The sequence below is a fragment of the Streptomyces sp. NPDC049040 genome, assembly GCF_043197715.1.
GTDB lineage: Bacteria > Actinomycetota > Actinomycetes > Streptomycetales > Streptomycetaceae > Actinacidiphila.
This window is the reverse complement of sequence record NZ_JBICTO010000023.1, coordinates 1-46,371: the sequence shown is the minus strand read 5'-3', so window position 1 is coordinate 46,371 and position 46,371 is coordinate 1. Positions and strand designations below refer to the sequence as shown.

Sequence of the window (46,371 nt, the reverse complement as noted above, 5' to 3'; positions counted from 1 at the left end):
CGCGCGGGGCCGCCCCCCCCCCCCCCCCCCCCCCCCCGCCCCCCCCCCCCCCCCCGCCCCCCCCCCCCCCCCCCCCCCCCCCCCCCCCCCCACGCCGGTGACGCGGATCCGCACGCCGGGGAGGGCGCGTCGCGGATCGGACGCCGGAGCCGGGACGGCTGGGCCGTCCGGGCTCAGATCAGGGCGAACTTCTGTGCCGTGGAGCCGTTGCAGTCCCAGATCTGCAGCCGGGTGCCGTTGCCGGTGTTGCCGCTCGGGGAGTCGAGGCAGCGGCCGGACTGCGGGTTGAGCAGTGAGCCGTCGGCTTGCTGCACCCACTTCTGGCCGCCGATGCCGTTGCAGTCCCACAGCTCGACCTGGGCGCCTGCGGCGGTGCCGTTGCCGACGATGTCCAGGCAGCGGCCCAGCGTCGCCAGCGAGCCGTTGGCGGTGTGGTACCAGTGCTGGTCGACCGCCCAGCTCTGGCAGTCCCACAGCTGGACGGCGGAGCCGTTGGTCCCGCTGTCGTCGGCGGCGACGTCGGCGCACTTCCCGCCGGGAGCGCCGATCGGCGCCCCTGCGTTGACGCTGAACTTCTGTGCGGCGGAGCCGTTGCAGTCCCAGATCTGCAGCCGGGTGCCGTTGCCGGTGTTCCCGTTGGGGGAGTCGAGGCAGCGGCCGGACTGCGGGTTGCGGAGCGAGCCGTCGGCTTGCTGCACCCACTTCTGGCCGCCGATGCCGTTGCAGTCCCACAGCTCGACCTGGGCGCCTGCGGCGGTGCCGTTGCCGACGATGTCCAGGCAGCGGCCGATGGTGCTCAGCGAGCCGTTGGCATTGTGCGTCCAGTGCTGGTCCTCGGCGTAGGTCTGGCAGTCCCACAGCTGGACGCCGGTGCCGTTGCTGCCGGTGTCGTCGGCGGCGACGTCGACGCACTTGCCGCCGGGGCCCGTGATGGTGCCCTGCGGGCCGTTGGGCACGTTGGTCTGGCCCGCGTAGCCGGCCGAGACGACGTTCGCCTGGACCGCGTTCTCCGCCGCGTCGGTCGGGTAGCCGGCGACCATGACGCCCTCGAAGAAGGTGCCCATGTTGCGGTTGCTGTTGTCACCGCCGGTGCCCAGGATGATGCCGCCCTCCTGCTGCATCGGACGGTAGCCGCCTCTGGTCGGCAGCCCGCCGTTCCACCAGGTCGTCAGCCCGCCGGTCTGCGAGTTGCCGCCCTTGAGGGCGTACGTGGTCTGCCCGTTGTTCTTCAGGACGGCGGTGACGAACGGGCTGTTGTTCCCCTTGTTCGCGGTGTTGGACCCGTTGTCGCCCTGGAACATGCCGTTCTCCATGTCGGCCTCGATCCAGGGGCCGGAGCCGGAGCACGGCTGGAAGTAGCAGGTGGTCGCGATGCTCACCGCGTCCATGTGGCCGTTGCCGGTGTCGGCAGGCGTGCTCTCCGCGTTTCCGTAGTCGAAGCAGCAGTCGGAGCCCACGTGGGTGCCGCTGGCCACCATGTAGGCGCCCTCCGGCTGGCCGTTGACCGCCACGCCCGACGCGACGCCGGTGTAGCGGTAGCCGACGCCCGGCGATATCCAGATGCCGTACACCTTGTGGCCGCCGGCGGTGACGGCGATCTCGCTCGCGTCCGCCCCGCGGTCGACGCCGCCGGCCGTGCCGGCGGGTCCCGGCGTCAGGTTGTTGTGCCGGGGCGACTGGTCGTAGACCTTGCTGATGCGACAGGTGGTGTTCGCACAGAAGGTGTCCTGCGCCGCCGCGTTGGCGTATCCGCCGGCGGCGAGCAGCCCGATGTCGGTGGCCGCACCGTCCGAGGCCCGGGTGACCTGGTAGAGCGGCCCGCCGTAGGAGGAGTACAGCGCGCGCGTGGTGCTGTGGGCGGCGACGCACGGTGTGCCCGCGGCCCCGTAGATGTCGCAGGGCAGCGAGCCCGCGGCCTGGGAGGTGCCGGGCAGCGCGGCGAGCGCGGCCACCACCACCGCGAGGGTGCCGACGACGCAGAGCAGTGCCCTCAGCGCCCGGCGGACCGGTCCTGGCGGCGCGGAGGCGGCGGCCGCGGGCGTCCTTCTTTGCCTGTACATGACATGCTCCTAGCTATGGGGGTCGGGAGCCGTGCTGTGTCCCCACGGCAATCCGCGCGCCACCGGACGGGGATCGTACGGAGGGAGCGCGGGGCCGCGACGTACAACGATGTAAAGACGGGCAAGCAAGATGACAGCACGGGAGCCGGGGCGTGTCCACCCCTGCGGCGCCGCCGGTTTCCGCCATGGCCGCGGGCGGGCCGCCCGACTCCGCGACTTTCGTACATCGTTGTAAGACCCGGCTGAGGGGGCGTCGGCTCAGCGGCCGGCGGGCGGGCCCGGCACGCCGACGGCCCGGGTCGCCGTGGGAACGGCGGCCCGGGCCGGGGTTGCACGTGTCAGCCCTTGAAGGCCGTCACGCCGTTCGGTGTGCCGAGACCGGTCGGACCGTCGTAGCCGGGGCCCGCCGTGCACAGGTAGGAACCGCCGCACGAGCCGTTGGAGCCGCTCGTGACGTCGTTGAGCGCCGTGGTGTGGGCGTACGGGAACGACGAGGGGTACGAACCGGCGGACGGCGTGCCCGCGAGCGCGTAGACCGCGGCGATGATCGGCGAGGAGACGCTGGTGCCGCCGAACACCTCCCAGCCCGGGTCGCCGCCGTAGGTGTCGTAGACCGCGACACCGGTGGCGGGGTCGGCGACCGCGGAGACGTCCGCGACCGTACGGCGGGTGCAGCCGGTGTCCTTCTGCCAGGAGGGCTTGGCGTCGTAGCGCGAGCAGCCGGAGCCCGCGCCGGTCCACGCGGTCTCGGTCCAACCGCGCGTCGTGCTCGACCTCTTCAGGGCGGTGCCGCCGACGGCGGTGACGTAGCGCGAGGCCGCCGGGTATTCGACGCCGTAGCTCGCGTCACCCGAGCTGACCGTGATCGCCACACCCGGGTGGTTGAAGTACGAGCTGTCGTAGGAGGTGTCGGAGGAAGACTCCGCGCCGCCGTAGCTGTTGGACACGTACTTCGCCCCGAGCGAGACCGCGGTGTTCACGGACTTGCCGAGGTTCGCCATGGACGCGGACGTCGCCTCCACCAGCAGGATGTGGCACTGCGGGCAGATCGCGCTGGCCATGTCGAGATCGAGCGAGATCTCCTCGGCCCAGCCCGCGTTCGGGCTCGGCAGCGCGCTCGTGCCGGTCTGGCCGACCTTCTTGAAGCACCCGTTGGCGGTGGTGCAGGCGGCCAGCCCGTACGTGGAGCGGTACGTCGCCAGGTTCGCCTCGGCGTTCGGGTCGTCGTAGGCGTCGACGATGGCCACCGTCGCGCCGGAACCGCCGCTGGTGGGAAGGGCGTAGGCGCTGCGCAGGTCGGCGGGGCCGTAACCCGAGGGCGTGGCGGCCGGGTTGGCGGCGCCCGAGGACGAACGGGCCGACGGGGCGAGGGTGTCGGCGCCGCTGGTGACCTTCAGCGCCGCACAGGCCATCACGTCCGGGCTGGTGCTGACCGCACAGGAACGCATGGTGGTCAGACGGTGTGCGGACGCGGTCGTGGCCGCACCCGCCGAGGGTGCGGCCAGGGCGGCGCCTGACAGCACCAGACCGGTGACCGCGGCAAGTGCCGGGCCGGCGCGCCGGATCGACGCCGCCGTGCCGGTGTGGGGGGTGCGAGGAGCGAGGGGGTTGCGCAACTTGTGCCTCCTGTCGGGGTGGGGCAGAGAGGGCTTGCGTGTCGCGTGATCACTGCGCTGTCTGATGTGAGCGGAGTGGTGGGTGAACCGTAATCTGACGTGAGCGCGTCAAGGTGAAACTTGGCAGAGCGCATACGCGCGCTTTGCCATTGCCGGGGGAAACGGACTCAGCCGGCGGCGCCGCGCGGGTTTCCGGCAGCCGGTGGCGCCACCGGCAAGCCGGCCTCCGCCGCCGCTACTTCCGCGCCGCCCCGGCCCCATGGCGGTCGGGGCGGCGTCGCGGCGCGGGTTCCCCGCTGGGGCGCGCCACCGCTCAGGCGGCCGCCCGCGCCGGGCGGCGCGCCATGTGGACGTCGATCGCGTCCTGGGCCTCCACCGCGAATCCGTGGCGCTCGTAGAGCCGGCGGGCGGCGCTGCCCTGGAGGACGTTCAGGCCCACGGTCGAGCCCCGCGCGTCGATGCGCGCCAGCAATGCGCGCAGGATCGCCGACCCCAGCCCGCGGCCCTGGTGGTGCGGGGCGAGGTAGAAGTGCTCGAGCCACTGCCTGCCGTCGGCCGGCCGGAGCGTGACGCAGCCCGCGAGGTCGTCGTCGATCATGATGACCGAGGTGTACAGGGGGGAGAAGGAGTCCCGCAGCCGCTGCCGCACCCGGTGCTCGTCGTAGCGCCCGAGGCGCTCCAGATCTGGGCGCATGACCACGGCCCGTATCTCCACGATCGCCTCGACGTCGGCCGGCAGTGCCGGCCGCAGCACCCAGCACGCCGTGCGCGCCCCCGCGGCCCGTTCCGGTGCCGCCGCGTCCGGCCGCCCCCCGCTCTCCGGTGGTTCCGTATCCATGGCCGCAGTATCGCAACCGGGGTGCGCCGCTCCGGAAAGGGCCCAGCGGTCCGGGTGTGCGGCGACTTTGGCACGTACCTGCGAAGGAGCTGTTTACACGCCCTTGATCTGCTGTTAGCTTCACGAATGGGAGCGCTCCCATGGAGTCTCCCACTACCCCCCACCCCCGGGGACCCGGCTTTGGTGGACCACGCCCCCGGGGACGCTCCCGAAAGGTCACCTCCTTGAAGAAGAACTGGAAGATCTCCTTAACAGCCGCCCTCGCCACGCTGCTCTCGGCTGTCGGTTTCGTCCTGCTCGGCCAGGGCTCCGCCCAGGCGCACGGCGTCGCGATGTCGCCCGGCTCCCGCACCTACCTGTGCTACCAGGACGCCAAGACCTCGACGGGCGCGCTCACGCCCACCAACCCGGCCTGTGCCGACGCGGTCGCCCAGAGCGGTACGACGCCCCTCTACAACTGGTTCGCGGTGCTCGACTCCAACGCGGGTGGCCGCACCTCGGGGTACGTGCCCGACGGGACGCTGTGCAGTGCGGGCAACAAGTCGCCGTACGACTTCTCCTCCTACAACGCCGCCCGGTCCGACTGGCCCAGGACGCACCTGACGTCGGGCTCCTCGATCCAGCTGCAGTACAGCAACTGGGCCGCGCACCCGGGCACCTTCCACGTGTACGTGACCAAGCAGGGCTGGTCCCCGACCACACCGCTGGCCTGGGCCGACCTCGAGGCGATCGGGACCAGCACCAACCCGCCCGCGGTGGGCTCGCCGGGCACCGACGGCGGCCACTACTACTGGGACCAGGCGCTGCCCTCGGGCCGCAGCGGCAACGCCCTGATCTTCATCCAGTGGGTCCGCTCGGACAGCAACGAGAACTTCTTCTCCTGCTCCGACATCGCCTTCGACGGCGGCCACGGCGAGGTCACCGGTATACGCGGCGGTGCCACGTCGTCGCCGACCTCGCAGCCGCCGACGTCCACCCCGCCCACCTCCACCCCGCCCACCTCGACGCCCCCCACCTCCACCCCGCCGACGTCCACGCCGCCCACCTCGATGCCGCCTGTCGACGGTGCCTGCATGGCCATGTACTCGGTGACCAACTCCTGGAGCGGCGGTTTCCAGGCCTCCGTCGAGGTCATGAACCACGGCACCTCGCCTTCGAGCCACTGGAAGGTGACGTGGAAACCAGGTGACGGCACGACGATCAACAGTCTGTGGAACGGCGTCGTGAGCAACAGCGGCGGCAATGTGAACGTGGCCAACGCCGCCTACAACGGCACGATCGCCCCTGACGGGAACACCACGTTCGGTTTCACCGCCAACACCTCGTCCGGAATCACCCTCCCCAACGGATCCATCACCTGCACGTTCTCCTGACGTGCCGGCTGCCATATCAAAGCGCTGACCAGCGGAAACGCCAACGCGCTGATTCCGTCGACCGCCCCGTACGGCCCCCGCGGCCGTGCGGGGCGGTCCACTTCGTGGGCTCGCCTGCTCACATTCTGGGACGGGCTTGTCGTTGTAACGTGAATGCATTAACTTCCAGTCCCATGTCCAGTGCACGCAAGGTCTTCAAGGCGCGGCCGGCGGGGGAGCCCCTGCTGGTGACACGCCTGCATGTCGACCTGTGCCACTGCAACGGCGATCTGTGTACGCCCTGACGCGCGTCCGTCCCTGACGCCCTCCGACGTCGCTGCGACGTCCGGCGCTTCGCGCCCATGTCTGCCCCGGCCAGGGTCCGCTGCCCGCCGCCCCCGTTCTGCTGTCGCAGCACGCGGCGTCCGCTGCCCTATGCCGGTCCACCCCTTCGCCGTGCCCGGCCGCGTCCGGCGCCGTTCCAGGAGTCCCCCTTGCCTGCCTTGCTCAAGAGAACCCCGTTCTGGGTCCAGATCCTCGGTGGTCTGGTCATCGGTGTGGTCCTCGGCCTGATCGCCCGCAACGGCGATGTGAACTGGCTCACCGAGACGCTCACCCGTATCGGCAACATCTTCGTCCAGCTGCTCAAGCTCGCCGTCCCGCCGCTGGTCTTCACCGCGGTGCTGGTCAGCGTCGCCAACCTGCGCAACGTCACCAACGCGGCGCGGCTGGCGCTGCGCACGCTGATGTGGTTCTGCATCACGTCGCTGATAGCGGTGAGCATCGGCATGCTGCTCGGCCTGGCCACCAAGCCCGGCGACGGCGTCCACCTGAAGGCCGCCGCGCTGCCCGACGAGCTGCACAAGGGCAGCTGGGTCGACTTCATCACCGGGATCATCCCCACCAACGTCGTGGACGCGTTCAGCGAGCCGAACGTGCTGCAGATCGTCTTCCTCGCCGTGATCGTCGGCGCTGCCAGCCTGTCGGTCGGGGAGAAGGCGGATCCGCTGATCGACTTCTCCCGGGTCGTGCTCGAGGTCGTGCAGAAGGCGCTGTGGTGGGTCATCCGGCTCGCGCCGCTGGGCACGCTCGGCCTGATCGGCAAGTCGGTGGCCACCTACGGCTGGGACCTGGTCCGGCCGCTGGGCACCTTCACCGTCGACGTCTACGTGGGCTGCGCGCTGGTGATGTTCGTGGTCTACCCGCTGCTGCTCGCGCTGGTCGGCAGGGTCAACCCGGTCAACTTCTTCAAGGGCGCCTGGCCCGCCATCCAGCTCGGCTTCGTCTCCCGCTCCTCGGTGGGCACCATGCCGGTCACCCAGCGGGTGACCGAGCGGCTCGGCGTCCCGCGCGACTACGCCTCCTTCGCGGTGCCCTTCGGCGCCACCACGAAGATGGACGGCTGCGCCGCCGTCTACCCGGCACTGGCCGCGATCTTCGTGGCGGAGGTCTACCACGTGCACCTGGGGATCGGCGACTACCTGCTGATCGCCTTCGTCTCGGTGATCGGCTCGGCCGCGACAGCCGGCCTGACCGGCGCCATCGTGATGCTGACGCTGACCCTCAGCACGGTCGGTCTGCCGCTGGAGGGCGTCGGGCTACTGCTGGCGATCGACCCGATCCTGGACATGATGCGTACCGCGACCAACGTCGCCGGGCAGGTGCTGACACCGGTCCTGGTCGCCTCGCGAGAGAAGATCCTCGACCTGGACGCGTTCAACTCGCCGCGTGACCTGGAGGACACCGACGAGCCGTCCGCGAAGGCCGACGCGCCCGCCGACAACTCCCGTGAGCTGGCCGGGGTCTGACCCGGATCGCGTCGCGGCGGCCCCTGCATCCTCCGGCCCGGAGGGAGCGGGGGCCGCCGCCGCGTGTGCGGCGCGTCCATCGGGAAACACCAGTCCCACCAGTCCCGGAGTGGGGAGCCGGTAGGCCAGGGGAAGGCCCGGACGAGCCGCCCGATGAGCCGAGTTACGGCAGTCCTCATTATTGACGCTGTATGGACACGATGATTCACTTCGTCTCTGAGAGCGCTCTCTCGCGGTTCGGGACCAACCGCAGTCACCTCCCCATCCACCACTCCAGGGAGAGCCGTGTCCGTCATCCCCACCCGCCGTACCGTGCTCCGCGGGGCGGCAGTCGCCGCCACCGTGCCGCTGGCCGGCGGCATCTCCGCCGCGACCGCGTCGGCCTCGTCGCACGGGCACAAGCCCGAGGGCCTGGGCCACAACGTCCTCGTCTTCGACCCGTCCATGGGCGACGCGGCGATCCAGGCGCAGGTCGACGCCGTCTTCGCCATCCAGGAGTCCAACCAGTTCGGCGACGAGCGGTACGCCCTGGCCTTCATGCCGGGCACCTACAACGTCGACATCAACGTCGGCTTCTACACCCACGTGCTCGGGCTCGGCGCCGCGCCCGACGACGTGGTGATCAACGGTCATGTCACCGTCGACGCCCAGTGGTTCGACGGCAACGGCACGCAGAACTTCTGGCGGGCCGCGGAGAACGTGTGCATCGTGCCGCCGGACGGCCTCAACCGCTGGGCCGTCGCGCAGGCCGGGCCGATGCGCCGGGTCCACGTCAAGGGCAACATGACGCTGTGGCCGAGCCCGCCCGGCAACCAGTGGTCCAGCGGCGGCTTCCTGGTCGACAGCGTGGTGGACGGCTACGTGGAGTCCGGCTCGCAGCAGCAGTGGATCTCGCGCAACGACACCTTCGGCAGCTGGACCGGCGCCAACTGGAACATGGTCTTCGTCGGTACCCAGGGCGCCCCCGCCCAGTCCTTCCCCACGCCCCCCTACACGACGGTCGACCGCACCCCCGTCGTCCGCGAGAAGCCGTTCCTTACCGTGGACCGGCACGGCTCGTACCAGGTCTTCGTGCCCTCGCTGCGGCGCAACAGCACCGGCACCACCTGGGCCCGCGGCCGCGCCGGCGGCCGGTCCATCCCGCTGTCCCGCTTCTTCGTGGCCCGCCCCGGCGACTCCGCCACCGAGATCAACCGGGCACTGGCCCGCGGTCAGCACCTGCTGTTCACCCCCGGCATCTACGACCTGTCCTCGACGATCCGGGTCACCCGCCCCGGCACCGTCGTGCTGGGCCTCGGCTACACGACGCTGCGCTCCACGCACGGCAACACCCTGATCGACGTCGCCGACGTCAGCGGCGTCACCGTCGCGGGCGTGCTCATCGAGGCGGCCTCGAAGCACACCCCCGTCCTGCTCCGGGTCGGCGAGGGCCGCAGCCGGCGCCGCCACGACGACGACCCCACCGTGCTCTTCGACGTCTTCGCCCGGATCGGCGGCGCCATCGCGGGCGGCGCCGGCATCAGCGTCCAGATCGACAGCAACGACGTGATCTGCGACCACCTGTGGCTGTGGCGGGCCGACCACGGCCTGGACGACACGGTGGGCTGGTCGGTGAACCCGGCCGACACCGGCATCGTGGTGAACGGCGACCACGTCACCACCTACGGGCTGTTCGTCGAGCACTACCAGAAGTACGAAGTGCTCTGGAACGGCGAGCACGGCCGCACGTACTTCTTCCAGAACGAGAACCCGTACGACGTCCCCACGCAGTCGGCCTGGGTGCACGGCTCCACCAAGGGCTACGCGGCCTACAAGGTCGGCGACCACGTCAGGGACCACCTGGCCTGGGGCCTGGGCAGCTACTGCTTCTTCAACCTCAACGCCGACATCTACAACGACCGGGCCTACGAGGTCCCCGACACCCCTGGTGTGGTCTTCACCGACCTGATGACCGTCTGCCTCAACGGCCCCGGCGGCGGCGGCCTCCTGCACTGCATCAACAACAGCGGTGATCCCGTGCAGAACGGATTCGGCGTCTACAACATGAAGGGCTACACGAACGGCGTCGCGAGCGCCTGACCGCCCGCGGCTGTGACGTGGCCGGGCGGGTCGGCGGACCCGCCCGGCCACGGCCGTCCGGCCACCTGCTTCCATGAGGACATCTGTCACCGGTTACCTCGGACCTTCCGGGCCCGTCACACCACGACGGACCGACATCGAGGAAGGCGGCCACATGACAGGACCCGGCCCTGAAGAAGCCCTGGCGGGAACCTTCGAGCAGCAGCGCGGGCGCCTCCTGGCAGTGGCCTACCGCATGCTCGGGTCGCGCGCGGACGCCGAGGACGCGGTGCAGGAGGCATGGCTGCGCCTGGCACGCCAGGACGCGGCCGCGATCGACAACCTCGCCGGCTGGCTCACCACCGTCGTCGGCCGGGTCTGCCTCGACGTGCTGCGCGCCCGCAGGACCCGCCCCGAGGCGCCCTACGACGACCGGCTGCCCGAGTTCGTGGTGGCCGAGGACAGCGGATCCGCTCCCGAGGACGACGCGGTGCTCGCCGAGTCGGTGGGCCTTGCACTGCTGGTGGTGCTCGACTCCCTGCGCCCTGCCGAGCGGCTGGCCTTCGTGCTGCACGACATGTTCGCGGTGCCCTTCGCCGAGATCGGCCGGATCATCGGCAGGTCGACGGACGCGACGAAGATGCTCGCCAGCCGCGCAAGAAGGAAGGTGCAGGAGACGCACCGCCCGAGCGACGAGCCCGCCCGCCGGCGCGCGGTGGTCGACGCCTTCCTCGCGGCGGCGCGCGGCGGGGATTTCGAGGGGCTGCTGCGGGTGCTCGACCCGGACGTGACGTGGCGCTCCTACAGCGCCCGCGGCCTGGTCGTCCGGCAGGGCGCGGCCGAGGCGGCCGCCAAGGCGCAGCGCGGCGCCCGTGCCGCGGTCACCGCGCGCCCCGCCCTGGTCAACGGCGAGGCCGGAGTCGTGGTGTGGGGGGCCAAGGGCAGGCTGCTGGGCGTGATGGCGTGCACCGTCGCCGGGGGCCGGATCGTCGACATCCTGTCCGTGAGCGATCCTGAACGCCTCGCGGACATGGGCCTGCGGGCCCGGCCCGAGTAGCGCGCCCGTGCCCGCCGTCCACCGGGCCTGTTACCTCTCGGGAGGGCGTCCCGTCGAAGGGGGTGGAAGCCCACCGACAACGACGGAGACCGCCATGAACGCTCGACTCGACGCCCTCGGCACCGACCTCGGACCGAAATTCGCGAAGTACATCGTCTCCGCGAGCAGGGCCGTGTCCGGCTCGACGCTGCCGGAGGCGACCAGGGAGCTGGTGAACATCCGCGCCAGCCAGATCAACGGCTGCGGAGGATGCCTGGACATGCACGTCAAGGAGGCCGCGCACGCGGGGGAGACCCCGCTGCGGCTGGCCCTGGTCGCGGCCTGGCGGGAGACCACGGTCTTCACGGAAGCGGAGCGTGCCGCCCTTGAACTCACCGAGCAGGGCACCCGGTTGGCCGACGGAGGTGACGTCACCGACGAGGTGTGGGCGAGGGCGGCCGAGCACTACGACCAGGAGCAGCTCATGGCCCTGGTCTGCCAGATCTCCGTCATCAACGCCTTCAACCGGCTGAACGTCATCATCCGGCAGCGCGGCGGCGACTACCGGGTGGGGCAGCTCGGGTAGCCGGGTGGCGGCGCCCGGCCGGCCGGGCGCCGCCACCCGCCTGGTCACGCCGCCGTCACGGCGGCCCCGCCGAGGTGGCGGGCGAAGAAGCGGACCGCGCTGTCGAACTCGAACCTGGGCAGCTCCTTGTGCCTGCCCGCGTTGGCGTGCAGCGTCTTCTCCTTCGAGGCGAAGGCGTCGAAGAGGGCGAGCCCGGCCGCGCGGGGGATGTGCTCGTCGTCCCACTGCAGGTCGAACTCGATCGGTATGGTGATCCGCTTCGCCTGCTCGGCCAGCACATCGGGCCAGTGCTGGCCGAAGACCGCCGCCGTGATCCGGGGTTCGCCCGCCACGAACGGTATCCCGATCGCGGTGCCCATGTTGATGCCGAAGTAGCCGACGGGCCCCTCGGCGCCGATCTCCGGGAGCCCTTGGAGGGCGTCCAGGGTCGCCGTCCACTCGGGCACGGCGATCTCCGCCAGATGGGCGTTGTAGCGGACGACGACGGGGCCTTCGGGCTCACCCGCCGCCCTCGCCCGGTAGAGCTCGGCGATCTCCTGCTCGTCGTGCGCCGTACGGGGCCGGTCGCCGTGACCGGGGGCGTCGATCACGGCCACATGGAAGCCGCAGCCGGTCACGAGGTGGCGAGCGCGGCCCGTCATCGCCGGGGCCTTCTTGTGGTTCCCGCCGCCGTGGCCCATCAGCACCAGGGGAGCGCGGTCGGAGCCGGCGGCCGGCGACCAGAGGACACCGGGGACCCCGGCAACGGTGAACTCGCGTTCGACCATGTCGCCGGAAGACGTCTCGGCGGTGAAATGCGGTGTGTACACAGGTGGTGCCTTTCGGGAGTGCCTCGTTGTCGGCGCTCCCGGCGAGACCTGTGTCAGTCGCCCGGCCGTGCGGAAGGGGGGAGCACCCGCGTGTCAACAGCGTTCATGGGTCCCACCTCCTCGGTCAGTGTCACGGCTCCGCGTACGTTACCAGCGGCGGCCCCGCCTTCCAACTGCCTTTGCCGAGGCGGGCGAAGGCCGACGACGGGCGGGCCCCGCCGCCCCACCGGGAGGGTGGGGGGCGGGGCCGATGGCGCAGCGGATGTGTTCCCCGCGCGCTACTTGCCGATGCGCGGGAGGCTGTTGAGCTGGCCCGGCAGCGCCGTGTTGGTCTGCTGGGCCCGCATCAGGGCGACGACCGCGCCGGCGCCGGCGAGGATCAGGCTGATCCAGAAGCTGAAGGCGTGTCCGCCGTCAGGGCCGAAGTCGGAGTGGGCGAAGATCGCGATGAGGTAGAGCACGAAGCCGACCGCGAAGGCGAGGAAGCTCAGCACCCGGGCCGGTGCGGGCAGGGTCACGGCGGGCGCGAAGAGGCTGACCGCCAGTACGACGGCGCCGAGCACGGTGATGACCATCGCGAACCAGGCTATGAACAGGCCGTGTTCGAAGTGCCAGGCACTCCAGTTCACACTGCCGAGCGTCATTCCCGCGGCCTTGAATTCCCAGGAGTAGTAGCCGAAGAACGAGAAGATGAACACGATGAACCCGATACCGAGAATCGCCCAGTCGAGGCGGTTGACCGATGCCGGGTCGAAGGAATTCCCTGAAGGACCGCCGGTGTTCGGCGGCGGGGCCGGCGCGTGGGGCGGCGGCGGCACATCGTGCGACATGGTGGTGTTTCTCCCTGCTGAAGTCGTTCGACAAACACTCGGGGGCTGAGACTAGCGGCAGGTCACCCGTGCTGTAAGCACATTGGACGCGCCTGCACCGCATGGGTTCAATTCGTCTCCCTGATACGCATGGTCCTCCCGTGGTTCGAGTGTGCTTCCCGGGCGGGCGGGATCGGCGGGAAGCCGAAACAGCGGAAAGTGCAGTGTGCGAGGTTCAAGCGCCCGCAAATTTCGGGCAATGCGGCCGGAGTCGGCGGCCGCTGGCGGACAGCCCGTTGCTTCCGCGATGTTGTGCGGTTTTTTCTATGATTGCGCGAAACCTTGCGGAGCGGTGGAGTGCTCAGTACGGTACGGACGCCCCTCCCCCCGCCGTCAGGAGCATCCGATGCGTCATGTCCCGAGGCCTTCGCGGAAGACGCGGGCCCGCTCCCGTATGTCCGCGGCCGTCACCGCCGTGGTCGGCGTGCTCTGGATGTCCGCCGCTCCCGCGGGTGCGGCAGCGCACGCCCAGGCTGCCGCGACCGCGCCGACAGCCGCCGGCCGGGCGGCAGTCGCCGCCGCGACGGCAGGCGCGGCCACCCCGTTCAGCATCTACGAGGGCGAGGCGGGCGCGCTCGGCGGCGGCGCGAGCGTCGTCGCCCTGACCTCGGCGCCGACGACGCAGTACTCCAGCGCGTCACTCGAGGCCTCCGGTCACGCCTACGTCCACCTGGGCGGCACCGGGCAGTCGGTCCAGTGGACGAACACCACGGGCCGGCCGATCAGCTTCGTCAACATCCGGGCGGCCATTCCCGATTCGGCGTCGGGCGGCGGTATCACCGGCACGCTCGACCTGTACGTCGACGGGACCTTCAGGCAGGCGCTGAACCTCAACTCCAAGCAGACCTGGGTCTACGAGGGCAACAACAATTACAACACCAGCGACAACCAGAATCCGGCGGACGGCTCCCCGCGGGTGTTCTTCGACGAGTCGCACACCTTCGTCACCGGTGCGCCGATCGCCCCCGGCAGCACCTTCTCGCTGAAGAAGGACTCCGCGAACGGTGCGGCGTTCTACGACGTCGACTCCATCGACGTCGAGAATCCCCCCGCCCCCCTCACCCAGCCCGCCGGCTCGATCTCCCTGACCGACTGCGGGGCGATCTCGGACGGCAACCCGACCAACGGCTCCGCCGACAGCCAGGCGGTGGACAGCACCGCCGCCATCCAGAAGTGCATCGACCAGGCGCAGTCACAGTCCAGGACCCTCTGGATCCCGCCGGGCACCTTCTACGTGAAGGGCACCGCGGGGCTGCACGCCAGCGGGATCACGATCGCCGGCGCCGGCATGTGGTACAGCACCTTCTACCGCGACGTACCGGTCCCCAACAACACCCCGCTGGCCGCACTGTTCTCGGTCACCTCGTGCGCGGTGCGCGATTTCCACATCGACGCCAACGCCGTCAGCCGCAGCACGATCGGCGGGGACGGCGGCGCCATGGACACCACCGGCACCGGCTGGACCGCCGACGGCATCTGGGCCCAGCACACCATGTCCGGCTTCTGGGCGTCCGGCACCGGCGGAAAGGTGCAGAACAGCCGCCTGACCTCGATCTGGGCCGACGGGATCAACCTGAACAACGTCTCGCTTGACGCGAGCAGCGGGAACGACCTGACGGCGACAGGCAACTTCGTGCGCGGCACCGGCGACGACGCGATGGCCATCAACTCGGTGGCCTACAACACCGGCGGCGGCACCACCACCCACTACAACCCGATGTCCCACATCGTCCTCACCGGCAACACGGCGATCGCGCCCTGGGGCGGCAAGGGCATCGGGATCTACGGCGGCAGCGGCCATCTGGTCAGCGGCAACTACATCAGCGACACCGCCCGCTACATCGGCCTGGGCGCCGGGCGCTTCGGCGTCAACGGCAGCGACCTGCTGTCCGCGACGGTCTCGGGCAACGTCGTGGTGAGGTCCGGCGGCAACGCCTACAGCCAGGGACAGCCCGCACTGCACATCGGAAACGGCGGCGACGGCCAGAACACCGGCACCGTCGACCATGTCACCGTGACCGGGAACACCGTCGCGGACTCGCTGTACGACGCCGTCGGCTTCTCCGCCTCGACCGACACGCTGCTGCAGGACAACGCCATCACCGGCCCCGGGCGCAACGGGGTCGTGGTGGCGCCACCCTTCTACCCGGCGCCCAGCGGGTCCGCCACCATCACCGGCAACACACTGACCGGCCTGCGGCCGGGGAACTCCGCCTACGCCGACAACTCCGCCGGCTTCACCGCCACCCTGAGCGGCAACAGCTGGCAGGGTTCCGCACCCGCCGCCGGCCCCTACGGGGGAACACCGGCTCCGGTGCCCGGCACCGTACAGGCGGAGAACTACGACACCGGCGGCCAAGGCACCGCGTACAACGCCGCCTCGGTCAACGGCAACGGAACCGCCTACCGCGCCGACGGCATCGACCTGGAGGCCACCTCGGACACCGGCGGCGGGTACAACCTGGGCTGGACCACCGGCGGCCAGTGGTTCCGCTACACCGTGGACGTCGCCTCGGCCGGCACCTACACCGTCGGCCTGCGCGTGGCCGCTCCCGCCGCGGTGAGCGGCGCGCTGCACCTGTCCGACGCCTCGGGCGCCGACCTCAGCGGGCCGGTCGCCCTCCCGGCCACCGGCGGCTGGCAGACCTGGACCACGGCCACCACCAGCGTCACCCTGCCCGCGGGCCGCCAGGTCCTGACGGTCCACCAGGACAACGGCGGCTGGAATCTCAACCACCTCGCCTTCGCCGCGTCGAACGGCACCACCCCCGCCACCGACCTGGCCGCGGGCAGGCCGACCGCGGAGTCCGGCCACACCCAGGCCTACGCCTCCTCGAACGTGACCGACGCCGACCGGTCCAGCTACTGGGAGAGCCCCAACAACGCCTTCCCGCAGTGGGTCCAGGTCGACCTCGGCTCGGCCAGGAGCGTGTCCCGGGCCGTGCTGCGGCTGCCGGCCGGCTGGGGCGCCCGCACCCAGACCCTGTCCCTGCAGGCGAGCACGGACGGCTCAGCCTTCACCGTCGTCAAGGCGGCGGCGACCTACACGTTCGACCCGGCCGCCGACAACACCGTCACGGTCACCTTCCCCGCCACCACCCAGCGCTACGTCCGGGTCATCGTCACGGCCAACTCGGGCTGGCCGGCCGGACAGCTCTCCGAGATGCAGATCTGGCAGACCTGACAGCGCGGCAGCGTGGCGGTGGGCGCTCGGACGGCACGCCCGCAGGCCCGGACCACGACGTGCCGGGTCGCACGCCGGCCGAGGTGCGGGACGAGCCCCCGCCGAGCGCGGCACCCGCCCGTCCCGCGCAAGGACCGGCCGCGCCGCCGGGATCCGCCCCGGGCCGCGCCGCCCGGGTCAGATTCCGGCGGCCCGGTCCAGGAGCGGCTCCGGCACCGGTTCCGCCGCCGGCGCGGGGAGCGACAGCCGCGGCCTGGGCCCGTGCCTGAGCATCACCCGCACCTGCCCGAGCGTCAGCACGAGCAGGGCGCAGAGCACCCCGCCACGCGCGAGCGGTGCCCAGTGCGCCGAGAGCATCGACTCGTGCGCCAGCAGGCAGAGCAGCACACCGCGCCCGAGGATCGCCACCGAGGTGATCAGCAGGGCCTCACGGCGCGGATGGGTCTCCGCGGCCAGCCGGCGGAGCAGCCAGAGGACCGTCGCGAGCTGTCCGGCCAGCGCCACCACCAGGGCCGGCGTCGGCGAGGGCACCCCAGCGAGCAGCAGGGCGCCGCCCGCCGTCCAGCCGGCCGCGCTGAAACGGCAGGTCCAGACCCTGCCGTGGCGCACCAGGAAGGTGCGCTTGCCGAACAGCGCGTCACCGCGCACGTCCCTGAAGTCCTTGAGCAGGATCCGCCCGATGAAGCCGACGTAGAGCCCGAGCGGCAGCAGCAGCGCGTGTCCGTGCGGGAGCGGTGCCGCGGCCGGCCTGCCCAGCAGGTAGGGAACCGCCACGTAGGCGGCGGGCAGCGCGAGCGCCGCCACCGCGCCGCGGTCGGCCAGCCGGAGCGGCCGCAGCGAGTATCCGGCGCTGAGGCACAGGCCCGCGGTGACGACGATTCCGGGTACGGGCCCGAGCAGGAAGCCGCCGGCCGCGGCGATCATCGCGCAGACCACCGCGACCACCGTCATCTCGCCGCGGAGGGCCCCCATCGCGACCAGCGGCCGGCTCGGGTCGCCCGGCAGGTTGACCCGGTCGATCCTCTCGTCGGCGAGGTCGTTGACCGCGACAGAGAACATCAGGAAGGCGGCGACCGGAACGAGTGCGCGGGCAAGCAGCAGGCGGTCGTCCGCGTGGCCGGCGCTCGCCGACCCGAGCGCGGTGTGGACGGCGAGGAGCACGAAGACCGGCGGCCTGGCCACCGCGACCAGCAGCCGCAGCCGGGTCGCGGGCGTGACCGGCCGGGGCGCGCCCTTCGGCTGCCGGGCGGGGCGCCTCATTTGTTCGATCCGAAGTTGCTCATGGCCACGAAGAGCAGCACCACCGTCCCGACGACCACCAGCCCCGCCACGGCCAGCAGCACGGCGAGCACGATGCCGAGCACGGACCACACCGACCGCTGCGGCTCGCGCCGGCCACCGGCCTGCCCGCGGGCCTGCCGGGGGTCGAGGTTCCCCGGCGTCAGATGGTCGGTCATGCCGCCTCCCGGCGCTCGTCGACGTGTCGGACAACGCGTCCTGACCGCACTATGCCGCCGCGCCGGGGACGGCACATGAGCATCCGTACTCAGACCGCGGACCCGACGGCCGCTGCCCCGCCGGCTCCGCGGCCATGGGCGGGAGGGACGGGAGGGCGCGCCAGGGTCGTTCCTTTGGCTCCGGAGCGGTGGCGGCCCGGCGGCCCCTGCTGTGCGATGGGCGGGTGAACACACCTCCGGGCCGCCCGTCCGCCGCCCGGGTGCTGGACGGACTGCGGTCGGCGCCGCCCGGCGCGGGGGCCGTGGTCATGGCGACCGGGATCATCTCGGTGGGCATGCGCAGGCTGGGCCACCCGGTGCTCTCCGGCATCACGCTGGTCCTCGCGGCCGTGGTGTGGGCGGTGCTCGCCGCGGCCTTCGCGGTACGGCTCGGGCTGGACCGGGCCGGCTGGCAGATGGTGGCCGCGAGCCCGCCGGGGCTGACCGCGATCGCGGCGAGCTGCGTGCTGGGCACCCGGCTGTCGCTGCTCGGCTGGCAGACCGTCGCCGGGATCCTGCTGGCGCTGTCCGCGGTCGTGTGCCCCTGGCTGCTGGTCTCGGTGCTGCGGCACTGGAAGGGGCCGGCGCCCGGCGTGGTCTTCCTGGTCTGCGTCGCTGCGGAGAGTCTGGCGGTGCTCGCGATCACCATCGCCCTCGCAGAGGATTCCGACTGGCTGGCGTGGGCCGCGCTGGTCTGCTGCGCGGCCGGCATCCCGCTCTACGCGCAGGCGCTGTGCCGCTTCGACTTCCGGGAGATCACCGCCGGCGCGGGGGACCAGTGGATCGCCGGCGGCGCACTGGCCATCACGGCGCTGACCGCGTCCAAACTCGCCGCGTCCCCGGTGTGGACGGGCGGCGCGCACTCCGCCCTGCGCACCGGCACCTTCGTGCTGCTGGCCCTGGACCTGGCCTGGTGCGCCGTCCTCGCCGCCGCGGAGGTCGCCCGCCCCCGGCCGCGCTACGACCTGCGCCGCTGGTCCACCGTCTTCCCGCTGGGCATGACCGCGGTCGCCGCGCTGTCCACCAGCGACGTGACCGGCGCCCGGTGGCCGCACGGGATCGGCACCGTCCTGCTGTGGGTCGCGGTTGCCGCCTGGCTGCTGACCGCGGCGGGTTCCGCCGCCGCCGCGAACCGCCGGGCCCGGCGCTGACGGCTGCCCGACGGCGTCCCGTCAGGGGGACGGCGAGCTGCCCGGTTCGAGCGAGAGCAGGGCGAGGAGGGCGGCCACCGTGGGGCCCGCGTCCGCGGGGTGGCGCAGCGAAGTCCCGCCGGGGATCTCGTAGGTGTTGGTGCGTCCGTTGCGGGTGTGGGAGAGATAACCGTCGGACTCCAGGTCGGCGATGATCTTCTGCACGGCGCGCTCCGTCAGCATGCACTGCGCGGCGATGTCACGGACGCGGATGTCCGGATTGCGGGCGATGGCGGCCAGGACGCGCGCGTGGTTCGTCAGGAATGTCCATCCGGTCCTGGGGGTGGCGGCGTCATCCATGGCGACATCGTACGACGCGCGATTCAGGCCAAGCAAAACGTGAAAGGCGTTTCGCGTATCGCTTGACAGGGATAGGCGCGACCCGCACTCTGGACGCGCCGAGTCCCGAACCCCGAGGAGGTCCCAGCCGTGGCCGGTGCGACGCACCACTCGACGCCGCCCCAGCGGCCGGGTGCGAAACCTGCCGCCCCCGCGACCCCGGCCGCGGCGCGGGACGCCCGCGTGGTCAGGCATCTGCGGTCAGGACTCGTCATCCGGCTGACCGAGGAGGACGGCCGCACGCTGGCCGCGGTCCGCGGCGAGGTCGACCTCGACTGCGCCGACCTGCTCGAACAGGTGCTGACCCACGCCCTGCACTCCGCACCCGGCGGGCTCCGGGTCGATCTGAGCGGGGTCCGCTTCTTCGACTGCGCCGGGCTCAACTCGCTGCTGCGGGCCGCCGCGACGGCCGCTCCCGGCAGTGCCGGGATGACCGTCACCTCGGTGTCCGCGGCGGTGGCGCGCGTCCTGGACCTCACCAGGACCTGGGCGGTGTTCCCCTCGGCCGCCGTCGCGCCCCGCGCCGCAGCCGTCCGGCCGGCGGTGGAGCAGGCCCACCCCGCCTGACGGCCGCACCGGCCCGCCAAACCCTCGGATCCTGGGCCGGCGGCCGGTGCACGCCGCGACCCGCCGCGGCCCGGCAGGTCCACGCCGGTCGCGCCGACCGGGACCTGCCGGGCCGTCCGGCCGCATCGCCACCGGGGCCGCTCACCCCTGGCGCGGTCTGTCCTTGGCTGCCTGGTCCTCGACCGCCCGGTCGACCTCCTCCTTGCGGGCCCGCGCCCGCGCCCGCTCCTGGTGGTCGGCGTCGACGATGTCGAGGAACACCTCCTCGAAGGTCGGGCACCTCTCCCGCAGCTCGCGCCTGATCCGCTCGCTGACCTCCTCGACGTCCTCGCTGTCGATGCCCTCCCGCAGGTCCACCCGGGCCGCGAGCAGCGCCGAGTCCACCCCCAGGCGCATCGTCTGGAGGACGGCCACGGCGTCGATCTCCTCCTGCTCGGCCAGCAGCTCGTACGCCTCCTGCTGCAGCCGGGGGTCGACGGCCTGCCCGACCAGCAGGTCGCGGGCCGAGCGGCCGAGCATGCAGGCGACGAGTACCAGCAGGAGGGCGATGGCCAGCGCCGCGGCGGCTTCCCACCGCGGCGAGCCGGTGAGCTGGTGCCCGAGCACTCCGCCGGCGGCCAGCAGCACACCGAGCACCGCCGTGGCGTCCTCCGCGAAGACGGTACGCACGGTGGGGTCGGTGCTCTGGCTGATCTCCCTGGCCAGCGAGCGCCCGTGGGAGCGGGCCCTGCCGTGCAGCTGGACGACCGCCCGCAGCAGCGAGGCGCCCTCGGCGACGAGGGCGACGGCCAGGACGATGTAGGTCGCCAGGAAGCCGCCCGAGCCCGACTCCGGCGACAGCCAGCCGTGCAGGCCCTGGTAGAAGGAGAAGCAGCCGCCGGTCACGAAGATGCCGACCGCCGCGAGGAGCGCCCAGAAGAAGCGCTCCTTGCCGTAGCCGAAGGGGTGCTGCGCGTCGGGCTTGCGGCGGCTGAGCCGCACCGAGGCCAGCAGGAAGACCTCGTTGAGGGTGTCGGCGACCGAGTGCGCCGCCTCGGCGAGCAGGGCGGGGGAGCCGCTGATGGCGCCGACGACGGCCTTGGCGATGGCGATCGCCACGTTCGCCAGCAGCGCGACCAGGACCGTTCCCCTGGTCTCGTCGTCGTCCTTCCCGGCTCCCGCGCCACCGTGTCCGGGGCCGGTCCCCTTGCCGGTGTCCTCGGCTTTGCCTGCGTCTTTGTCGGTGTCGCTTGCGGTGGTCATGGCAGGCTCCGATCACCTCCTGGCCGCCGTCGGCGGCTGTCCTTCATGTGGTCCACCGCTCGGTTACCCGCGGTGCGGTCCCGTACGCGCCCGGGCCGATTGAGCCGGACCGACCGGGTAGGCATCAGTACATGGACCATCGCGGGGCGTCCACCGTCACCCTGGGGGTCGAGGAGGAGTTCCTGCTGCTCGACGCGCGGACGGGGCTGCCCTCGCCGCGGGCCTCCCAGGTGCGGGCGGCCGCCGACCTGGAGCCGGTGCTCGGCGCTGGCGAGGTCGACAACGAGCTGCTGCAGGCGCAGGTGGAGGTGGCCACCCCGATCTGCACCGGCCTCACGGAGGTCGCCGCGCACCTGGGGCGGATGCGCGGGGCGGTCGGCGCCGCGGCCCTGCGGGCGGGGTGCCGGCTGGCGGCGACCGGGTGCGCGCCGCTGTGGTCGGGTGCCACCACGCCGGTGACCGAGAAGCAGCGCTACCTGGACATGCGCACGGACGCCGCCCGGCTGGTCGACGAGCAGCTCATCAACGGTATGCACATCCATGTGGCGGTACCCGACCGGCACGCGGGCGCCGCCGCGCTCGGCCGGCTGCGCCCGTGGCTGCCGGTGCTGGTCGCGCTCGGCGGGAACTCGCCGTTCTGGGACGGCCGCGACACCGGGTTCGCCAGCTGGCGCACGGTGGTCTTCGGCCGCTGGCCGGTGAGCGGCTCGCCCCCGTACACCGCCGACGCCGCGACCTACGAGCAGCGGGTCGGCGCGCTGGTGGAGACAGGTGTGATCCGCGGCCGGCGGGAGGTCTACTGGCACGCCCGGCTGTCCGAGCGCTACCCGACGCTCGAGGTGCGCGCGACCGATGTGCAGCTCGACGTCGGCAGCGCCGTCACCCTCGCGGGCCTGGCGCGCGCCCTGGTCGCGACCGGGCTGCGGGAGGCCGCCCGCGGGGTGCCCGCCCTCGACCCGCCGGGGAGCGTGCTGCACGCGGCGGGCTGGCACGCCGCCCGGCACGGTGTCGCGGCCGACCTGGTCGATCCGCTGCACGGCAGGCCCGCGAAGGCCGCCGACGTGGTCGGAGCGCTGCTGGAGTACGCGGCCGGCGCGCTGGAGAGCCACGGCGACACGCGCCTGGTGTCGGAAGGTCTTGCCCGGCTGCTTGACGGCGGCACGGGCGCGGCCCGCCAGCGCCGCGCGGTGGCGGACGGCGGGGTGGGCGCGCTGCTCGACCTGATCGCCCCGCCCCCTGCCGGCGCGTGATGCCGACGCGTGCCGGCGGTGGCGGGGGCCGCCGGTACCGCCGGTGGCGGGGGTCCGATCGAAGCGGCGGTGCCGGCCGCCACCGGAGGGGGGCGGCACCGCCGTGTGCGGCCCGATGAGCACGGGAGGGGCCGAACCGACAGGCACACAAGAGGCGTTGCTACAGTCCGCCCATGCCCGCCTCCTCCTCTCGCGACTCACTGACCGGCGCCGGCTGGGAAGGCCACGAACCCGGCACGTACCGGGAGTTGATGCCGCCCAAGGCGGTGAAGCTGTCGTGGCTGAACCCCTCCACCCTGTGGAAGGCCAGAAACGGCCCGTTGGCCTCGCTGTTCGGCGACCCGACCGGCGCCGACCGGCAGCGGTGGGTACGCGCGCAGGCCGCCACCGGCGCGGGCACCGGTGACCTCGTCATCACCAGGGACGACCCGCCGGGTGACTTCTCCTTCCTGCTGCTCGGCGACACCGGCGAGGGCGACGACCCGCAGTACGCGGTGGTGCCCGGCATGCTGAAGGCCGGCGCCGGTACGCGCTTCGCCGTGGTGTGCAGCGACGTCCTCTACCCGGTCGGCAGCGCGAACGAGTACGGCACGAAGTTCTTCCGCCCCTACCGCGACTATCCGGCGCCGATCTACCCGATACCGGGCAACCACGACTGGTACGACGGCCTGACCGGCTTCATGCGGGTCTTCTGCCGGGCGCCCGCGCTGCCGCCCGCGCCCCGCCCGCGGCCGCTGTCGGCGGCCTGGTGGCGCGGCCTGCTCTGGCGCCCCTCCGACACGCCCGACGACGCACTGCTCGACCAGGTGCGCGAACTGCGCGCCGCCCCCGAACAGCAGGCCGCACTGCCAGGACCGTACTGGGCACTGGACACCGGGCCGGTGCGGATCATCGGCATCGACACCGGGCTGCTCGGGGACATCGACCGCGAACAGGGCGAGTGGCTGCGGCGGGTGGCGCGCGGCCCGCGGCCGAAGATCCTGGTGACGGGCTCGCCGATATACGTCGACGGCGAGCACCACCCCTGCACGATCGAGGGCGGCGGCACGGTCGACGAGATCGTGCGCGACCCCGCCCACCACTTCGTCGCCGCGATCGGCGGTGACATCCACAACTACCAGCACTACCCGGTGGACGTGGACGGGCGGCGGATCGAGTACGTCGTCTCGGGTGGCGGCGGCGCCTTCATGCACGCCACGCACACCATCCCGCGGGTCGCCGTGGGCGGCGTCGTCGAGGAGGACTTCCGCTGCTACCCGATGCGCGGCGACTCGCTGGCCTTCTACAGCCGCTTCTACGGACGCAAGCTGCACCTGCGGCGGCTGTTCACCCTCGACCCCGACGAGGCGGCCGCGGTGATCGCGCAGCGGCTGGGGATGTCCCCGGTGCGCACGGCCGCGGGGCCGGCCCTGGTCACCCGGCGGACCCGGTTCGTCGCCTCGCTCCTCGGCGTCGCGCCGCGCCCCCACACCGGGCGCCGCATCAGGCTGCCGGTCCGGCGGGTGCTCACCCGGGTGCTGTCGCCCGGCGGGGCGACGTACAGCCCGCCGTTCTTCAAGAGCTTCCTGCGGCTGGACGTGGGGGCCGACACGATACGTGTGCGGTGCTTCGCCGCGACGGGGCTGCGCGAGCACGAGGAGGACCCGCCGGTGGAGGACGACTTCACCATCGGCCTGTGAGGGGCACACCCCGGCCGCGCAGGCCGGGGCCGACATCGCTGTGACGCCGCACCCGCGGCCGGTCGGCGCCCGGGGGCGGCCCCGGGACCCAGGGGAGGAAGAGAAGATGGCTGACGGATTCGAGCTGCTGGCCGGGGCGCACGCCTATCTGCTGGCCGCCGCGAAGGGGGTGCCCGCGGACGGCTGGGGGAGTGCCACGCCGTGCAGCGAGTGGACCGCCGGGCAGGTGTTCAACCACGCGCGTCTCGACCAGCTGGCGCTGATCATGAAGATCGTCGATGTGCCGCCGCCCGGCGACCCGTTCGCGCCGGAGGCGGCCGTCGGCGCCGACCCGGTGGCGGATCTGGAGGCGGTGCTGAAGCAGGCGGCGGCCGCATGGGAGTCGGGGCGGTCCGCGCAGAGCGTGCTGACCCCGATGGGTCCGATGCCGGCCGAAGCGGGCGCGGCCGTCGCGGCGCTGGACGCCGCGGTCCACGCCTGGGACATCGCCCGGGGCACAGGCCAGGACCTGCCGATGGACGACGGGCTGGCGGCGGGTGTCGCGGCGACGACGGGCCACGTCATCACCTTCGTCCGCGACTCCTTCGGCAAGTTCGCCCCCGAGGTCCCGGTCGCGGACGGCGCGGGGCCGGCCGCCAGGCTGCTGGCGATGGCAGGGCGCGACCCGCTCTGGCGGCCCCGGGCGTGACAGGGCGGTGCCGCCGGGCGGGTCGGTGTACCCGCCCGGCGGCCCACCGCGTCAGGCGGGGGCTGCGCCCTTCCTGCGGGCACGGTAGGCGGCCGCCTTGATCTTGTTGCCGCAGGACTCCATGCCGCACCACTGCCGCCGCATGCCCCGGGACCGGTCGATGTAGACACGGGTGCACTCGGGGTTGCCGCACTCCTTGAGCAGCGGCACGTCCGGGCCGCCCAGCAACTCGACGGCACGCCGTGCGACCGCGGACAGCGCCTCGGCCTGCGTCGCCTCGATGCGGCGCCCCGCCGCAGTGAGCTGCGGCACCGCGGACGGGGTGCGCGCCGCGCTGTTGAGCAGCGCCAGCGCCCCTGGGTCGTACTCCTCTTCCAGGCGGCGTGCGGTGATCAGCCGGTAGACCGACTCGCGTACGGCCGTGGCCCGCTCGACGTCGTCCCGCCGGGCAGGGACCACCGCGTCGACGACCCCGGACTCCAGGTACCAGGCGTCCAGCCGGTCGGGCGTCGCGAACATCTCGAACCGCCGCGACCTGCGTGCGCGCAGGGTCGCGGCGAAGTCGAGCACCGGGTCTCCGCAGACGAAGACATGGTCGAGGTTCATATCACCACTTTGACAGGTGACATTTGGCCCTGCAAGGTCCGGCTCACCCTTCGGGCGCCCCGGTCTCCCGCAGCTCACCGCCGGCCAGCCGCAACCACCGGTTCACCCCGATGCCGCGCAGGAAGCGGTCGTCGTGGCTCACCACCACGAAGGCGCCCCGGTAGGAGTTCAGCGCGCTCTCCAGCTGGCCCGTGCTGAGCAGGTCCAGGTTGTTCGTCGGCTCGTCGAGGAGCAGCAGGTGCGGGGCGGGTTCGGCGCACAGGACGCAGGCCAGGGTGGCGCGCAGCCGCTCGCCGCCGGAAAGCACCCCCACCGGGAGGTGGGCCCGGGCGCCGCGGAAGAGGAAGCGGGCGAGCAGGTTCATCCGCTCGGCCTCGGGGCGGCCGGGGGCGTACCCGGCGAAGTTCTCGGCGACCGTGCGGTCCTGGTCGAGCAGGTCCAGCCGCTGCGACAGGTAGGCGATACGCCCGTCGGCCCGCCTGGCCACACCGTCCGCCGGCTCCAGGCCGCCCTCGATCAGCCGCAGCAGCGTGCTCTTGCCGGCGCCGTTGGGGCCGGTCAGGGCGATTCGCTCCGGGCCCCGGATCGCCAGGTCGACGCCCTCACCCGCGAAGACCTGCCGGTCGCCGAGCCGCACCCGCAGCCGTTCGCCCAGGAAGACGCCGCGCCCGGCAGGCACGTCGGTCTCCGGCAGTTCCAGCGCGATCCGCTGCTCGTCGCGCAGCGAGCGCCCCGCCTCGTCCAGCCTGGCTCTGGCCTCGTCGACCCGGTCGGAGTGGGTCTGGCCCGCGCGGCCCGCCGACTCCTGCGCGCCGCGCTTCATGTTCCCGGCGAAGATCCGCGGCAGGCCGGCGCTCTTGAGGTTGCGGGCGGCATTGCTCGCCCGCCGATCGGCGCGCTCGCGCGCCTGCTGCATCTCCCGCTTCTCCCGCTTCAGCTCCTGCTCGGCATTGCGGACGTTCTTCTCGGCGATCTCCTGCTCGGACCGCACGGCCGCCTCGTAGGCGGTGAAGTTGCCGCCGTGGAAGCGCACCTCGCCGCTGCCGAGCTCGGCGATCCGGTCCATCCGGTCGAGCAGCGCCCGGTCGTGGCTGACCAGGAGCAGGCAGCCGGTGAAGTCGGACAGCGCGTCGTAGAGCTTGTGCCGGGCGTCGCGGTCGAGGTTGTTCGTCGGCTCGTCGAGCAGCAGCACGTCGGGTCGCCGCAGCAGCTGGGCCGCCAGGCCCAGCGAGACGACCTGGCCGCCGCTGAGCGTGCTCAACCTCCGGTCGAGGGTGAGACCTGCAAGGCCGAGCCGGTCCAGCTGGGCGCGGGTGCGCTCCTCGATGTCCCAGTCGTCGCCGATGGCGGTGAAGTGCTCCTCGCCGACGTCGCCGGACTCCACGGCGTCGATGGCGCGGATAACCTCCGCGACGCCGAGCACCTCGGCGACCGTGAGGTCGCCGGTCAGCGGAAGGGTCTGCGGGAGGTAGCCGAGCGTGCCGGCGGCCGACACCGACCCGGCGCCGGGCCGCAGCTCACCGGCGATCAGCTTGAGCAGCGTGCTCTTGCCTGAGCCGTTGGGCGCGACCAGGCCGGTACGGCCGGCGCCGACGGTGAAGGAAAGGTCCCGGAAGACCGGGGTGTCGTCGGGCCAGGAAAAGGACAGGTTCGAGCAGATGACGGATGCGTCGGGCATGGAGGTGACCTTGCGGGAAGGGGGCGGTGGCAGAGCTCTGCCCCGGTGCCGGACATACGGGAAGCGGGAACGACGACATGGCCACGGCGGGCGGCGCTCCTGGGCGCCGGCCGGTGGCCGGTCGGGGCGGGTGTCACCCCGAGATGTCGTCGTCCGCCGACATGTCCGGACTCCTCAACAAAACGATCAACGTCCACGTCAGCTTAACAGCGGGCGCGGCACGGCTGCCCGGCATCGCCGATCCCGCGAGGCGCCGCACCGCCGGGCGCCGGCCGGACCCGGCGGCCCTCCTTCCGCACCGGCATCGCCGCGGCATGGAATCGTGCCGGCCCCCGGCGCGTTCACCTGGGTGGAGCCGGTGGGTCGGCCGGGAACGACGAGCGGCGGCCCGCCATGAAGGCTGTCCACGACGTGATGACTGTGGGAAGGAACGAGATGGCCACGCAGATGCAGAAGGCGGTCCTCGCGGGCGGCTGCTTCTGGGGCATGCAGGACCTGCTCCGGCGGCTGCCGGGAGTCACCGGGACCCGGGTCGGCTACACGGGCGGCGATGTGCAGAACGCCACCTACCGCAACCACGGGACCCACGCGGAGGCCATCGAGATCACCTTCGACCCCGACAGGACCGACTACCGCACGATCCTGGAGACCTTCTTCCAGATCCACGACCCGAGCACGAAGAACCGGCAGGGCAACGACATCGGCCTCAGCTACCGCTCGGCGATCTACTACGTCGACGACGAGCAGAAGCGGGTCGCCGAGGACACCATCGCCGACGTGGACGCCTCGGGCCTGTGGCCCGGCAAGGTCGTCACCGAGGTCGAGCCCGAGGGTCCGTTCTGGGAGGCCGAGCCGGAGCACCAGGACTACCTGGAGCGGTATCCCGACGGATACACCTGCCACTTCCCCCGGCCGGGCTGGCGACTGCCCGCCCGCACCAAGGGCTGACCGGACGGCCCGCAGCCGGGCCTGACGGGACCGCGGCCGCAGCGGCGGGGCGAGCCGCTGCGGGACCCCGCGGGTCGTGTTGTACTGGCGAAATGGAGCGCAAGCACCCACTGCCCTTCACCAAGCGGTCCGCTCACTCGGGCGCGGCCGCGTCAGACAGCCCGGAAGCCCGGCGGACCGAGGTACTCCGCGACCGGGTCAGGCTCACGATCGAGATCACCGCCCGGGCGGGGGAGTACCGCAGGGGCCTGGTCGCGGCCGTCGGGCGGCTCAGCCCGGAGGAGGCGGCGGTCCTCGCCGACCTGGAGCAGCGCGGATTGCAGGTGCCGCAGCTGCACGACGTGCTGTGCGGCGGCCACGTCCTGGTGGACGACCCCGCGCTGTACGAGAAGTGGCGGTCGGCGAAGGGCAGCCACCCCCGGCTGTCCAGCCACCACCGCGACATCGACAAGACGCGCTACCCGGACATCGGCATGCGCGGGCACGTGGTGCGGGAGAAGCTGCACGGTCGTACGGCGACCGGCACCTGGGTCCAGCTGGAGAAGACTCCCGCCGCGTTCGGCGGGAGCAAGATGCCCAGCGTGGACGATTTGCGCCATCTGATGGACTACGTGGTGTACCGCTTCACCGGCAGCAACGTCGGCCCCTGGGGGCTGTCACGGATGACCGAGCGGCGCCCGATGTACCTGTCGCCGGTCGTGGCCATGCCCACGTCCCTGACACCCCCCGTGGCCAGGTCGCTGACCCGGGCGCTGCACCGCATCGAGAAGGCCGATGACGTGACCGCCGTGTCCGAGCGGCTCGCGGCCCGTTTCCCGCCGCCGGACCGGGCGGACCTGGCCGGTGAGCTCGGCCAGGCGCTGACCGGCAGGGGCGGCAGGGGGCTGTTCGGGAATTCCGAGGTATGGGTCACCCAGACGCCGTCGCGCAGTGCCTCCGCGGTCCTGCGCGCGAGGCACGAGGAGGTGCCCGCGGCGGGCCTGTGGTGGACGGAGGGACGGCGATGAGCGACCGGCAGCGGGACGACGAGCGGCACGACGGCGGCCAGGGCCACGGCGGCGGAGGTCCCGGGCACCAGGGCCCGGGTGAGGCGTCCGTCCCCGAAGGCCTCGTCACCGCCGTGGTGGACCTGGTGCACACAGGACCGGTGCTCCTCGGCGCCTACACCATCGCCGAGCTCACCGCGGTGGACGCGATCGTGGACTTCCTCGAAGCGCGGCCCTCGGAGGACGAGCTCACCGAGGCCGTCAGGTCGCTTGCGGCGCGCGAGCTGCTGCTCGCGGGTTCCGGCGGCGAGCAGGTGCAGGTACGCGGGGACCTGGGCATCGCGGTGGCCTTCCAGCAGCGGGCCCGGATGGTGCTCGACGCCCGGGTCAGCGGCACCGGCCCCGGCGAGCCGTGGCGGATCCTGCTGCTGCCGCAGCCGGAACGGATCTGCCAGATGGTCCGCATCGACGCGCTCGGCGTCCACCAGATCGGCCTGTACGTGCTCGACGAGGCGCTGCGCACCCTCGCCGAGTGGCTGCCGCGCGGCGGCGAGGCGGACCACGATGCCGGGCGGGACGTCGACGCGCTGCTGGCCGCGTCTGAGCGCTCCGCGCTGGTCACCGTCACCCACTACACGGCTGAGGGCTCCGCGGAGATCGCGGGCGACAGCACCGACCTGGTCCTCGCCCGGCACGACGGGAAGCTGCACGTCTTCTCCCGCGACCCGCAGCAGCCGGACACGCTGGTGCCGACCCCGCTGGAGGGCAAGGACGGCGTGCGCGACCGGCTGGCGGAACTGCTGTCGTGACGCGGCCGGGCCGGCCCGCCCGAGGAGGGCGGGCCGGCCCGGCGCGTCTTCCCTGTCAGGCGAAGACCTCCATCTCCCAGAGCGAGTAGCCCCATTGCCCGGACTTCGCCGTGCCCTGCATGCGCACGTATCTGGCCGGACCGCTGACGGGGACCTTCTCGGTGCCGCCCGTCGAGGCGGTCTGGGTGTACATGTCCCGCCAGGTGGAGCCGTCGGTGGATGCCTGGAGCTTGTAGCCCTTGGCGTAGGACTCCTCCCACAGCAGGTCGATCTCGCTCAGGTTGTACGTGCCGCCGAGGTCGACCTGGAGCCAGCTGTTCGCGTCGGGTCCCGCGCTCCAGCGGGTGGACAGGTCCCCGTCGACGGCCTTCGCCGCGGTCTGGTCGCTGTTGGACGCCGAGGACGCGGTGGCGGTCCTGCCCTGGGCCAGATCGGTCCTCGGCGCGCTGAGCGTCAGGTCGAGGGTGACCGTCCTGCCCTTCTGGAGCGGCAGGACGCGGGCGATGCCGCCGAGCGGGGAGCTCTGGACCGTGACGCCGTCGGCGGTGACCGACTGGATGCCGGAGCGCTGGATCAGCGTCAGGTTCTGGTCGATGGCCGAGGTGAGCGTCACCTTGACCTTGTGGTTGTCGGTGTCCCAGGTCAGGTTGTCGATGGTGAACTGGCTCTTGCCGAGCATGCCGGACACGGAGCCCTTCTTCAGGCCCTTCGGCACCGCGGGGAGCAGCTCCAGCGTTCCCGGCCGGCTGGAGGCCAGCATCTCCATCATGATCGTGGGCACCGAGTTGACCACATCCGTCGCGAACGTGTTGTGGCCGTTGTAGTGGGAGGTGGCCATGCTGCTGTAGTAGTAGTCGTCCTGGACGAACCGCAGCAGCTTCGCGGCGACGGAGTCGGGCTGGTTCAGGTCGGCGGCGATGAGTGCCGCGTGCAGCAGGCCGTGGCCGGCGTTCTCGTAGGAGCCGGTGTCCTTCTTCTGGAGGAAGACCCTGGCGGCGTTGTAGCCGGCCGGATCGGTCTCGGGGGTGATCTCGCGGTAGGGCCAGACGGGCATCAGGCCGCTGGAGTGCCGGTGCTGGTAGTTGTTCTTGTCCGCCAGGTCGGGCCACGCCCACTCGGCCAGTGCCCCGTCGTTGTTGACCAGGTACGGGGGCAGGTTGTCGAGCTTCTCCTGCCAGACGGCGATCTTGTCGCTGTCCCGGCCGAGCGCCTTCGCCGTCTGGATCAGCGTCGACAGCGCGAACCGGGCGCCGGAGATGTCGTAGACCGAGTTGACCGCAAGCGGCATCTCACCCGGCGGTGTGTTCTCCGGTGAGATGGAGCCGGCGAAGATGTACTTGCCGTGGCTGTCCTTCTTGACCAGGAAGTCCTCGTAGAAGTCGCCCATGTCGCGGATCAGCGGGTAGTACTGGTCGGCGAGGAAGGTCTTGTCCCCGGTGACCTGGTAGTGCTCCCAGAACGGTTCGAGCAGCCACGACTCCCCGCCGGTGACGTACTGGTAGGGGTAGTCGTGGTTGATGTTGGAGATGAGTCCTTCGCCGTTGGGCGTGTTGCCGCCGGTGAGCATGCCCCGGGTGCCGAGCAGCTTCTTCGCGTTGGTCTCGAAGTCCTTCTGCCACTGCTTGTTGAGCCAGAAGTAGCCGGCCATGGCCTCCGGCATGTTGCCGATGTTGCCGCTGGAGATCTGCAGGTTGAGGTTGGCGTCCAGGTGGTAGTAGCCGTCCCAGCCGACATTGCTGTCGCCCGTCCAGTTCCCCAGCAGGTCGGGTGCGGCCGTCGGGCCGCTCGACCCGAGCAGGTGGTAGCGGCCGGCGTAGAACATCCGCTCGTACAGCGCGGGGATCGGCGTCGACGTCTGCTTCTGCTCGGCGATCAGCTGCTCGGTGGACTTGGCTCGGTCCTGGGGGGAGGCGCCCAGATCGTAGGAGACCCGGTTGAAGATGGCGCTGTGGGCGGCGGTGTGCCGGGACAGCAGCGTCTGGTAGTCGGTGGTCATCGCGGCCAGCTTCGACTGCAGCGGGTTCCTGCTCCACTCCTGTTCTGCCGGGACGCCGCCGTTGTAGGTGCCGTTGTAGCGCTGGGTGAGTGAGAGCAGGGTGACGTAGGTCGCATTGGAGACCGTCACCTTGCCGCCGGACAGCGTCTTGGTGCCGTCCGTCACGATCCGGGTGACGCCCTCGTAGCCCGCGTTGTAGCTCCCGCCGGGATACTTCGCCCGCAGGTCGAGGTAGTCGGCGGTCGAGTTGTCGGTGGCGGTGACGCCCTTGCTGAGCAGGTTCATCCCCGGGTCGATGGACAGGCCCAGGGTGACGTTCAGCTTCTGACCCGCCGGTGCGGGCAGGTACTGGACGGTGGCGCCGTCGGTGCGGGAGACGAAGGAGTCGCGTTCCCAACGGCCCTTGTCGTCGGTCCAGTTGACCTTGACGACGCCCGCCGAGTAGTCGGTGGAGCGGACGTAGTCGGTGATCGGGCCGCTGTCCGGCATCTGCACCGTCATCTTGTAGCCCGGGTGCTTGCTGCCCTCGCCGCCGCCCTGGTAGCCCTGCACGTCGGCCGCCAGCTGGTTGGCGTCCTGGTAGTCGTCGGAGATCAGCAGGTCGCGGATGCGGTTGATGTCGCCGGCGCTGACCGTGTTGAAGGTCCGGTGTGGATGGGCCTCCGTCCTGGCCATGAAGAAGTCCTTGTCGTCGAAGACGACGGTGTCGTTGCGCGGGTTGCCGAAGACGATGATGCCCTGCTTGCCGTTGCCGGCCAGCAGGCCGTCCTGCCAGTCGCTGTACGTCTGCGGGTAGCTGGTCGACGGCGCCGTCGTCGCGGAGCCGGCCGTGCCGGTGCCGCCGCTGCCCGCGGTCCCGTAGACGTCGAAGGCGTAGAGGGAGTAGCCGTACGGGGTGTTGGGGGTGACGCCCTGCATGCGCACGTATCGTGCGGACTTGCCGACGTCGACGGTCTCGGTGCCGCCTTGGCCTGTGGTGGTGGAGTAGGTGTCGGTCCAGTGGCTTCCGTCGTCTGACACCTGGACTTTGTAGGCCTTGGCGTAGGCGGCCTCCCAGGTCAGTACCGCGGTGGTGACGTTGTACTGTCCGCCGAGGTCGACCTGGATCCAGGCGCTGTTGTCGTTGCTGTGGTCGCTCGACCAGCGCGACGAGGCGTTGCCGTCGATGGCGTTGGCGGCGGTGTACGTGCCGTCCTGGTAGGAGGCGGTGGCCTTGGCGCCCGGATCGCGCGACAGGTTCACCGGCGCGACCGCCGCCCGCGCGGTGCCGGACTGGATCGCCGCCGCGAACAGCAGCAGCAAGGGGAGGGCGACGGCGAGCAGCCGTCTGCCGAGTGCGGCGCGGGGTACCGGGCGGAACATGCCCTGTCTCATGGGGCTCCTTCGTTCACGTACGGGCCGATGGCAACGTTGTCAGGGTCGAGAGGGTCCAGGTCGGACCGCTGGGCGGTGGTCACTGTGCCCTCGTGACGCGCAGCGAGGAGATCGCGTCGTTGTTCCCGGTGCCGGTGAGGTTGGCGTTGTCGGAGGTGAAGGTCCACTGGGTGCCGGTGAAGCCCGCGTCGGCGTAGGCGGTCACCGTGTAGCCGGCCGGGACCCGCAGGGAGGAGATGCTGTCGTTGGCGATGCCCGCGGCCTGGAGTTGCGGCAGGTCGTAGCTGCCCGTGGCGAGCGTGGCCGACGGGCCGGAGTAGCCGGCGTCACCGTAGACGCTGGGCGCGCCGCCACCGCCGCCCGCTGGCGTGCCGTCCACCTCGAACTCGTAGAGGGAGTAGCCGTACGGGGTGTTGGGGGTGACGCCCTGCATGCGCACGTATCGTGCGGACTTGCCGACGTCGACGGTCTCGGTGCCGCCTTGGCCTGTGGTGGTGGAGTAGGTGTCGGTCCAGTGGCTTCCGTCGTCTGACACCTGGACTTTGTAGGCCTTGGCGTAGGCGGCCTCCCAGGTCAGTACCGCGGTGGTGACGTTGTACTGTCCGCCGAGGTCGACCTGGATCCAGGCGCTGTTGTCGTTGCTGTGGTCGCTGGACCAGCGCGAGGACGGGTTGCCGTCGATGGCGTTGGCGGCGGTGTACGTGCCGTCCTGGTAGGAGGCGGTGGCCTTGGCGCCCGGGTTCAGCGACAGGTTCACCGGCACACCGCTCGGCGGGGCAGGCGGCGCAGGCACGGTCTGGCCGGCCGGCGGCCACAGGGTGAAGGAGTTGGCGCCGTTGTGCGCGGCCGCGAACGGGCCCGCCATGACGTTGCCGCTGTTGATCGGGGAGCCGAAGAAGTCGGTGTCGACGTCGGCGGCGATGCTCTGGTTCGCGTGCGGGATGACGCCGACCCGGGACTGGGTGACCGGGGTGAGGCCGCTGATGCCCGAGGCGTTGAGGTCGAAGTTCAGCGACAGCTGCGAAGTGGTCGCGGTGTAGTGGACGTTGGAGATGACGTTGGTGAAGTTGCCTTCCTTCACCTGCGTCTTGTCGGTGGCGCTGTCGGGCAGCGTGGAGCCCTGGACCAGGTTGTTGTACCAGAAGAACTTCTCCGGTGAGGTGAGCGCCGTGGTCTCGTTCATCGTGCCCGGCTGGAAGTAGTAGGCGTCCCTGCCGCTGCCGTCGTTGTGGATGCTGCCGTTGTCGACGAACAGGTTGTTGGCGAAGACGATGCCGGTGGCGTCCAGCGTCCTGATGTCGCTGTTGCCGATGAAGACGTTGTCGTCCACCAGGATCGGGCCGAAGACGGCCTCCGCGTAATAGCCCCAGGGGCTGTTCATCACGATGTTGCCGGTGATCCGGACGTTCTGGTTGCCCCAGTCGGTCCAGATGCCCGCGGAGTTGCCGCCCTTCGAGTTCTTGATGTAATTGCCCTTGATCAGTCCCTCGTTCATGTAGTGGACCTTGATCGGGGCGGTCTCCGCGCCGCTGAACTCGTTGCGGTAGTCGGTGTCCTCGATCCTGTTGTACAGAATGTCGGAATTCCAGGAGAAGACTCCGGCGATGCCGGACTGGCCGCACTTCGCGATGTAGTTGTTGCGGACGATGTGCGAGCCGTACTTGGCGGTGTCGTGGAAGTTCGTCCTGGTCGTGCCGGGCCGGTTGCCCGCCCACTCGTCGTTTCCGAGGCCGATGTCGATGCCGATGGTGCGGGCGTTGACGACGATGTTGTTCTCGATGATCCACTTCAGGCCGCCGTTGACGCTGATCGCGCCTGCCTGCCGCCGCGACGGGCTGCTCGGGAAGTCCGAGTAGGTGTTGGCCGCCTGCTTCACCGTGAAGCCGTCCACGGTGATGTAGCCCAGCCCCCAGGCGTCGGGGGCGAACACCTGCCTGCGTACGTTGATCTCGGCGAGCCTGGAGTTCGGGTCGGCGCCGTTGAAGTTCGCCCAGATCGTGGTGCTGCCGCCGGACACCTGCGAGTACCAGGTGCCCGCCGTGCCCTGCACGTCGCCCAGGGCCGGCTTCTCGGAGTACGCCTGCTCGTCCAGGTAGACGTCGCCCGCGGTGTAGCCGGGGAAGACGTCGCCGCCGCCGCCCTGCGGCTGGCCCGTCGCGTAGGGGTTGTAGTCGCCGAAGTAGCCGGCGGGCAGGGTGACGCTCCAGACGTTGCCGCCGGCCCGAACCCAGGAGTCGACTTCCTCCGAGCCCTTGACGACCACCTCGCCGTCACCGGCGTCCGCATACGTGATGCGGTGCGCCTCGTCGGTCCCGCCGCGTGCGGGCTTGACCGTCTCCCGGTAGAGCCCGGCGTGCACCAGCACCGTGTCACCGGGCTGGGCCTCCTGTGCCGCGTGGTTGATGGTGAGGTACGGGGCGGCCTGGGTGCCGGCATTGCTGTCGCTGCCGTTCTTGGCGACGTGGATCACGCGTGGGGCGGCGGCGTGCGCCGCGATCCCGGGCATGGCCACGGAGAAGAGCGCGAGGGCGCCGACGAGGGCGCACAGCGCTCTGGTCCTGGCGCCCGGGCGCCAGGACGCGGGGGTCCTGCGGTGTCTCATGGGGGCTCCTTTGCCGCAACCGGCCCCGGCCGCGCCGGGCGGCCGGAGCCGGGGCAGGCAGGGGGCGGAAGCGGTGGTTCTGGGTGGGGGGCTGCCGTACGGCAGGGGCGCTGACGATAAGTTTCATTATTAATCTATGCAAGTCTTCCCCGTCATCGCCCGGAAACGGCCCGGCAGTTCGAGCACCGTACCGGCGCGCCGCACCGGCATCAAGACGTCGGACGGAACCATCCGTTCGGCCGCCTCCCGGCCGGCGCCGGCGGCCTATCCGCTACGCCCGTGCCGCGACCTGCGGCCCGTGCCCGGGTGCGACCGAGCCCTGCAGCACCAGGGCCGCCCCGCCGATCGCGGCGGAGTCCCGCGGATTGCTCGACAGGTCGACCCGCACGCCGTGCACCTCCCGGGTGAAGGCCTGTTCTGCCAGCCGGCGGCGGATCTCGGTGACGTAGAGGGACCCGGCGACGGCGAAGCCGGGGCCCGCGAGCACGAGCGTGTCCAGGTCCCACAGGTTGGCGAGGGTCACGGCGCCCTCGGCGAGCAGCGCCGCCGACTCCTCGACCAGCGCGCGGGCCTCGCCGTCGCCGTAGACGGCCGCCCGGGCCAGCACGTCGAAGGCGCGTGCGTCCGGGTCGTCGGAGCGGATGCGCAGCCGGTCCGCCAGGCCCGGCACCGTCAGGGCGCGGGCGACCACCGCGTGCGGGGCCGCGTACTGCTCGAGGCAGCCGCGGTTCCCACAGGGGCAGGGCTCGCCGTCGCGGACCACCGAGATGTGGCCGATCTTCCCGGCGTTGGAGCTGGCACCGCGGTGCAGCGCGCCGTCCAGCACGACGCCGGAGCCGATGCCGGAGTTCATGTAGAGGCAGCCGAAGGTGCGCTCCCTGGAGACCTGCCGCCCCCAGAACTCGCCGACCGCGGCCGCGGCCGCGTCGCTGTCGACCAGCACGGGCACGTCCAGCCGGCCGCTCAGCGCCTGGGCGAGGTCGAGCCCGCCGCGCTGCCGCGGGCCGGGCGGCGCCAGGAATCCGCCGCGTGCGACATCGACAGGGCCGGGGCCGACGACGGCGAGCCCTGCCACGCTCTGCGGCGGCAGGCCGAGGCCGTCGGTGACATCGCGGTAGAGCGCGGCGAGCCGGGCGGCCACCTCGGCCGGCCGGCTGTCGGCGGGTCCCGCGACCAGCTGGCGGCCCACGGTGCCGCCCCGCGTGTCGGTCACCACGCAGGTCAGGGTGTCGGCGCCCATGTGGATGCCGACGCCGTAGGCCGCGCGGGAGTTGATGACCAGCATGGCGCGGGGCTTGCCGCGGGTCGCGACGGTGTCGCCGGTCTCGCGCACGACGCCGTCGTCGATCAGCCGGCGGACGATGTTGGAGATCGTCGGCTGCGTCAGCCCGGTGACCTTGACCAGCTCCACCCGGCTGATCGGCCCCGAGGAGCGGATGAGGTCCACGACGAGCGCGCGGCTACCGGGTCCCGCAGCCGCTGACTCCCGTCGGGCCACCCTCGACCACCTCTCGTCCCGCCGTACGCTGTCGCACGACCACGTTGTGTGGACGAGGTTAGACGAAGGCCGGACGAGCTCGATCGACCAGGAGGAACCATGGCTGCGTCACCGGGCGGCCGGACGGCACGCCTGCGGCAGGGCACTCCGGTCGGTCTCGCCCTGGTACGGGACGCGGAGGTGCTGGGCGCCGAGCCGTTCTTCCACGAGTTCATCGCGGGAATGGAGCGCGTCCTGGTGCCGCTCGGCGTGCCGGTGCTGCTCCAGGTGGTGGCCACGGTGCGGCAGGCGAGCGAGCGCATGCGCGCCTGGGCGCGGTACGGCCAGGTGCAGGGCATGATCCTCATCGATCTGCTGCCCGGGGACGAACGCGTCGCGCTGGTCGAGCAGTTGGGCATGCCCGCGGTCGTCATCGGGGACCCGGTCACCGCCGGCGGGCTGCCCGCGGTGTGGACGCAGGACGACGTGGCGATGCGGGACGTGGTCGCCGCCCTGGTCGCCGCGGGCCACAGGCATCTCGGCCACGTCGGCGGCCCGGCCCAGATGGCGCACACCATCATCAGGCGCAGGACCTTCGAGTCGGTCGCGGCGGAGTACGGGGTGCGCACCACGGTGTTCGACGGCGACTACTCGGAGGCGGCGGGCGTACGCGCCGTCACCGCGCTGGGCGCGCTCGCGGACCGCCCCACCGCGCTGGTCTTCGACAACGATGTGATGGCGCTGGGCGCGCTGCACGAGGCGGGTCGCCGCGGTCCCGCGGTCCCGGCCGACCTCTCGCTGGTGGCCTGGGACGACTCGGCGCTGTGCCAGCTGGCGGTGCCGCCGCTCAGCGCGGTCAGCCACGACGTCCAAGAGCTGGGCGAGCTGGTCGGCAACGCCCTGGTGGAGGCCTTGGCGCAGGACGTGCCCGTGGGCGGGGCGCGTGTCGTCAAGGCCGCGCCTGCCCGGCTCGTCACCCGCGGAACCCTCTGACCGACTGAGTCGCCGCCTGCCCTGTCCGTCACCCTGGGCTTTCATAGATTACTAATCTTAGTACTTGACTCCATGGGTTGCCGTCGTGGACGCTGTCTCGCGAGCACCCGCAGAACAGGCCGGTGCACTCTCGGTGACCGCCTGGGACACCTGTACCCCGGCGCGTTCCAGCCCGTCGTTCCCCACGCGCCATCGGCCGATCGTCGAGATCGACGTGCTCCTCCACCCCTGCACGCACAGCAAAGGAAAGACTATGGACCACCGCACCAGGCCACGGGCCGTGCGCGCCGTGGCCGCCGCCGTCGCCAGCGCCCTCGCCTTCACCCTCGCCGCCTGCGGCTCCAGCGGTCAGGGGGGCGGCGGCAATGCGATCGACGTCGTCACCCGCTGGTCGGCGGGCAACTCGGCGGCCGCGGCCCAGGGCCGCGTCTTCAAGGCGTTCACCGACGAGACCGGCATCAAGGTCAACGCCACCGACGGCCTGGAGACCATCGACGACCAGGTCGAGAACGCCGTCGCGGCAGGCAAGTCCCCCGACCTGGTGATCGTCAACCTCTTCGACAAGACGCTGGGCTGGCAGGACGCCGGCGTCACCGTCCCGGTCGACAAGTACCTGAAGGAATGGGGGCTGGCGGACAAGATCAAGCCCGCGGCGCTGGACGAGTGGCGGGTCGGCGGCAAGCCGGGCGGCGCGCTGCAGGGCCTGCCGTTCTCCGGCTTCAGCTGGCCGATGTGGTACAACACCGACCTGCTCAAGAAGGCCGGTGTGGCCCAGATCCCGGCCACCACCGACGAGTTGATCGACGCGGCGGGGAAGCTGCGCGCCGCGGGCATCCAGCCGCTCACCGTCGGCGGGAACGACTGGACGGGGCAGAAGCTCTTCTACCAGATCGCCGAGTCGTACACCGACGCCGCGACCATGGAGAAGGTCATGAAGAACGGCGGCTACTGCGCCACGCCTTCGGTGCTCCAGGGCATCAAGCTGTTCACCCGGCTGCGCGACGCCGGCGTCTTCGTCGACAATGCCGCGGGCCTGATAGCCGACGGCATGTACGCCTCCTTCTACGCCGGCAAGTCCGCGATCATGTCGGCCGGTTCATGGGCGTACACCGAGGCCACCGCCTCCGGCACCGGGATCGAGAAGCACACCGCGCTCGCCGGACTCCCCGTCCCCGGCGACTCGACCTTCAAGAAGCCGACCGCCTTCCAGGGCTTCACCGGCGTCGGATTCATGATCACCAAACGGGGTGCCCAGCCCGACCGGATCGACAACGTCCGCAAGCTGATCACCAAGTTCTACGCCGACGCGACCGTCGGGGACTTCGTCAAGGACGCCGGCATCCTGCCCCCGACCAGCGGTGACTTCGGCACCTACGCGAAGGACCCGCTGCTCTCCCAGTCACTGCACCTGGACGCCGCGGTGGACTACGCCGTGGTGCCCGACGTCTGGATCGGCTCCGCGTCGGACCGGATCATCCAGGTCCTGACCGGCGCGTACGGGAAGTCGACGCCGGACAAGATCTGCTCCGGCCTCGACAGCGCCACCAAGGGCTGACACCCGCTTCCCGAGCGGGGGCCGCGGCAGCACCGGGCGGCCCCCGCCCTCGCGATAGGAAACGCACATGTCATCGAGCAGCATCCTGGCCGGCGGTCGCGCCGCGCCACCGACCGCCGCCCGCGGACGCCGGCGCGGCGGCGGGCTGAACTCGCCGCGCCTGCTGTGGCTGACGGTCCCGTCCCTGGTGTGGTTCGCCGTCTTCTCCGTGGGCCCGCTCGTCGCGATGTTCGTCATCGCCACCCTGCGCTGGAAGGGGCTGCTGTACGACCCGACGTACATCGGGGCGGAGAACATCAGGACCGTCTTCGCCGACCCGGTCTTCCACGACGCGGTACGCAACAGCGCGGTGCAGGTCGCCGTCGTCATCCCGGTGATGATCCCGCTGGCGTTCATGCTGGGCTACCACCTGAGCACCAAGCCCCGCGGCTACCGCGTGCTGTCGGTGCTCTACTTCTCGCCCGGCCTGATCTCGATCTCCATCACCGGGATGATCTTCTACGGGGTGCTGTCGCCCGACGGCGGTGCCAACGGGGCGCTGCGGGCGGTCGGCCTCGACTCGCTCGCCGACTCCTGGCTCGCCGACCCCGGCACCGCGCTGCCCAGCCTCATCGCCATCGACCTGTGGCGCGGCATCGGATGGACCGCGGTGCTGTTCGCCGCCCGGCTCTCCAGCGTTCCCGCCGAGGTCGTCGAGGCGGCCAGGATCGACGGCGCGGGCCGCTTGCGCATCATGTGGCAGATCACCTTCCCGATGGTCAAGGACTACGTCCGCACCCTGGCGATGCTCCAGTTCCTGTGGACCCTGTTCACCTCGGCCGCGCTGATCCTGCTCCTCACCAAGGGCGGACCCGGCACCTCGTCCACGACCTTGTCCTACCTGGTCTACCAGAAGGCCTTCGCCCAGAGCGACCTCGGATACAGCCAGGTGGTCGGTGTCGTCCTGCTCCTCCTCGGCATCGCCGGGATGCTCCTCATCCGCGCGCTGCTGCGCAGCCCCCTGGAGAAGATCCGATGACCGCCCCGCACGCCACCCGGCTGCCCCGCCCGCACGCCGCGCCCACGCGGCAGGCCCCGCCGCGGCCCGCCGCCGCCCGCCGCCCGGCCGCCGCCCGCCGGTCCCGGCGCACCCGCGGACCGCTCGCGGCCGTACTGTCCTGGCTCTACGCGCTGCTGCTCGCCGCGCCGCTCTACTACCTGGCCGTCAGCGCCCTCAAGACGAACATCGAGATATTCACCCACCCGTTCGCGCTGCCGAAGCACTGGCTGTGGGAGAACTTCTCCACCGCCTGGCGCACCGCCGACCTGGGCCGTGCCCTGGCCAACTCGCTGCTCATCTCCGCGGTCGCCATCGTGCTGACGCTCGGCCTGGCGCTGCCGGCCGCCTACGCCCTCGCACGCCTGGACACCCGGCTCTCCCGGATGATCACCGGCACGTTCTCCGTCGGCTTCCTCATCCCGCCCTTCGCCGCGCTGATCCCCACGGTCATCCTGGCGATCAAGACGGACCTCTTCTACACCCGCGAGTTCCAGATGCTCTTCCTGCCGGCCAGCGCGCTGCCGCTGTCGGTCCTGCTGCTCACCCAGTTCATGCGCACCGTCCCGCAGGCCCTGGTGGAGTCCGCCGCGCTCGACGGCGCCGGCAACTGGCGGCTGCTGGTCAACGTGTTCATCCCCATCGCGATGCCCGGCGTCGTCAGCGTGACGATCCTCCAGCTGCTCACGTTCTGGAACGAGTACCTGTTCTCACTGACCATCACCGGCACCGGGCCCGACGTGCGTACCGCCCAGGTCGCCCTGCCGACGCTCGTCTCCGACGCGACGAACTTCGGCGTGCTCACCGCGGGCACCGTGCTGACCCTCCTGCCGGTGTACGTCGCCTACTCGCTCTCCAGCCGCCGCATGCAGGAAGCTCTCACCGCAGGGGCGGTCAAAGGATGACACTCACCACGCAGACCGCGACTCCCACCGCCACCCGGTTCGACCTCGGCGGCGAATGGGAACTGACCTGGGCGGCGGGACCGCACGAGGTCCCCGGCGCCGTCCGCACCGCGGCCGTGAGCGCGCAGGTGCCAGGCGATGTGCACACCGCGCTGCTCGCCGCGGGACTCCTCGCCGATCCCGACGCCGGGTGGGGCGAGCAGGCACAGCTCTGGGTCGGCCACTCCCAGTGGACCTATCGCCGCCACTTCCCGTGGTCACCGACTCCCGGCGCCCGTACCGACCTCGTGGCGGACGGCCTCGACACCATCGCCGAGGTCCACGTCAACGGGCGCCGCGTCGGAGCCGCACGCGACCAGCACATCGCCCACCGCTGGCAGGTCGACGACGTCCTGCGGCCCGGTGACAACCTCATCGAGATCCGCTTCGCCTCCGCATGGGAGGCCGCCCGCGCGCACGAACGCGCGCACGGCCCGCTGCCCAGCCCCTACGACGAGCCGTACGCGCACGTGCGCAAGGCCGCGGCGAACTTCGGCTGGGACTGGGGACCGCACTTCGTCACCGCGGGCATCTGGCGCGGCATCCGGCTGGAGACCCACCTCGGCCGGATCGACCACGTCCGCCCGCTCGTCGCGCTGGCCCCCGACCACGGCGCCGCCCACGTCACGGCCCACGTCCGGGTCGAAGCGCCCGCGGGCTCCAGGGTCCGGGTCGAGCTGAGCGACCCGGCAGGCCGCCCCGCCGCGTCGGCGGCGGCCACGGTCGTGGGCGACGAGGCCGCGGTCACCCTGACCCTCGACGACCCGGAACTGTGGTGGCCGGTCGGCCTCGGGGCGCAGCCCCGCTACCTGCTGCGGGCAGAACTCGACCACGGCGGCACCGTCCTCGACGCCGCCACGGTCCGCGTCGGCCTGCGCAGCGTGGCGGTGGACGAGACCCCGGACGCGGCCGGCACCCGCTGGGCACTGGTCGTCAACGGCAGGACCGTACGGGTACGCGGCTACAACTGGATCCCCGACGACACCCTCGCCGGCCGCGTCACCCCGGACCGCGTCAGGCGGCGGATCGACCAGGCCGTGGCGGGGAACGCCAACCTGCTGCGGGTCTGGGGCGGCGGCCACTTCGCGACCGAGGACTTCCTCGACGCCTGCGACGAGCGCGGCGTCCTGGTCTGGCACGACTTCCTCTTCGCCTGCGCCGCCTACTGCGAGGACGACGAGATGACCGCACTGGTCACCGCCGAGGCGGAGCAGGCCGTCGCGCGGATGTCGGCACACCCCAGCCTGGTGCTCTGGTGCGGCGGCAACGAGACCGTGCTCGGCCGGCACCACTGGGGCTGGGCCGACCAGCTCGGCACCCGCGGCTGGGGCGCCGCCTACTACCTCGACCTGCTGCCCCGGATCCTGGCCCGCCTCGATCCGACCCGCCCGTACCTGCCGAACTCGCCCTGGTCCGGCACCCTGGAGCGCGACCCGCTGGCGGACACCCACGGCCCCAGCCACCTGTGGGACGCCTGGAACGAGGGCGACTACGCGCACTACCGCGACCACGACCCGGCGTTCGTGGCGGAGATGGGCTGGTGCGGCCCCGCCGCCTGGACCACCCTCGAACGGGTCCTCGACGGTGAGACGCCGGGCCCCGACTCGCCGCTGACCCGCCACCACCTGCGCGCGATCGACGGAATGCACAAGCTCACCCGCGGACTCCAGCCGCATCTGCCGGCCCCGGCCGGCGGCGCCGACTGGCACTTCGCGACCCAGCTCGTCCAGGCCCGCGCCGTCGCCGCGGGCGTGGAGTGGCTGCGCTCCCGCGAGCGCTGCGGCGGGGTCGTCGTCTGGCAGCTCAATGACTGCTGGCCCGCGATCAGCTGGTCTGCCGTCGACAGCTCCGGCATCGAGAAGCCCCTGTGGTACGCCCTGCGGCACGCGTTCGCCCCCCGGCTGGCCACCGTCCAGCCGCTGCGCCCGGGGCCCACCCACGACCCCGCGGGCGACGGCGGCCTGGTGCTCGCGCTCGTCGACGACACCGGCGACGACTGGCGGCCCGAGGTCACCGTCCTGCGGATCGGGCTCGACGGCCGAGAGTACGCCAGAGCCCGGCTGCGGCCCACCTGCCCGGCCGGCGGCCTGCTGCACCTGCCGCTCGACCCCGAGGTCGGCCGCCCGGCCGACCCGCACGCCGAGCTGCTCGTCGTCGACGCCGACGGGGTGCGCACCACCTGGGCCTACCGCCAGGACCGCGAGCTGACAGGGCCGCTGCCCGAGCGGACGGTCGGCCTCGAACTCGCCGCCGGCGAGCTGCGGGTGACGGTCACCGCGGTGACCGTGCTGCGCGACGTGTGCGTCTTCGCCGACCGGCTCGCCGGGCCGCTCGGCGTCGAGCCGCACGAACTGGTTGTGGACGAGGCCCTGGTCACGCTGCTGCCGGGGGAGCGGCACACCTTCCGGATCACCCGCAGGGACGGGCAGGCGATCACCGTCGCACCGGGCGCCGCCCTGCCGGGTCCTGCCCTGCTGGGCGCCGCGGTCCGCTCATCCGCCGAGCTGACCGGCTGACGGCACCGGCTGACCGGCACGGGCTGGACCGGCACCGGCCGTCCCTACGGGAGGTCCTGGCGGCCCGGCAGCGAGCGGGGCAGCCCGAACCACGGCAGCGCGCCGCTCTCGAAGCGGGTCATGGCGCCGATCCGGTCGCCGGACAGCGAGACGACGATGAGGCCGGTTCCATGGCGGTCGCCGGTGGCGGCGTGCAGGTAGGCGCCGAAGGCCGGCTGCCCGTTGGCGCGGGTCGGGACGAGATCGAACCTCCGGCCCGCGCCGAACAGCCCCGCGCAGAAGCGGGCCACGACCTCGCGGCCCTCGTACTCGAGCGGCATCGGCGGCATCGACATGAAGACGTCGTCGGTCAGCAGCGCGATCAGCGCGTCGAGGTCGGCGGACTCGTACGCGCTGACGAATCTCGCGACGAGCGCCTGTTCGGCCGGAGAGCCGGCGGCCGGGGCGGCCTCCCGTCCCGGGCGCGGCGGCAGGCCTCGGTGCAGGGCGGCGCGGGCCCGCTTGAGCGCGCTGTTCACCGAGTCGAGGGTCGAGTCGAGCATGCCCGCCACGTCCGCGGCGGGGAATCCGAGGACGTCGCGCAGCAGCAGGACGGCGACCTGGCGCGGCGGCAGCACCTGCAGGGCGGTGACGAAGGCCAGTGAGACCGACTCGGCCTGCTCGTAGCGCGCCTCGGGTCCCGGCGGCACGTCGGCCACCCCCTCCAGCAGGGCGTCGGGGAACGGCTCGAGCCAGACGACCTCGCCGAGCCGGGTCGGCTCCGGCGGTTCCACGCCCGGGACGTTCCACTGCTTGGCCGGCCGCCGGGCCGCGGCGCGCCGGGCGTTGAGGCAGCGGTTGGTGGCGATCCGGTAGAGCCAGGTGCGCAGCGAGGCGCGCCCCTCGAAAGCGCCGAGCCCCTGCCAGGCGGCCAGCAGCGTGTCCTGGAGCGCGTCCTCCGCGTCCTGGAAGGAGCCGAGCATCCGGTAGCAGTGCACCTGCAACTCCCTGCGGTGCCGCTCGACCAGTTGCCTGAAAGCCTCGCCGTCCCCGGCCCGCGCCCTGCCGAGCAGGTCTGCCGCCGCCACCTGATCCCCCGCAACCGCCGTCGGGTCGCCGTCGTTCCGCACCCTGTCCGCCCTTCCCGCGTCCTCTTGCCCTGCCATCCCTTCAGACACCGGCGGGGGCCTGAAGTGGGCGGTCGACCGCCGCCCGGTCGCCGTGCCCGGCGGTGTCCACCCCACAGCAGGCTCCGGCGGGCCGCGCGAGCGGGTCGCCGCAGTGAACCGGAGGAGAGGGATGTCGGCAATGATGCTCGACGACAAAGTGGTCGTGGTCTACGGCGCAGGAGGCGCGATCGGCGGGGCGGTCTCCCGCGCCTTCGCGAGCGAGGGGGCGAGACTCTTCGTCACCGGGCGGCTCAGGGAGCCGGTCGACGCGGTCGCCGAGGAGATCACGGCGGCGGGCGGCTCCGCGGAGGCGGCGACGGTCGACGCGCTGGACGAGCGGGCGGTGGAGGCGCATCTGGGGTACGTGGTCGGCAGGGCAGGCCGGGTCGACGTGTCGTTCAACGCGGTCGGGGTACCGGACACCGGCGTCGTGGGGGTACCGCTGGCCGACCTTGACGTCGACCGGTTCTCGCTGCCGATCGCCCGGTACACGAGGTCGTACTTCCTGACCGCGCGGCTGGCGGCCCGGCGGATGGTGCAGAACGGCTCCGGCGTGATCATGACGGTCAGCGCGCTTCCCGCGCGGACGGGCACCACCCTGATCGGCGGTTACGGCCCGGCGCAGGCCGCCAAGGACGCGCTCACCCGGGGCCTGTCGGCGGAGCTCGCGCCGCACGGCATCCGCGTGCTCGCCCTGCGCCCGCACGGCATTCCCGAGACGTCCTCGATGCGGGAGGTCGCGGGGCTCAAGGCGGCGGGCGTCGACTACGAGCGGTTCAGGGCGTATCTGGCGGGCACCACCCACCCGCGACGGGTCATGACACTCGGCGAGGTGGCGGACGCGGCGGTCTTCCTGGCCTCAGACCGGGCGCGCGGGCTGACCGGCACCGTGGTCAACCTGACCATGGGCGCCCTCGACGACTGACAGCACGGGCGGGACGGGCCGCGGGGGGGGGGGGGGGGGGGCGGGGCCCCGGGGCCCCCCCCCCCCGCGGGGGGGGGGCCGGGGCGCGCCCGGGGGGCGCGCGCCCCCCCC

Annotated in this window: 35 protein-coding genes; 20 read left to right on the top strand and 15 right to left on the bottom strand. The window is 72.0% G+C overall.

The features are described from left to right. Window positions 1-173: 173 nt before the first annotated feature. The 3 genes from ACGFMP_RS33250 to ACGFMP_RS33240 form a co-directional block, all read right to left on the bottom strand. The gene (locus tag ACGFMP_RS33250) at window positions 174-2,060 is read right to left on the bottom strand and encodes an arabinofuranosidase catalytic domain-containing protein (RefSeq protein ID WP_393677257.1); all 1,887 of its coding nucleotides are present in this window, start codon (window positions 2,058-2,060) and stop codon (window positions 174-176) included. 338 nt (window positions 2,061-2,398) lie between these two features. Continuing rightward, window positions 2,399-3,676: a peptidase S8 gene (locus ACGFMP_RS33245; protein WP_393677255.1), complete on the bottom strand. Its 1,278-nt coding sequence runs from the start codon at window positions 3,674-3,676 to the stop codon at window positions 2,399-2,401. A 313-nt stretch (window positions 3,677-3,989) separates the two neighbouring features. After that, on the bottom strand, window positions 3,990-4,514 hold the full coding sequence (locus tag ACGFMP_RS33240; RefSeq protein WP_393677254.1) for a GNAT family N-acetyltransferase: 525 nt from the start codon (window positions 4,512-4,514) through the stop codon (window positions 3,990-3,992). Between the two features lie 224 nt (window positions 4,515-4,738). Here ACGFMP_RS33240 and ACGFMP_RS33235 point away from each other — a divergent pair, with 224 nt between their 5' ends. The 5 genes from ACGFMP_RS33235 (at window position 4,739) to ACGFMP_RS33215 (ending at window position 11,354) form a co-directional block, all read left to right on the top strand. Beyond that, a complete protein-coding gene (locus tag ACGFMP_RS33235) occupies window positions 4,739-5,887 on the top strand; it encodes a lytic polysaccharide monooxygenase (protein WP_393677253.1) in 1,149 nt (382 codons plus the stop codon). Window positions 5,888-6,228: 341 nt separating this feature from the next. Next, window positions 6,229-7,674, top strand: a complete 1,446-nt coding sequence (locus ACGFMP_RS33230) for a dicarboxylate/amino acid:cation symporter (protein ID WP_393677252.1) — start codon at window positions 6,229-6,231, stop codon at window positions 7,672-7,674. A gap of 285 nt (window positions 7,675-7,959) precedes the next feature. Further along, window positions 7,960-9,753: an adenylyl cyclase gene (locus tag ACGFMP_RS33225; protein WP_393677251.1), complete on the top strand. Its 1,794-nt coding sequence runs from the start codon at window positions 7,960-7,962 to the stop codon at window positions 9,751-9,753. Between the two features lie 154 nt (window positions 9,754-9,907). Then, window positions 9,908-10,789, top strand: a complete 882-nt coding sequence (locus ACGFMP_RS33220) for a sigma-70 family RNA polymerase sigma factor (protein WP_393677249.1) — start codon at window positions 9,908-9,910, stop codon at window positions 10,787-10,789. A 94-nt stretch (window positions 10,790-10,883) separates the two neighbouring features. Further along, window positions 10,884-11,354, top strand: coding sequence for a carboxymuconolactone decarboxylase family protein (locus ACGFMP_RS33215; protein WP_393677248.1), 471 nt, complete (start codon window positions 10,884-10,886; stop codon window positions 11,352-11,354). Between the two features lie 44 nt (window positions 11,355-11,398). Here the strand turns inward: ACGFMP_RS33215 and ACGFMP_RS33210 are convergent, their stop codons facing one another. Both ACGFMP_RS33210 and ACGFMP_RS33205 read right to left on the bottom strand, forming a co-directional pair. After that, entirely contained in the window at window positions 11,399-12,163 is a 765-nt protein-coding gene (locus tag ACGFMP_RS33210) for an alpha/beta hydrolase (protein ID WP_393677246.1), read from the bottom strand. Between the two features lie 278 nt (window positions 12,164-12,441). Continuing rightward, on the bottom strand, window positions 12,442-12,993 hold the full coding sequence (locus ACGFMP_RS33205) for a hypothetical protein (protein WP_393677245.1): 552 nt from the start codon (window positions 12,991-12,993) through the stop codon (window positions 12,442-12,444). A gap of 385 nt (window positions 12,994-13,378) precedes the next feature. On the opposite strand from ACGFMP_RS33205, the gene ACGFMP_RS33200 reads away from it, so the two are divergent. Next, window positions 13,379-16,216, top strand: a complete 2,838-nt coding sequence (locus ACGFMP_RS33200) for a discoidin domain-containing protein (RefSeq protein WP_393677243.1) — start codon at window positions 13,379-13,381, stop codon at window positions 16,214-16,216. Between the two features lie 177 nt (window positions 16,217-16,393). Here the strand turns inward: ACGFMP_RS33200 and ACGFMP_RS33195 are convergent, their stop codons facing one another. Further along, window positions 16,394-17,476, bottom strand: coding sequence for a UbiA family prenyltransferase (locus ACGFMP_RS33195; RefSeq protein WP_393677242.1), 1,083 nt, complete (start codon window positions 17,474-17,476; stop codon window positions 16,394-16,396). Next, on the bottom strand, window positions 17,473-17,673 hold the full coding sequence (locus ACGFMP_RS33190; protein WP_393677240.1) for a hypothetical protein: 201 nt from the start codon (window positions 17,671-17,673) through the stop codon (window positions 17,473-17,475). Before ACGFMP_RS33190 ends, ACGFMP_RS33195 begins: the two co-directional genes overlap by 4 nt. Window positions 17,674-17,897: 224 nt before the next feature. On the opposite strand from ACGFMP_RS33190, the gene ACGFMP_RS33185 reads away from it, so the two are divergent. Then, complete coding sequence (locus ACGFMP_RS33185) at window positions 17,898-18,863, top strand: tellurite resistance/C4-dicarboxylate transporter family protein (RefSeq protein ID WP_393677238.1); 966 nt, start codon at window positions 17,898-17,900, stop codon at window positions 18,861-18,863. 21 nt (window positions 18,864-18,884) lie between these two features. On the opposite strand, the gene ACGFMP_RS33180 is transcribed toward ACGFMP_RS33185, so the two are convergent. Then, the gene (locus ACGFMP_RS33180; protein ID WP_393677237.1) at window positions 18,885-19,202 is read right to left on the bottom strand and encodes a helix-turn-helix transcriptional regulator; all 318 of its coding nucleotides are present in this window, start codon (window positions 19,200-19,202) and stop codon (window positions 18,885-18,887) included. Window positions 19,203-19,331: 129 nt separating this feature from the next. Between ACGFMP_RS33180 and ACGFMP_RS33175 the strand changes: the two genes are divergently transcribed. Further along, window positions 19,332-19,808 (top strand): STAS domain-containing protein, encoded by a 477-nt coding sequence (locus ACGFMP_RS33175; protein ID WP_393677236.1) that lies wholly within the window; start codon window positions 19,332-19,334, stop codon window positions 19,806-19,808. Between the two features lie 141 nt (window positions 19,809-19,949). Here ACGFMP_RS33175 and ACGFMP_RS33170 read toward each other — a convergent pair whose 3' ends face one another. Next, window positions 19,950-21,050, bottom strand: a complete 1,101-nt coding sequence (locus ACGFMP_RS33170) for a cation diffusion facilitator family transporter (RefSeq protein ID WP_393677234.1) — start codon at window positions 21,048-21,050, stop codon at window positions 19,950-19,952. Window positions 21,051-21,181: 131 nt separating this feature from the next. Between ACGFMP_RS33170 and ACGFMP_RS33165 the strand changes: the two genes are divergently transcribed. The 3 genes from ACGFMP_RS33165 to ACGFMP_RS33155 all read left to right on the top strand — a co-directional run bounded on the left by ACGFMP_RS33165 (window position 21,182) and on the right by ACGFMP_RS33155 (window position 24,667). Further along, on the top strand, window positions 21,182-22,300 hold the full coding sequence (locus ACGFMP_RS33165; protein ID WP_393677233.1) for a glutamate--cysteine ligase: 1,119 nt from the start codon (window positions 21,182-21,184) through the stop codon (window positions 22,298-22,300). Between the two features lie 173 nt (window positions 22,301-22,473). Continuing rightward, complete coding sequence (locus ACGFMP_RS33160; protein ID WP_393677231.1) at window positions 22,474-23,979, top strand: metallophosphoesterase family protein; 1,506 nt, start codon at window positions 22,474-22,476, stop codon at window positions 23,977-23,979. A 106-nt stretch (window positions 23,980-24,085) separates the two neighbouring features. Beyond that, entirely contained in the window at window positions 24,086-24,667 is a 582-nt protein-coding gene (locus ACGFMP_RS33155; protein WP_393677230.1) for a TIGR03086 family metal-binding protein, read from the top strand. 51 nt (window positions 24,668-24,718) lie between these two features. Here the strand turns inward: ACGFMP_RS33155 and ACGFMP_RS33150 are convergent, their stop codons facing one another. After that, complete coding sequence (locus tag ACGFMP_RS33150) at window positions 24,719-25,273, bottom strand: CGNR zinc finger domain-containing protein (protein ID WP_393677228.1); 555 nt, start codon at window positions 25,271-25,273, stop codon at window positions 24,719-24,721. Window positions 25,274-25,316: 43 nt separating this feature from the next. Beyond that, on the bottom strand, window positions 25,317-26,951 hold the full coding sequence (locus ACGFMP_RS33145; protein WP_393677226.1) for an ABC-F family ATP-binding cassette domain-containing protein: 1,635 nt from the start codon (window positions 26,949-26,951) through the stop codon (window positions 25,317-25,319). Between the two features lie 435 nt (window positions 26,952-27,386). Between ACGFMP_RS33145 and msrA the strand changes: the two genes are divergently transcribed. From msrA to ACGFMP_RS33130, 3 genes are all read left to right on the top strand, one after another. Then, window positions 27,387-27,899: a peptide-methionine (S)-S-oxide reductase MsrA gene (gene msrA / locus ACGFMP_RS33140; protein WP_393677225.1), complete on the top strand. Its 513-nt coding sequence runs from the start codon at window positions 27,387-27,389 to the stop codon at window positions 27,897-27,899. Between the two features lie 92 nt (window positions 27,900-27,991). After that, a complete protein-coding gene (locus ACGFMP_RS33135; RefSeq protein ID WP_393677223.1) occupies window positions 27,992-28,906 on the top strand; it encodes a hypothetical protein in 915 nt (304 codons plus the stop codon). Next, on the top strand, window positions 28,903-29,694 hold the full coding sequence (locus tag ACGFMP_RS33130; RefSeq protein ID WP_393677221.1) for a hypothetical protein: 792 nt from the start codon (window positions 28,903-28,905) through the stop codon (window positions 29,692-29,694). The genes ACGFMP_RS33135 and ACGFMP_RS33130 overlap by 4 nt, the downstream gene beginning before the upstream one ends. Window positions 29,695-29,749: 55 nt before the next feature. On the opposite strand, the gene ACGFMP_RS33125 is transcribed toward ACGFMP_RS33130, so the two are convergent. The 3 genes from ACGFMP_RS33125 to ACGFMP_RS33115 all read right to left on the bottom strand — a co-directional run bounded on the left by ACGFMP_RS33125 (window position 29,750) and on the right by ACGFMP_RS33115 (window position 37,164). Then, window positions 29,750-33,064 carry a discoidin domain-containing protein gene (locus ACGFMP_RS33125; RefSeq protein ID WP_393677220.1) on the bottom strand — a complete coding sequence of 1,105 codons (3,315 nt, stop codon included), beginning with the start codon at window positions 33,062-33,064 and terminating at the stop codon, window positions 29,750-29,752. A 79-nt stretch (window positions 33,065-33,143) separates the two neighbouring features. Then, window positions 33,144-35,666, bottom strand: coding sequence for a discoidin domain-containing protein (locus ACGFMP_RS33120; protein WP_393677218.1), 2,523 nt, complete (start codon window positions 35,664-35,666; stop codon window positions 33,144-33,146). Between the two features lie 271 nt (window positions 35,667-35,937). Continuing rightward, the gene (locus tag ACGFMP_RS33115) at window positions 35,938-37,164 is read right to left on the bottom strand and encodes an ROK family protein (protein ID WP_393677217.1); all 1,227 of its coding nucleotides are present in this window, start codon (window positions 37,162-37,164) and stop codon (window positions 35,938-35,940) included. Window positions 37,165-37,263: 99 nt separating this feature from the next. On the opposite strand from ACGFMP_RS33115, the gene ACGFMP_RS33110 reads away from it, so the two are divergent. The 5 genes from ACGFMP_RS33110 (at window position 37,264) to ACGFMP_RS33090 (ending at window position 44,187) form a co-directional block, all read left to right on the top strand. Next, window positions 37,264-38,136: a LacI family DNA-binding transcriptional regulator gene (locus tag ACGFMP_RS33110; protein ID WP_393677215.1), complete on the top strand. Its 873-nt coding sequence runs from the start codon at window positions 37,264-37,266 to the stop codon at window positions 38,134-38,136. Between the two features lie 253 nt (window positions 38,137-38,389). After that, on the top strand, window positions 38,390-39,691 hold the full coding sequence (locus ACGFMP_RS33105; RefSeq protein ID WP_393677213.1) for an ABC transporter substrate-binding protein: 1,302 nt from the start codon (window positions 38,390-38,392) through the stop codon (window positions 39,689-39,691). Between the two features lie 67 nt (window positions 39,692-39,758). Further along, on the top strand, window positions 39,759-40,709 hold the full coding sequence (locus ACGFMP_RS33100) for a carbohydrate ABC transporter permease (protein WP_393677211.1): 951 nt from the start codon (window positions 39,759-39,761) through the stop codon (window positions 40,707-40,709). Beyond that, window positions 40,706-41,632 carry a carbohydrate ABC transporter permease gene (locus ACGFMP_RS33095; protein ID WP_393677210.1) on the top strand — a complete coding sequence of 309 codons (927 nt, stop codon included), beginning with the start codon at window positions 40,706-40,708 and terminating at the stop codon, window positions 41,630-41,632. Before ACGFMP_RS33100 ends, ACGFMP_RS33095 begins: the two co-directional genes overlap by 4 nt. After that, entirely contained in the window at window positions 41,629-44,187 is a 2,559-nt protein-coding gene (locus ACGFMP_RS33090) for a glycoside hydrolase family 2 TIM barrel-domain containing protein (protein ID WP_393677208.1), read from the top strand. The genes ACGFMP_RS33095 and ACGFMP_RS33090 overlap by 4 nt, the downstream gene beginning before the upstream one ends. A gap of 44 nt (window positions 44,188-44,231) precedes the next feature. Here ACGFMP_RS33090 and ACGFMP_RS33085 read toward each other — a convergent pair whose 3' ends face one another. After that, the gene (locus ACGFMP_RS33085; RefSeq protein WP_393677206.1) at window positions 44,232-45,254 is read right to left on the bottom strand and encodes a sigma-70 family RNA polymerase sigma factor; all 1,023 of its coding nucleotides are present in this window, start codon (window positions 45,252-45,254) and stop codon (window positions 44,232-44,234) included. A 211-nt stretch (window positions 45,255-45,465) separates the two neighbouring features. On the opposite strand from ACGFMP_RS33085, the gene ACGFMP_RS33080 reads away from it, so the two are divergent. Continuing rightward, on the top strand, window positions 45,466-46,260 hold the full coding sequence (locus ACGFMP_RS33080; protein WP_393677205.1) for an SDR family NAD(P)-dependent oxidoreductase: 795 nt from the start codon (window positions 45,466-45,468) through the stop codon (window positions 46,258-46,260). Window positions 46,261-46,371: the final 111 nt, after the last annotated feature.

Excerpts from the sequence above, each read along its gene's own strand:
- ACGFMP_RS33250 (WP_393677257.1), bottom strand. The coding sequence starts at position 2,060 with ATGTACAGGCAAAGAAGGACGCCCGCGGCCGCCGCCTCCGCGCCGCCA.
- ACGFMP_RS33240 (WP_393677254.1), bottom strand. The coding sequence starts at position 4,514 with ATGGATACGGAACCACCGGAGAGCGGGGGGCGGCCGGACGCGGCGGCA.
- ACGFMP_RS33230 (WP_393677252.1), top strand. The coding sequence starts at position 6,229 with ATGTCTGCCCCGGCCAGGGTCCGCTGCCCGCCGCCCCCGTTCTGCTGT.
- ACGFMP_RS33220 (WP_393677249.1), top strand. The coding sequence starts at position 9,908 with ATGACAGGACCCGGCCCTGAAGAAGCCCTGGCGGGAACCTTCGAGCAG.
- ACGFMP_RS33215 (WP_393677248.1), top strand. The coding sequence starts at position 10,884 with ATGAACGCTCGACTCGACGCCCTCGGCACCGACCTCGGACCGAAATTC.
- ACGFMP_RS33205 (WP_393677245.1), bottom strand. The coding sequence starts at position 12,993 with ATGTCGCACGATGTGCCGCCGCCGCCCCACGCGCCGGCCCCGCCGCCG.
- ACGFMP_RS33200 (WP_393677243.1), top strand. The coding sequence starts at position 13,379 with ATGCGTCATGTCCCGAGGCCTTCGCGGAAGACGCGGGCCCGCTCCCGT.
- ACGFMP_RS33195 (WP_393677242.1), bottom strand. The coding sequence starts at position 17,476 with ATGAGGCGCCCCGCCCGGCAGCCGAAGGGCGCGCCCCGGCCGGTCACG.
- ACGFMP_RS33190 (WP_393677240.1), bottom strand. The coding sequence starts at position 17,673 with ATGACCGACCATCTGACGCCGGGGAACCTCGACCCCCGGCAGGCCCGC.
- ACGFMP_RS33180 (WP_393677237.1), bottom strand. The coding sequence starts at position 19,202 with ATGGATGACGCCGCCACCCCCAGGACCGGATGGACATTCCTGACGAAC.
- ACGFMP_RS33170 (WP_393677234.1), bottom strand. The coding sequence starts at position 21,050 with ATGACCACCGCAAGCGACACCGACAAAGACGCAGGCAAAGCCGAGGAC.
- ACGFMP_RS33165 (WP_393677233.1), top strand. The coding sequence starts at position 21,182 with ATGGACCATCGCGGGGCGTCCACCGTCACCCTGGGGGTCGAGGAGGAG.
- ACGFMP_RS33160 (WP_393677231.1), top strand. The coding sequence starts at position 22,474 with ATGCCCGCCTCCTCCTCTCGCGACTCACTGACCGGCGCCGGCTGGGAA.
- ACGFMP_RS33155 (WP_393677230.1), top strand. The coding sequence starts at position 24,086 with ATGGCTGACGGATTCGAGCTGCTGGCCGGGGCGCACGCCTATCTGCTG.
- ACGFMP_RS33150 (WP_393677228.1), bottom strand. The coding sequence starts at position 25,273 with ATGAACCTCGACCATGTCTTCGTCTGCGGAGACCCGGTGCTCGACTTC.
- ACGFMP_RS33145 (WP_393677226.1), bottom strand. The coding sequence starts at position 26,951 with ATGCCCGACGCATCCGTCATCTGCTCGAACCTGTCCTTTTCCTGGCCC.
- msrA (WP_393677225.1), top strand. The coding sequence starts at position 27,387 with ATGGCCACGCAGATGCAGAAGGCGGTCCTCGCGGGCGGCTGCTTCTGG.
- ACGFMP_RS33135 (WP_393677223.1), top strand. The coding sequence starts at position 27,992 with ATGGAGCGCAAGCACCCACTGCCCTTCACCAAGCGGTCCGCTCACTCG.
- ACGFMP_RS33130 (WP_393677221.1), top strand. The coding sequence starts at position 28,903 with ATGAGCGACCGGCAGCGGGACGACGAGCGGCACGACGGCGGCCAGGGC.
- ACGFMP_RS33125 (WP_393677220.1), bottom strand. The coding sequence starts at position 33,064 with ATGAGACAGGGCATGTTCCGCCCGGTACCCCGCGCCGCACTCGGCAGA.
- ACGFMP_RS33120 (WP_393677218.1), bottom strand. The coding sequence starts at position 35,666 with ATGAGACACCGCAGGACCCCCGCGTCCTGGCGCCCGGGCGCCAGGACC.
- ACGFMP_RS33110 (WP_393677215.1), top strand. The coding sequence starts at position 37,264 with ATGGCTGCGTCACCGGGCGGCCGGACGGCACGCCTGCGGCAGGGCACT.
- ACGFMP_RS33105 (WP_393677213.1), top strand. The coding sequence starts at position 38,390 with ATGGACCACCGCACCAGGCCACGGGCCGTGCGCGCCGTGGCCGCCGCC.
- ACGFMP_RS33100 (WP_393677211.1), top strand. The coding sequence starts at position 39,759 with ATGTCATCGAGCAGCATCCTGGCCGGCGGTCGCGCCGCGCCACCGACC.
- ACGFMP_RS33095 (WP_393677210.1), top strand. The coding sequence starts at position 40,706 with ATGACCGCCCCGCACGCCACCCGGCTGCCCCGCCCGCACGCCGCGCCC.
- ACGFMP_RS33090 (WP_393677208.1), top strand. The coding sequence starts at position 41,629 with ATGACACTCACCACGCAGACCGCGACTCCCACCGCCACCCGGTTCGAC.
- ACGFMP_RS33080 (WP_393677205.1), top strand. The coding sequence starts at position 45,466 with ATGTCGGCAATGATGCTCGACGACAAAGTGGTCGTGGTCTACGGCGCA.